Below are 56185 nucleotides of genomic sequence, written 5' to 3'. Positions count from 1 at the left end.
GCCTTCGAGGGCGGGTTGCCCTCGGCGCGCTATCTCGGCGTCATGGCCGAGGCCGCGGAGATCGCCGGCGCACCCGCGGAGTATGTGCAGGACCTCCGGTTGCGCGAGTCGCGCAATGTCGGACCCGGGCCGGGGCCCGCGGAATAGACCGAGTGTCCTAGCCGGCGGCGCTGGTCGCGTTCAGCACGATCCCGGCGAGCGCGCGCACACCGATCGCGAGGGCACGTTCGTCGAGATCGAAGTTGGGCGCGTGCAGATCGACCTGCGGTCCGAATCCGTCCCACACGCCGAGGCGGGCCATCGCTCCCGGGACGTGTTCGAGATACCAGGAGAAGTCCTCGCCGCCGGGTGACTGCGGGGTGTCCGCGATCGCCTTGGACCCGATCGCGGCGACGGACCGTTCGAACATCCCGACCGCGACCTCGTCGTTGACGACCGGCGGCACCCCGCGGAAGTACGAGAGGTCGTACCGGACGCCGAGCGGTGCCAGCAGCTCGCCGACGACGCTGCGGACCAGCGGCTCGAGCTGGGCCCAGGTGGCGTGATCGCCGGTGCGGACCGTGCCGCGCATGCGACCTTCCTGCGGGATGGCGTTGGCGGCGCTGCCGGCGTTCGCCGCGCCCCACACCATCACCGTGCCCGAACGCGGGTCGATCCGTCGCGACAGCACCCCGGGCAGGCCGGTGATCACCGTGCCCATCGCGTAGATGAGATCCCCGGTGAGGTGCGGCCGCGACGTGTGCCCGCCGGCCGAGTGCAGTTGCAGATCGATGTGGTCGGCCGCGGACGTCAACGGGCCGGACCGCAGGCCGACCGTGCCGACCGGCAGGCGAGGGTCGCAGTGCAAGGCGAAGATGCGGCCGAGACCGGTGGTGACGCCCGCCTCGATGGCGTCGAGGGCTCCGCCGGGCATGACCTCCTCGGCGGCCTGGAAGATCAGACGCACGCCGACCGGAAGTGGTTCGGCCGCGGCGAGGAGCTTCGCGACGCCGATCAGGATGGCCGTGTGCGCGTCGTGACCGCACGAGTGCGACGCGCCCTCCACCGCCGAGGTGAACGGCAGGCCGGTGTGTTCGGTCACCGGCAGGGCATCCATGTCCGCGCGCAGCGCGATGCGGGGCTCACCGGCAGGACCGAGGTCGCACACCACTCCGGTGCCCAGCGGCAGCCGGCGCGGGGTGAGTCCGGCGGCGGTGAGCTCGCTCATCACCAGCTCGGTGGTGCGGACCTCTTGCCGGGACAGTTCCGGATGCGCATGGATCTGCCGGCGCCACGCGATGAGATCGCCGCCGTGCTCGGCGAGCCAGGCGTCGATGGGATCGTCCGCCGCGGCGAAGTCCGCTCCCGCGGCCGACATCAGAAGACTCCGGGCGGGGTCTGACGTGCGAGGTCGTCGAGCAGGGGGCCACGGAGTCCGCGCTTGATCAGCGCCAGGTTGGGTCCGGCGGTCGCGGAGCGGGCGGCCGCGATCTCGGTGGCCCGCTTCACGAGGAGCTCGGCGTCCACGGCCTCGTCGACGATTCCCGCACGCACCGCGTCGTCGGCGCCGTACCGCCGGCTGGTGTACATCGCCTCGGTGGCGGTGCGATCGGTCAGTCGGGTGCGCAGCAACGTCGCCATCCCACGGGTGAACGGCATGGTGAGAGCGGCCTCGGGCAGCGACCAGAAACCGCGTTCGGTGCGCATCAGGACGTGGTCGGTACACAACGCGAGCATCGCTCCGGCGCCGAAGGCGTGTCCGTTGACGGCGCTGACCGTCGGAACGGGCAGGGTGAGCACCTTCGCGTACAGGGCGTGCACGCGGTCGAGGTAACCGGGCAGCTGGTCGGGAGCGGCGAAGATGTGGTCGGTGTCCAGGCCGTTGGAGAAGAACTTCCCGGTGGCGGTGATCACCAGCGGTCGTGGCGGGTCGGCGACCACCTGGTCCAGCAGTGCATCGACCTCGTCCAACCAGTGGGTCCGGAAGCGGTTCTCCGGATTGGACTCGCTGATCTCCTCACCGCGCGCTCCGAGATGGAGCTCGACGACCTCCCCGTCACCGTTCAGAAATGGCATGTCCCGACCTTATCGCTCCCGGTCTCGTCGCCACCGACCCGATCGGTCGGCGCGCTGCGACGCGCGGCCGTGTGGGCCTGGGAACGGTTTAGGGTTGGCGCATGGAGCCCACCGCCGACCCCGATGCCGCGGCCATCGTCGCCGCGGCCACGATCGCTGCCGAGACCGACGCCGCTACACACGATGTGGCCGTCATCCTCGGGTCGGGATGGTCACCCGCCGCCGACGCCTTCGGGCGGCCCATCCGCTCGTTGCCGATGGCGTCGATCCCGGGATTCGTCCCACCCAAGGCCGCCGGCCACGGCGGCGTGGTCCACTCCGTCCGGATCGGTGATCGACGAGTCCTGTTGATGCTGGGACGTATTCACGCCTACGAGGGCCACGACCTCGCTCGCGTGGTCCACCCGGTCCGCACCGCAGCCGCGGCCGGTGTCCACACCGTCGTGCTCACCAACGCGGCGGGCGGTCTGCGCGAGGACATGTCGGTCGGGCAACCCGTGCTCATCACGGATCATCTGAACCTCACGGCCCGCTCCCCGTTGGTCGGTGCCCAGTTCGTCGACCTTGTCGATGCCTATTCACCGCGGCTGCGACAGATCGCGCGCGGCATCGACCCGGGCCTCGCCGAGGGGGTCTACGCCGGGCTCCCCGGCCCGCACTACGAGACCCCCGCCGAGATCCGGATGCTGCGGACGATGGGTGCGGACCTGGTCGGGATGTCGACCGTGCACGAGACCATCGCGGCGCGCGCCGCCGGACTCAACGTGCTCGGCATATCCCTGGTTACCAACCTCGCGGCCGGCATGACCGGCGAACACCTGAGCCACGCAGAGGTCCTGGAGGTCGGCCGCGCGTCGGCAACCAGGATGGGCGAGTTGTTGGCCCGGATCATCGGCGAACTGTAGGACCGAACGGAACCGGCGGCCGGCCGAACCGAAGGAGCGAGATGACCTATCCACCGAGCGGTCCAGGCGGCCATCCCCAGGGTGGCTATCCGTCGGGCGGTTACCCGCAGGGCCCGGTGCCACCTGGCCCGCCGCGGTCCCCGTGGTCGTCGCCGGCGGTGCTGGTGGCGATCGGCGCGGGCGTGCTGCTGGTGGTGGTGGGCGTCCTCGCGGCGCTGCTCCTGATCCCCGCGGACGACGAGTCCGCGGACCGCGACAGCGCGGACGGCGGACAACCGTCGGCGTCGACCTTCACGAGTACCGTCACCCGCCCCGCGGAGACGACGACCCCCACCACCGCGACCACCACCACGACGACGCCGCCCCCGGTTCGGCCGACCCCCACCGTCGCCGGCGCGGACTGGCAGGGATTCACCAGCGGTCCCCGCTGCAACGCCGCCGACGACCCCGCCGTGGCCGTCGGACAGACCGCCCGGTCGCGCGTGGTGATCTGCCAGGTGGGCACCCAGACGGGCCGCTTGTACTACAAGGGCGCCGCACCCGAGGGCGGGATCGAACTCCAGTTCCCGACCCGCACCGGAGACACCTTCGAGGCGCGCAACGGCTCGGTGCGTTACCTCGTCTCGCCGACAAGTCTCACCATCGTCGACGGCGGCGCCGTGCTCACCGAGGAGCCGATGCTCGCGTACTGGTCGCTGCCCGGCTGAGACCCGCCGCACCTCCCTGACCGCGGTTCGGCTCAGCCCGGTCACCGAAATGCGAAGCGTGCGTGACGGGATGACCGTTGCGTCCGACGTCGCCGCCCGCCGCTCGGGCCGTCGCCAATTGGCTTGGAACACAGACGACGCCGATATCGAGATCACCCGGTGGAATGCGCTGACACAAAGCCGGACGCTCGCTCAGCGCTCAACAGTTCCCATCCACTGCGTCGAGACGGGCCGGTCTCGTACGGGGGGCGGTTGCCTCTGGGGTGACACTGTGGAGTTGTCAAAGGACGGATGCGGTCCCGGGTATGGCCCGGGTGCGGAAGGTGCTACGCGAAAGTGGTTGTCGGACGGCCGGTCAGGCGGCCTCGTCGAGGCGCATGGTGCGCCGGTTGTAGGCGGGTAGCGGTCGGCGTTGCGGGTCGATACTGGCGGGTGGGACGAGCCAGGGATGGCGGTCGAATCCCATCACGATGTCCCAGCCGTGGTGGTGGACCTGCGTATGGCAGCGCTGACACAGCAAACAGCCGTTGTCGAGGTCGGTGGGTCCACCGTCGGCCCACGACTTGATATGGTGAACCTGGGTATGTGACGGTGGTGCACCGCATTTGACGCAACACGCGTCGCGGACGATCACCGCCTTACGTAGGTGCGCCGGATACAACCGACGGGTGTGACCCATCTGCAGCGGTACGCCCTCACTGTCGAGGACGATCTCGGTCAGGGATCCGTCGCAGGAGACCTGTTTCGCGGTGGCATGGCTGACCGTCCCGGTCCACGGCAGCGTTGCGAGTTCTCCGGTGGCGGGGATGGTCAGCATCAGTTGCGTGCGTGGACTTCCGACGGTATCGATGGTCGCGCCGATCGCGGCTTGGTCGAGGATCAACTCGAAAGCGTCGGCGCGACGCTGCTCGGCGGTGCGACGATCCTCGGCGCCGTCGGGTTCGGGCCGTGGACAGGACCGTTCGTCGATCATCGCCAGGAACTTCTCGCCGACCAACTGGGTGAGGTCAGCGCGGACCTCGACGCGCCCGTCGTCGGTGGTGTGCACGTTGACCGCGTTCAGCGATGGGTCGTCGGTGGCCGGTACACCGGTGTCAGAGTCGTCGCAGAGTGTGTTGCTGATGGCTCGAGCGTGCTTGAGTACTTCAGTCGGTGTCGCGCCCGACAGCGCCTGGGCGACGAGCTCGCTCTCATACCGGGAGCGATCGTCGTCGGAAAGCGCCTCACCACATCGTTTCTCGATCTCGTTCATGCCGCGGACGATGGCATCGACGATCTCGCCGGACAGCCGCCCATCGGCGGCATGACGCGCCAAAGCGGGCAGGTTGGGCAGCGCGTCGACACTCCGCATGGTGCGGAGGGCGGAGGCCGGCGCATGTCCTGACTCGATCAGCAGCTTCTTGGTGGTGCTACCGGCTTTCTGCGCGACCCCGAGAGCATCGAGTTGCGCTGCGTTCGTGGCGATTTGATGATCGGCAAGGTTGCGGATCAGGCGCCACGTGTCGAGGGCGTCGAATGTCGCTCTGCCGGTTGGGTCGTTGGTGGGCAGGGTGGTTCCGATGAGTTGATCGAGGAGAGTGGCTAGCTCTGACATGACTCCAAGGTACAGGAACATGCGTTCGACCACGAAGAGTTTCCACAGGCCCAGAAATAGCGAAACTATCCACTGTGCAGCGTTTTTCGTCGACTGTGCGCTGATTCTCGTTGACTGGCGTAGATCGTTGACAGCGGTGAACTTCAGTCACACCCGTTTCAGATTTCATTCTGTAAGCGAATAATTCGTCACGATCCAGCGCTTCTATGTCGCCGCCCCGGCCCCCGCGATCGCTCACGACAAGTGGCGCTCCCAGGTCGGCGGACCCTGTCACTGATCGTCGTCGAGCCAGGCTCATGAGGCCCCTCGCTACTGCGACCGTGATCATTGCGTGGATGTCGATGACCATGGCTTGGCTGTGTTTGCAACGTGTGTGGCGTGAGACAGAGGAGGCGGGGTTCGGCGCAAACGCGCGGCCGCACCGGCGCGGCACTGGGCGCCCACCGAGATGCAGACACCCGGATGCCCCGCCGCGCCTGGGTGTCCGGCCACTGGCGAGTCGAGTTCAATGACCCGAATCGGTCAGCGGAATCGACGGCTGGATATGCGGTTTCAGCGATCCCCTGCGTTCAAGCCAACGGTCAGAAGCGGCGCGACGAGCTCGCTCGGGTGGTCCCGACCCTCACAAATACCTCGGACCGAACTGCCGGTCGCCCGCGTCACCGAGACCGGGCACGATGTAGTTGACCTCGTTGAGACCGTCGTCCACGGCAGCCACGACGAGCCGGCACGGGTGTCCCGAATTCTCCAGCGCCGCAACCCCTTCAGGTGCGGCGACGACACATACGGCGGTGATGTCGGTGGCGTTGCGGGCGACCAGCAACTCGATGGTGTGGAGCATGGAGCCGCCGGTGGCGAGCATGGGGTCGAGGACGAACACCGGCCGTCCCGACAGGTCCTCCGGCAGCGACTCCAGGTACGGCACGGGTTGTGCGGTCTCCTCGTCGCGGGCGAGGCCCACGAAACCGACATGCGCCTCGGGCACCATCGCGTGCGCCTGCTCGACCATGCCGAGTCCGGCCCGCAGGACCGGGACCAGGAGAGGCGGGGATGCCAGCCTCGATCCCGTGTGCGCGGTCATCGGCGTGTTGATCGCGACGTCGGCGCGCGGCGCACCGGCAAGCGCCTCGTAGATCAGCATCTGGGTGAGGTCAGACAGCGCAGCCCGGAATCCGGCGTTGTCGGTGGTCTCGTCGCGCATCGTGGTCAGACGCGCGGCTGCGAGGGGATGGTCGACGATCAGGGACTCCATGCCGACACCCTATTTCCTCCCCGGCGCTCGCGTGCCGCTTGGGCGAGCTCCACCACGCCGGTCTGGGTCGCCGCGAGAATTTGATGGAACCCAACGGGGCCGCGCCGCGTCGAAAACCCATGAGCCCGTCCTCCCCCCATCCCTATCCCGCACCCACCCGGCCAGGCCCGGACACAGGTGGCCGACTGTTCGCCGATTCGTCTGCGCTGCACGAGTTCTCCGGCGCACACCGCACGAACGCCCAGATGCTCGAGGGCGGGACCGGCAGCGACGACGCCGCCGTGGTCGAACTCGCCATCACCTTCGGTCTCATCGGCATCGAGTTCCTCACCGCCGTCGTCGAGTTCCTCGACCTGCACCGTCGCACCATCGAGGCCGCGACGGCGCGCGAGGAACGCGTCGGACTCACGACGAGCTCGGCCGCAACGTCGTACGCCGACTGCGACTGCGCCGCCGCCGACCGGATCGCGACGGCCGGTGAGCTGACGCTGTGATTCCCGTCGAACTCCTCATCGAGCCACTGCGGCAACTGATCGCCGCGCTGGGGACCGGGATCCTGGCACCGGGCAACCCCGCCGAGCAGGTCCGGACCGTAGCGGGCACCGTCGAGTCGGTGCGCCAGCGGTCGACGTCGGCCGCCGAGTCCGTCCTCACGCGGTGGGACGGAGCCGGGGCCGCCGGAGCCGCAGCCGCGACCGCGGCGAACCAGCGCCGACTCACCGAACTCACCGAATGCGCCGCCGAGTTCGGCCGGCTCGTCGAGAGCGCCGGCCGTACCGTCCACATGGCGTCGACCGCGCTGAACGGCCTCGTGGACTCCCTGGAACGGCATGTCCGTGGCCTCGCCGGCGGATTGGCCACTCCGGCAGTCCTTCTCGCGGTCCTGCCGATCGCCGTCGAGCATCTGAGCCGCGGCGTGGAGATCATCGGTCGTGCTCGCGCCGAGCTCGGCTCCGACACCGAGGCGATGGCCGCCCTGGCCCGCCGCACGGCGCCGGCCGAGATGGTCGGAGTCGCAGGCGGCGACGCCGCCAGACTGTCGCCCGTCCCCACGCCCGGCGGCGTCCCCATCACGCTGCCCGACGGCTCGGTCGCCCACGCTCCGAACGAACGCGCGGCGACCGCGGTGCGGGCCGCGCTGAGTCAACGCGGGGTGCCCTATGTCTGGGGCGGGACGACGCCCGACGGATTCGACTGCAGCGGCTTCACACAGTGGGCTTACCGGCAGGCCGGGCTCGAACTCCCCCGCCTCGCCCAGGAGCAGGACACCGCCGGGTATCAGGTGTCCCAGGCGCAGCTGCAGCCCGGAGACCTCGCGGTGTGGTCCGGCCACGTGGCGATGTACATCGGCAATGGTCAAATGATCGAAGCCGGTGACCCCGTGGGCGTCTCGCCGGTACGCACCTCGAACCTCGACCAGGCATTCGAAGGATTCTTCCGTCCACGATGAGAGCCGCGCCGATGGTCGCACCCGCGGGCGGGTCAGGAGTTCATCGAAAAGTCGTCGGCACACCACCGACCGTCTGTGGGGGCACTACTGGATCCGCCGCCGACAATCGCTAGGCTGTGTCCCCATGGCCGGAGACATCGTCCCGATTGAGCTCGGACTCACCGACGGAAACAGCTTCACCCTGTGGGCACCCCGCTGGCGTGAGGGCGACGATGAATGGGAGGCCTTCCTCGGACTGGACGAGGACCTGTACGTCCTGCCCTCTGTCGCCGAGCTCGCCGCGTTCATCCGCACCAACGAGGACAACGATCTCGTCGAGCACCCGGCGTGGTCGACCGTGGTCGGCCTGCAGGCCGATGAACTGGTCCCCGACGGGCGCCACAGCTACGACCTCGTCGGCGTACCCGAGCTCGCCGCGGAGGACCCCACCGCCGAGGTCATCGCCGAACTCGAAGACGCACTCGAGATCGTCCGCATCCTCGGTGAGGTCTGCGAATTGACACCGGTCACCAAGTTCTTCAACGGCAACCCGATCCTGGGCGCCGTCACCACCGGCACACGCAACTTCGACGGCCGCGAGGGCACCGACCTCTGGGTGCGCATCGGCCGGCTCATCGCCAAGCACTGGGATGACGTGCTCGATGCCATCGACGGTGTCATCAGCACACCGAAGGTGGACGCCAAGGCCGTCGAGACCGCCGAGGCCGAACTCGAGGCCGCCGCGTCCGCCGAGGACGAGGACGAGCCGACCGACGATGACATCGAGATCGTCGGTGCCCCCGACTCCGAGTCCTCGGACGCCGCCGACGACGATGACCTCGAAGAGGACACGGACGAGGAGGACGAGGACGACTACGACGACGACGATTTCTGGGCGTCGGTCGGCATCGACCCGATCAAGATCGTCACCAGCGCGAACGAGTACCTGACACTGCGGTGTTACCTCGGAGACGACCCGGTGTTCCTCGGCACCAAGGGCAAGATCTTCGTGTTCACCTCGGCGCGCTCGCTCTCGCGGTTCCTCGCCGACGACAACACGCACGACCTCGCCGACCTGTCCACGTTCGACGAGGTCCGCACCGAGGCGACCAACGGATCACTCGAGTTCGACGTCATCGACGACAACGTCTACGTCCTGCCGGGTCTCGCCGACGACATCGCCGACGGCCCCCGCCGAATGGATCGCGACCAGCTCGACCTCGCCGTCGAACTCTTCACCGACGCAGCCGACTACGCCGGTGACAACACGGTCTCCGAGGCCCTCGGCACCACCACTCCGCTGGGATGGTTCGTCGACTACACCGTCAACCCCGACCCCAAGCGCATGGCGCCCAGCGGTCCGTTCGACAACGAGGCCGAGGCGTGGCGCGCGCTCGAGCACGACTTCGAGGCCCGGCTCACCAAGAAGGGATGACGGGCGCAGTCCCCTCCTCCCGCCCGTAACCGGCCGCGACGGTGCTGCTCAGCCGAGCAGCACCGCGTAGCCGGGCTTGATCACGTCGTCGATGAACGCCAGCCGCTCGTCGAAGTGGATGAACGCCGACTTCATCGCGTTCACCGTGAACCGCTCGAAATCCGCCCAGCCATAGCCGAACCGATCGGCGAGCAGGCCGAATTCCTTGCTCATGGTGGTGTCGGACATCAATCGGTTGTCGGTGTTCACCGTCACCCGGAACCGTAGGCGCGCCAACACGTTGAACGGATGCTCGGCGAGTGAACCGACCGCCCCGGTCTGCACATTCGAACTCGGGCACAGCTCCAGCGGAATCCGCTTGTCCCGCACGATGTTCGCCACCTGACCCAGCCGCGCACCCGCGAACGAGTGCGCCGCGAGATCGACCCCCTCCGGGAGTTCGATGTCGTCGAAGACGCGGACGCCGTGACCCAGCCGGTCCGTCCCGCAGAAGCCGATGGCCTCGTGGATCGACGGCAGCCCGAATGCCTCGCCGGCGTGGATGGTGAAGGGCGCACAGTTGGCCCGCATGTATTCGAAGGCGTCGAGATGGCGGGTCGGCGGATGCCCCGCCTCGGCGCCGGCGATGTCGAAACCGACGACACCCCGGTCCCGGTAGCGGACCGCGAGTTCGGCGATCTCGCGTGACCGGGCGGCGTGGCGCATCGCGGTGACCAGGCACCGCACGGTGATCGTCCGGCCCCGCTCGGCCGCGACCGCCTCGCCCTCGGCGAAGCCCCGCAGCACCGCCTCGACGACCTCGTCGAGGGTCAGCCCACCTTCGAGATGCTGTTCGGGCGCATAACGCACCTCGGCGTACACGACCCCGTCGGCGGCGAGGTCCTCCACGCACTCGCGCGCGACGCGTTCCAACCCGCCGACGGTCTGCATCACCGCGACCGTATGCGAGAAGGTCTCGAGATAGCGCTCGAGCGAGCCGCTGTCGGCCGCACGTCGGAACCACTGCCCGAGCGTCTCGGCGTCATCGATCTGCCTGCCGTTCTCATCCGCCGGGAGGCCGTCGTATCCCACCTCGTGGGCCAACTCGAGGACCGTCGCGGGCCGGAGTCCGCCGTCGAGGTGGTCGTGGAGGAGCACCTTCGGGGCGAGGGAGATGTTCGCCGGGGTCAGCGTCGTCATGATGGAAACCTAACGCGGTCGATGATCAGTGGACGGGTGCGCGCGCCGCCCGCGTGTTCGGCGGAGTCGGGCCCCACGGTCGTCGCCCCGGCCAGGCAGGAGCGGGCGCCGGGGATCCGGTCCTCATCCTGCGTGTGCAGGGTGAACAACGGTTGACCGGCTCGGACACGATCACCGGGCTTCGCATGGATGGTCACTCCCGCCTCTGCCGCGACCGCCTCCCCCGGCTTCGATCGGCCGCCGCCGAGGCGCCACGCGGCGTCGCCGACCGCGCGCGCGTCCATCTCGGTGACGATGCCGTCGCCCGACGCGGTCACGGTGTCGTGGTGGCGCGCCGTCGGCAGGGGCGCATCGGGGTCGCCACCTTGCGCCGCGATCATCGCCCGCCACGTGTCCATCGCCCGGCCGTCGGCGAGATGGGTTGCGGGGTCGGCGTCGACGAGCCCAGCGGCGTCGAGCATCTCCCGGGCGAGGGCCAGGGTCAGTTCGACGACGTCGGCGGGTCCGCCGCCGGCGAGTACCTCCACCGACTCGGCCACCTCAACGGCGTTGCCGATCGCGAGTCCGAGCGGTGTGCCCATGTCGGTGATGACCGCACGGGTGTCGACACCGGCGTCGTGACCGAGTTCGACCATGGTCGACGCCAGTTCGCGCGCGTCGTCCTCGTCGGGCAGGAAGGCACCCGACCCGGTCTTGACGTCGAGGACCAGCGCACCGGTGCCCTCGGCGATCTTCTTGCTCATGATCGACGACGCCAGCAGCGGAATGGACTCGACCGTGCCCGTGACATCGCGCAGGGCGTAGAGCTTGCGATCGGCGGGTGCCAGGTCGGCGCCTGCGGCACAGATGACCGCGCCGACCCGCTCGAGCTGGTCGAGCATGTCAGACGTGCTCACCTCGGCCCGCCACCCCGGGATGGACTCCAGCTTGTCGAGCGTCCCACCGGTGTGACCGAGCCCCCGACCGGACAGCTGCGGCACCGCGACACCGAACGACGCGACGAGCGGCGTGAGCGGGAGGGTGATCTTGTCCCCGACGCCGCCGGTGGAGTGTTTGTCCACGGTGGCCAGCGGCCGCCCGTCCCGCTGCAGACCGGACAGGTCCATCCGGCGCCCGCTGTCGATCATCGCGTGCGTCCAGGACGCGATCTCACGGCGATTCATCCCGCGCAGATATATGGCCATCAGCAATGCCGACATCTGTTCCGCCGCCACCTCGCCGCGGGTGTAGCCGTCGACCATCCACGCGATCTGTGCGTCGGCGAGTTCGTGTCCGCCCCGCTTGGTGGCGATCACCGACACCGCGTGGATGATCTCCCGGGCGTCGACCGTCATGAACGGACCGCCTCGAGATCGTCGGGTCCGAAGGCATCGGGAAGCAGCTCGGCGAGCATCCGGGGACCACCGGGGTGGTCGACGAGGAGCTCGCGCCCGCCGTGTTCGAGCAGGACCTGTCGGCACCGTCCGCACGGCATCAGAACCGCCCCGCGGGCGTCGCAGACGCTGACCGCCCGCAGCGCTCCGCCTCCGTCGTTCACCAGGGCCGCGACCAGTGCGACCTCGGCGCAGATACCCAGGCCATATGAGACATTTTCCACATTGCAACCGGCGACGACACCGCCCTCGGCTGTGATCCCGGCGGCGCCCACCGGGTACCGGGAGTAGGGTGCGTAAGCACGACCGATCATCGATCTGGCCTTGTCCCGCAACACATCCCAATCGATTTCTGTAACCACGTGGATCTCCTGTCGCCCGGCGTCATCGGCCGTTCATCCGGATTTCATCACCGCAAAGCTTGGGTAAGGCAAACCTAAGTCGTAATGTCTTGTCGCCCAGATCGGTTCGGGCAATTTACCACCGGAATGTGCATGGGTTTAGAGTCTCTTCGTATGGGTCCATGGTCGAGTCGGAGCATGCCGATTCGACGCGTCCATCGACGATGTTGGAGGCCACTTTCCCGATGAGCACCTCGACCGAAGTCGCACCCGACCCGGTGCGCAGACGATCTCTTTATCGCGGCGATCCCGGCATGTGGTCGTGGGTCCTGCACCGCATCACCGGCGTCACGATCTTCTTCTTCCTCTTCGTACACGTGCTCGACACCGCGGTCATCCGAGTCGACCCCAATCAGTACGACGAGATCATCGAGACCTACAAGACGCCGATCATCGGTCTCATGGAGATTGCCCTGGTCGCGTGCGTCCTGTTCCACGCCTTCAACGGTGTGCGCCTGATCCTCGTGGACTTCTGGTCCAAGGGACCCAAGTACCAGCGACAGATGCTGTGGGTGGCCATGACCCTGTTCGTCATCGTCTTCGGTGCCGGCACGGTCCGCCTGCTGCAGATCATGTTCAGCCACCTGTAGGAGACACCAGAGATGACCACCTCGGAAGCCACCGGTGTCGCCAAGACCCTCGGTACTCAGCACGACCGTCCCGCGAGCCTGGACAACCCGCGCTCGCCCCGCAAGCCCAAGGGCGGCAACTTCGAGAAGAACGCATGGCTGTTCATGCGGTTCTCCGGGCTGCTGCTCGTCGTCCTGACGATCGGCCACATGTTCATCATGCTGGCCTGGGACGGCGGCGTGCACCGCATCGACTCCTCGTTCGTCGCCGCGCGGTGGAGCTCACCCTTCTGGCAGATCTGGGACCTCACCATGCTGTGGCTGGCCCAACTGCACGGCGGCAACGGTGTGCGCACCGTCATCGCCGACTACTCCCGCAAGGACTCGACCCGTTTCTGGCTGAACGTGCTGCTCGCCGTGTCGATGATCCTCGTCCTCACGATGGGCACCTACGCCCTCCTGACCTTCGACGTCAACAGCGTCGGCTAAAGGAGACCCACAACATGCAGGAACATCGCTACGACGTCGTCATCGTGGGCGCCGGCGGCGCAGGCATGCGCGCGGCGATCGAAGCCGCCCCTCGGGCCCGCACCGCGGTGCTGACCAAGCTGTACCCGACCCGCAGCCACACCGGCGCGGCCCAGGGCGGCATGTGTGCGGCACTCGCCAACGTCGAGGAAGACAACTGGGAGTGGCACACCTTCGACACCGTCAAGGGTGGTGACTACCTCGCCGATCAGGATGCCGTCGAGATCATGGCCAAGGAGGCCATCGACGCGGTGCTCGATCTCGAGAAGATGGGCCTGCCCTTCAACCGGACACCCGAGGGCAAGATCGATCAGCGACGCTTCGGCGGCCACACCCGCGATCACGGCAAGTCCCCGGTCCGGCGGGCCTGCTACGCCGCCGACCGCACCGGCCACATGATCCTGCAGACGCTCTACCAGAACTGCGTCAAGCACGACGTCGAGTTCTTCAACGAGTTCTACGCCCTCGACATCTGCCTCACGGAGAACGAGAAGGGCGAGCAGGTCGCGACCGGTGTCGTCGCCTACGAGCTCGCGACCGGCGAGATCCACGTCTTCCACGCCAAGTCGATCGTGTTCGCCACCGGCGGCTCGGGCCGTATGTACAAGACGACCTCGAACGCGCACACGCTGACCGGCGACGGCATGGGCATCATCTTCCGCAAGGGCCTGCCCCTCGAGGACATGGAGTTCCACCAGTTCCATCCGACGGGTCTCGCGGGGCTCGGCATCCTCATCTCGGAGGCGGTCCGCGGTGAGGGCGGCATCCTGCGCAACGCCGACGGCGAGCGTTTCATGGAGCGCTACGCCCCCACCATCAAGGACCTCGCGCCGCGCGACATCGTGGCCCGGTCGATGGTGCTCGAGGTGCTCGAAGGTCGCGGTGCCGGCCCGAACAAGGACTACGTCTACATCGACGTGACCCACCTCGGCGAGGACGTCCTCAACGAGAAGCTCCCCGACATCACCGAGTTCGCCCGTACCTACCTCGGCGTCGACCCGGTCACCGAGTACGTGCCGGTGTTCCCCACCTGTCACTACGTCATGGGCGGCATCCCGACCAACATCAACGGTCAGGTGCTGCGCAACAACGACGAGGTCGTCCACGGCCTGTACGCCGCCGGCGAGTGTGCGTGCGTGTCGGTCCACGGAGCCAACCGGCTGGGCACCAACTCGCTGCTCGACATCAACGTCTTCGGACGACGCGCGGGAATCGCGGCCGCGGACTACGCGAACTCGGCCGAGTTCGCCGAGCTCCCCGAGACGCCCACCGAGATGGTCGACTCGTGGCTCGAGCTGCTGCTCAGCGACCACGGACACGAGCGCGTCGCCGACATCCGTACCGAGCTGCAGGCCTCGATGGACGCGAACGCCTCGGTGTTCCGCACCGAGGAGACCCTCAAGCAGGCCCTGACCGACATCCACCGGTTCAAGGAGCGCTACGCCCACATCCGAGTCCATGACAAGGGCAAGCGCTTCAACAGCGATCTCCTCGAGGCCATCGAACTCGGCTTCCTGCTGGAGATGGCGGAGGTGACGGTGGCCGGAGCCCTGAACCGCAAGGAGTCGCGCGGCGGTCACGCACGCGAGGACTACCCGGATCGTGACGACGTCAACTACAAGCGGCACACCATGGCCTACAAAAAGGGCACGGACCTCCTTTCAGACATCGAGTTGGAGTACAAGCCGGTCGTGGAAACCCGCTACGAGCCGATGGAGCGTAAGTACTGATGACATCTGTTCTGGACAAGCCCGCACCGTCTTCCGACGATCCGCCGTTGCCTCCGGTGCCCGACGAGGCCACCATGGTGACGCTCAAGATCTTCCGCTTCAACCCGGAGAATCCCGACGCCCAGGGCTTCGAGAGCTTCCGCGTCCCGGCGCTGCCGACCGACCGCCTGCTCAACCTGCTCCTGTACGTGAAGGGCTACCTGGACGGGACGCTCACGTTCCGTCGTAGTTGCGCCCACGGCGTGTGCGGGTCGGACGCGATGCGGATCAACGGCGTCAACCGTCTCGCCTGCAAGCTGCTGATGAAGGACATGCTCCCGAAGGACAAGTCCAAGGAGATCACGATCACCATCGAGCCGATCCGCGGCCTGCCGGTGGAGAAGGATCTCGTGGTCGACATGGAACCGTTCTTCGACGCGTTCCGCGCGATCAAGCCGTTCCTGATCACCTCGGGCAACGAGCCGACCCGCGAACGCATCCAGAGCCAGGCCGACCGCGCCCGGTTCGACGACACCACCAAGTGCATCCTGTGCGCCTGCTGTACGACGAGCTGCCCGGTCTTCTGGACCGAGGGTTCGTACTTCGGTCCCGCCGCGATCGTCAACGCGCACCGGTTCATCTTCGACAGCCGCGACGAGGGGGCCGTCGAGCGACTCGACATCCTCAACGACGTCGACGGTGTGTGGCGTTGCCGCACCACGTTCAACTGCACCGACGCGTGCCCGCGTGGCATTCAGGTCACCCAGGCGATCTCGGAGGTCAAGCGCGCACTCATGTTCTCGCGCTAGCCGATTCGAACTTTCTCTGCAGCCCGGCAACGGCCCGCACCCTCAGGGGTGCGGGCCGTCGTCGTCGGTGCCGGGGTCCCGACGGAAGATGCCGGCGACGATCGATTCCGCGCTCCGCGCCTCCTCGTCGGGTTCGGCGGGCCAGAGCAGCAGGGCGAGAACGGAACGGATGAGGAACCGTGCATCCGCGGGATCATCGGGGTCGACGCCGACCAGATCGGCGGCCACCGCGTGCACCGCGGGGGACGACAGGACGGTTGGCGTCGCGCCGATGAGGTTGTCGGGCCGGAGGAACTGCCGGATGACCCGGTCGCCGCGTAGTGCGCGCAGGGTCTCGATGATCGCCGTCTGGGCGCGATCGGGCCCGGTGAGATCCGCGACGGTCGCACGGATGGCGGCGAGCACCGGTGCCGACGTGGTGGCCAGCACGGACTCGATCAGCGCGGACCGACCGCCGGCATGGCGGTAGATCGTCGCCCTCGAACAGTGCGCCCGACGACCGAGCTCGTCGAGGTCGAACCCGTCGAGGCCACGGCGTGCGATGAGGGCCGCCGCGTGCGCGATCAGACGCTCGCGTGCAGCATCGTGCCGGTCTCCGTCGACCAGCCAGTCCCGGGCCATCGCTCCCCCGTTCTCATGGTGAGACGAACCATCCTGTCGATGAAGGACGTTCCAGCTGTTCACGAGGCTAGCCTGAGACACCGGATGGTGCTGTGACTTCTCACCGATCTCGACTTCGGGGATATGCGTGCGTCGACGGCCCGGGGTCGCCCACGCTGGACTCCATGGACACCACCGCCGATCCCACGACCTTCTACTCGCGTCTGCACACCGGTTCGCCCGTGCAGCGAATCGGGGATTCATCGTTCTTCGCCGTCGGCTCCTGGGACCTGATCGCCGACGCGGTCCGACGCCCGGAGGACTTCTCGTCGAACCTGACCGCCACGATGGTGTGGCACGGCGACGGCACGGTCTCGGAGTTCCCGGTCGCCGGCCTGGGCGACGCTATGCACGTCCTCGCCACCGCCGACGGGGCCAGGCACCGCGATCATCGGAAGCTCGCCATGCGGTCGGTGTCTCCGGCACGTACCCGCGAGCTCGAACCGACCATTCGTCGATACATCACGGAGGCATGGGCCGACGATCTCCGTGGTGGCCGGATCGATTGGGTGAGCGCTGTCGCGCAACGGATTCCGATGGAGGTCGCCACGGCGGTGATCGGATTGCCGGTCGCCGACCGTGCCACGCTGACCCGGTGGGCGATCGCGACGAACGTCCTGATCGACGGCGTCATCACGCCGGACCAGCTGACGACGGCAACCGCGGCAGTCGGTGAGCTGACGGCTTATCTGTCGGCGGCGATGAGCAACGCAGACAATGACACCGGCGCCGGGAGCGAAGCGAGCGGGCCGACCGCGCTGGTCGAGGTGGCACGCCGCGTCGCCGAGGGCGGTCTCGATCACGAGACCGCGGTGATGATCCTGTTCCAACTGGTCGCCGCCGGGGCCGAGTCGACCACGAGCCTGCTCAACAGTGCCGTCTGGCTGTTGGACCGCCATCCCGACGTCGTCGAACGGTTACGCAGCGACCCCGGGCTCATCCCGGCGTTCGTGGAGGAGGCCCTTCGGCTCGAGACCCCGTTTCGTGGGCATTTCCGGCACGTGGTCGCCGACACGACGCTGGGCGACACCGCCTTGCCGGCGGGGTCACATGTGTTCCTGATGTGGGGTGCCGCCAATCGGGACCCCGGGCATTTCGACGATCCCGGCGCGATCGATCTCGATCCGGCGGCGCGGCGGTCGCACCTGGCGTTCGGCAAGGGCCTGCACCTGTGTGTCGGGGCGACATTGGCACGCTTGCAGGCGCGCCTCGCGGTCGAGCATCTGCTGCGCTCCACGACCGCTTTCCGGGTCGATCTGACGCAGACGGCGTGGGAGCCCGGGGTTCTCGTCCGTCGTTTCACCACGCTGCCGCTGACGATCACCCGCTGACAGCAGAATCCCGACTTCCGCTCGCTCAGCAGCGCGATGGAACCGATATGCCGTCCGATGCGTCGAAGGAAGACCGAGGAACCCGGCCCGTCGCCGGACCGGTGATCGCCCATCGAACGGAGTACTTCATGGCCCGCGCCCTTCTGTTCCGGCTGCTGCTGACACTCGCGGTGAGTGCGCTCGCGTGCCTCCTGGTGTTCGCACCGGCCGCGGCAGCACCCACCACCGACACGCAACGCATCACGATCACGCTGATCTCCGACCACGAGCACAACGGCGCCGCAGCGTGGACGGACGCAGACGGAAGACTCCGCACACAGTCCGAAGTGCCGCTGTCGCAACGAGATCCAGACGGCAAGTTCAAGGCGTCGTTGGTGTACACGCGGGCCGCGGCCGAGGCACCGGTCGACGCGCTGTTCCAGTCCGGCGGGCGGTTCGCCCGGTGCGAGATCACCGTCGACGGTGAACGGGTCGCCGACCACACCGCGCACGGGTCCCGTCCGACGAGTTCATGTCATTCCGGTTGACGCAGCCCGGCGTGGGTTCCGACCCCGCGTCGGCGAGAGGAATCGCCACCGAGACCGTACTCTTGCACTCGTCATGAGCACCAGAACACAGCCGGTCGAGCGCCCGCGGGAGCGGTTGCGGGTCTTGGAGATCCGGCACGCGGAGTCCGAACCACCCGGCGCCTACGGACCCGCCCTGCACGCGATCACCGAGACGGCCACCCTGCGGATCTGGCGCGAACCCGCGACCGTCGATCCAGCGGATTTCGACGCCATCCTCGTTCTCGGCGGAGCGATGGGAGTCGGTGACGCGGACCGCATCCCGTGGATCGCCGACGAGATCGACCTGCTCCGCCGTGCCCGTGAACGCGGTGTGCCCATCTGGGGTGTCTGTCTGGGCGCGCAGATGCTGGCAGCGGCTCTCGGTGGCGAGGTGCACACGAGCGACATACCGGAACTCGGTGTACGCCGGGTGCGTCTCAACGACGCAGGGATGGCCGACCCGGTGTGGGGCGGGGCGGTCATCGCACCCGCACCACGCGACATCGACACAGTCCAGTGGCATTTCGACACGTTCACCCTGCCACCCGGGGCCACCCTGCTCGCGTCCTCCGACGCCTGCGTCAATCAGTTGTTCCGCGTGGACAACTGCTACGGAGTGCAGTTCCACCTCGAAGCCGGCGGCGATCTCGTCAGGGGGTGGCTGTCACACCAGGAATCACGGTCCGCGGTGGCCGAGGTCCTGGGTGAGTCGGCCACCGACCGCTTCCCGATCGACGCCGCGGCCGCCGAGAAAGTGACCGTGCCGACGGCGGAGGCAGTGATGCGGCGCTGGTTGCACGATGTCGTCGGCAGCGCACGGCCCCGCTGGTAACGTGCGGCCGATGACCCCGACGTGGACTCGTCGTACCGCGTGCGCGCTCGTCGCCGTGCTGACCGTCGGAGTGCTCGGCCTCGTCCTTCGCGTCGGCCCGGCCGTGGCCGTCCCGCTGCCGACCGTACCGCCTCCGGCGATCACCACGCCGGTCACCGATCACTGCCCGCACAAAGTCGCCACGCCTCCGGCCGTCGACGAATCCGAGGTCGTCGCACCGGGTTCGACGACCCCCACTCCCCTTCCTGTTCCCGCACCGGCCGTCGGCGGTGACCAACTCGCCGGTTGCGGGGTCATCGCCGATCCGTCGGCCGGTCCCGTTCCGCCGCGACTGACCTCCGCGGGTTGGTTGATCGCCGATCTCGAGTCCGGGCAGGTCATCGCAGCCAAGGATCCCCACGGCCGGTACCGGCCGGCGTCGACGATCAAGGTGCTGCTCGCACTGGTCGTCCTCGACGAACTCGACCTCGGCGCGCCGGTCGTGCCCACCGTCGAGGACTCGAGCACCGAGGGTGATTCCTGTGGCATGGGGCCCGGTGGTGTCTACACCGTTCGCGACGTGCTCACCGGACTCTTGCTCGTGTCCGGCAACGACTGCGCGAATGCGCTCGCGCGTCAGCTCGGCGGCGTCGACGCGACGCTCGAGAAGATGAATGACCGGGCCGCGCAGCTGGGCGCGACGGACACGCGTGCTGCCAGCCCGTCCGGACTGGACGCCGCCGGGATGTCCTCCTCGCCCTACGATCTGGCGCTGCTGTTCCGGGCCGCGATGACCGAGCCGACCTTTCGCGAGATCATCGCGATGCCCACGATCCGCTTCCCGGGTTACCCGCGGCGTCCAGATGTGCCGGGCGACAAGGATCATCCGCCCTACGACATGTACAGCACCAACCGCCTCCTCCTCGATGGGTATCCGGGAATGCTCGGCGGCAAGACCGGTTACACCGACGACGCACGGAAGACGTTCGTGGGTGCCGCCGAACGCGACGGCCAGACGGTGATCATCGTGCAGATGTTCGGCCTGTCCGTCGACGGGGATCCGTACTGGGACCAGGCGAAGGCGATGTTCGACTACGGATTCCGAACCGACCCCGCCATCTCGGTGGGCCGCCTCGTCGAGCCGTCGGCCGCGTCCGGACCGACCTCGACACCAGCGCCGACGCAGACCGAGAACCGCGCCGTCGCAACAGGTTCCGACCAGGCGTCGTCGACCTCCGTCCAGATCCTCATCGGGCTCGTGGCCGCACTCGCGGCGGTCATCCTCCTGCTCATCGGGTTGAAGCTCGCCGGACGCCGCTGATCAGACGACCAGCGCCGGAGGTCAACGCCGCCGAAGGGCTCCGATCAGCGCGGCCGCGACTGCGCCCAGTCCGACGGCGGCCGCGAGGGCGCCGGGCCGGGGCGCCGGGCTCACCTCGACCGTCGGCGAAATCTGGACCGGCCGGTGCAGTTCCGCGTCCGGCTCTTCCACCACCTGGTACTTGCTGTTGATGGGGTCGGTCGCGCACCACGCGGTGGCATACAACACGATCCGCGACGCAAGGTACGCGAAGACGAACACACCGAAGATCGGACCGAACGCCACCCCGGCCGGCGAGCCCAGGACCGACTGGAGATACAGCCCGCCAAGGGATTTCATCAGCTCGAACGCGATCGCGATGACCAGTCCGGCCTTCATGGCGTGCGTCATCGGCAGCGGCACCAGCGGTAGCCGCGCCAGCACGAAGGTGAAGAGCAGCCAGCTGGCGAACACCGACACGACGATGGCGACGGCCCGCACCACGACCGGGGCCCATGACGCGTCGTCGAGGCCCACCCAGGAGAGCATCGTGGTGGTGAGCCCGCTGTTGCCCAGCGTCGTCAGCGCCATCGTCACGGCGAAGGCCATGCCCAGCAATGCGAACGTGAGGAGATCCCACACCTTCGACAGCACGGGGTTGCGGTCGACGCGACCCCCGTACATCTCGGTGAAGGCCACCCGGACGCCGGAGATCCACCCGATCCCGGTGAAGGCGGCACCGATCAGACCGACGATCCCTACCGCGGCGCGGGAGGAGATCGCCGAATCGATGACCTCACTGAGCTGCTCGCCCATCTTGCCGGGCGCGGCGTCGACAACCGCCTGTTGCAGGTCTTCGAGCAGCTGTGGCTGATTCGCCAACACGAACGCGGCGACCGAGAACACCACCATGATGATCGGGACGAGCGCGAGGATGCCGTTGAAGCTGATGGCCGCCGCATACACGTTTCCGCGCCGGTCGTTGTAGCGTTCGACGGTCTGCACCAGGTGCTCGACGGCGGGCCACTTCTCCCGCGCCGCGGCGAAGGCCGACTTGCCCTTGTCGACGGTCGTCATCCCTTTGTCCACCGCCGATTTCGCCGTGTCCACCGGTGATCTCGCCGAGTCGCGCGCGGAGGTCATGGATCGCCTTCCTGGTCGGATCGCGGGACGGCGTCCGGCGGATGCGGTCTCACCGGCCAGGCGCCAGGAACCCCACCTTGTCATAGACCGACGCCAGCGTCTCGGAGGCGATGGCACGCGCGCGGGCCGCGCCCCGAGCCAGGATGGCGTCGAGTTCGGCCGGATCGGACAGGTACTCCTCGACCCGCCCGCGCAGCGGGGTGACGAACTCGGTCAGCACCTCCGCGGTGTCGACCTTCAGGTCGCCGTATCCCTTGCCCTCGTATTTGGCGACCAGATCGTCGACGCCGACACCGGACAGGGCCGACTGGATGGTCAGCAGGTTGGAGACACCAGGCTTATCGACGACATCGAACCGGATCTCCGAACCGGTATCGGTGACAGCCGACCGGATCTTCTTCGCCGAACGTTTCGGATCGTCGAGCAGATTGATCAGACCCTTGTCGGTCTCGGCGGATTTGCTCATCTTGGCCGTCGGGTTCTGCAGGTCGTAGATCTTGGCGAACTCGGCGACGATGTGCGCCTGGGGCACCTTCAGCACCTTGCCGAACCGGGAGTTGAATCGCTGGGCGAGGTCGCGGGTGAGTTCGAGATGCTGCCGCTGGTCCTCCCCGACCGGAACCCGATCGACCTGAAAGGCGAGGATGTCCGCGGCCATCAGGATGGGGTAGGTGAACAGGCCGACGCCCGCCGCGTCGACGCCCTGCTTGGCCGACTTGTCCTTGAACTGGGTCATCCGGCTGGCCTCGCCGAAACCGGTGATGCACGACAGGACCCACGTCAGCTGGGCGATCTCGGGGATGTGGGACTGCACATAGATCGTCGACCGCTCGGGGTCCACACCGACGGCGAGCAATTGCGCGACGCTCAGGCGGGTGCGTTCGGCGAGGACCTTGGGGTCGAACGGCACCGTGAGTGCGTGCATGTCCGGGATGAAGTAGAACGCCTCGAAGTCGTCCTGCAAGGCCACCCACTGCCGGACCGCACCGAGATAGTTCCCGAGGTGGAAGGAGTCACTCGTCGGCTGGATACCGGACAGCACACGCGGACGGGTCGGCATTGACTCGGCCGCGGGCTCTCCGTTGCGCTCTACGTCGCTGGTCATGACGCCCAGTTTGTCAGACCCGGTCACTCGTACCGCACGGTGACCGGAGCGTGGTCGGACCAGCGGAGGTCGTAGGCCGCCGCACGTTCCACCTCGGCCTTGGTCGCCCGGCCGGCCAGCATCTTGTTGGTGAGCTGATAGTCGATCCGCCATCCGGAATCGTTGTCGAAGGCCTTACCGCGCCACGACCACCACGAGTAGGGCCCGGCGTCGTCGGGAAAGAGTTCGCGCATGACGTCGCGCCACCCGGCGGCGAGCAGGTCGGCCACCCAGGCCCGTTCGTGCGGTAGGAAGCCGGGGCTCTTGAGATTGCCCTTCCAGTTCTTGATGTCGGCTTCGGCGGGCGCGATGTTCCAGTCGCCACCCACGACGACGTGGCGGCGTCGACGGACCAACCGATCCAGGTACGCGCCGAACTCGCGCATGAAACGGACCTTCTCGTCGTGCTTGGCGATGTCCTTTTCGGCGTCGGAGAGCGCGGCACCCTTGGGCAGGTACAGGCTTCCCGCGGTCAGCGGTCCCAGGTCGGTGTCGACGTCGACTTCGAGATAGCGGCCGAGGTCGTCGAACTCCGCGCTCCCGAATCCGACGCGCACCGCCGACGGCGCGCTACGTGTCAGCACACCGACGCCCGCGTGGCCCTTCACCGAGGACTCGCTCATCGTCAGATGCCATCCGGTGTCGAGCACCGGCGCCAGCGCGTCGCGGGCGAGTTCCTCGCTCGCGCGGACCTCCTGCAGCAGGACCACATCCGGTCCAGATGTGTCGAGCCAGGGCAGCAGGCCGCGGTTGGCCTCCGACCGATGTTTGACCGCTGCGCGGATTCCGTTGACGTTCACCGTGGAGATCGTGAGTGGCACGGGGCCACATGCTACGGCGGCTGTCCGACAGCCCATTGGCCGTGATCGCGCCACTCGAACGACGTCAAAAAAAGGTAAGGCAACCCTTGTGCGGACACCCTAAGATATGTAAGCATTGCCTAATCCAGGCACGAAGGTGAGTTTCCGAGATGTTCGTTTGCATATGCCGCGCCGTCACCGTGGACGAGGTCCATGCGCACTGCGATGCGGGCGCGTACACGGTCGACGCGATCAGCGACCGCTGCGGCGCGGGCGAAGGCTGCGGGACCTGCCTGGACGAACTGCACACCATCCTGAGCGAAAGGGCGTCAACCGCGACGACCGCTGCATGACCTGACCTCCGAGCCGACGAACCTCGCGCGAGACGACGCGCGGGGGGTTTTGTCGTGTTACGGTTCGACCGGACACACACGGGAAATGGGAGGCAGACAGATGCGTGGCGACCCCGAGGTCATCGACCTGCTCAACGAACAGCTCACGAGTGAGCTGACCGCGATCAACCAGTACTTCCTGCACGCGAAGATGCAGCAGAGCTGGGGTCTCACCGAGATCGCCGCGAAGACACGGGCCGAGTCGATCGAGGAGATGACTCACGCCGAGGTCCTGACCGATCGCATCCTGTTCCTCGACGCCCTGCCCAACTATCAGCGCCTGCTGCCGCTGCGCATCGGGCAGTCGATCCGGGAGCAGTTCGAGTCGGACATGTCGATCGAGGTCGAGGTGGTGGAACGACTCCGCCCCGGAATCGCGATGTGCCGGTCCAAGGGCGACATCACCAGCGCCAACCTCTTGGAGCAGATCCTCGCCGACGAAGAGGAACACATCGACTATCTCGAGACGCAACTCGAGCTGATCAACAAGCTCGGCGAGCAGCTCTACCTGTCGAAGACCATCGCCACACCGCCCACGAACGGCTGATTGCACCGACTCGACGACACGAGGGCCGACCGGACTCATCCGGTCGGCCCTCGTCGTAGGTAGGACGGCCGCGCTCGTTCAGGACCCGACGGGCTGGTGCCGCGCCTGGCGCCGCGCGGTCGCGAGGGCCACGACGGTGACCGCGATACCCGCCACCGCGAGCATCACCCCGACCACCGACGGCGCCAGATATCCGTAGCCGGCACTGACCACCACGCCACCGAGCAGCGCTCCGGCCGCGTTGGCGATGTTGAGCGCGGAATGGTTCAGGGCCGCGGCCAGAGTCTGTGCATCGGCCGCCACATCCATCAGCCTGGTCTGCAGCGCGGGTAGCATCATCGATCCCGTGAGCGCCACGAGGTAGGTGAGGATCAACGCTGCCCAAGCATTCTCGGCCAGCACCGCAAAAGCGCCGAGGGAGAGTGCGGTGGCGGTGAGTCCGCCGAGGATCGCCACCGCCACGCTGCGGTCGGCGACATAACCGCCGACGAAGTTGCCGGTCACCATTCCCAGTCCGTACAACATCAGGGCGAACGGCACGACCGACACCGACAGCCCGGTGTCGGTGGTCAGCGCGGAGTTGAGATACGTGTAGAACGCGAACATCCCACCGAACCCGACGGTTCCGATGACCAGTGTGAACCAGACCTGGGACCGCTTGAGTGCACCGAGCTCGGTGAGCGGGTCGGTGGTCTTCATCCCGGTGAGCGTGGGAAGCACCCGGATCAGCGCGACGACGGTGGCGATTCCGATCACGACCACGATCGCGAACGCGGACCGCCAGCCGAACGTCTCGCCGAGCCAGGCGGCCGCCGGTACGCCGAGGACGTTCGCGACGGACAGACCGAGCATCACCTATCCCACGGCCTTGCCACGGTTGCGCGGGCCGGCCAGATGAGCGGCGACCAGAGCCGCGACCCCGAAGTAGGCGCCATGCGGGAGGCCGGCGACGAACCTCGCCACCAGCAGCAGACCGTAATCCGGCGCGAGGACGGTCGCGAGGTTGCCGACCGTGAACGCCACCATCAAGCCGATCAGAAGCGTCCGACGGGACATCCGCGCGGTGAGCGCCGCGATCAGCGGCGCACCCACCACCACACCCATCGCGTAGGCCGAGATGACATGTCCGGCAGTCGGCTCCGAGACACCGAGCGATCCGGCGATGTTGGGCAGGAGGCCCATGGCGACGAACTCGGTCGTCCCGATCCCGAATCCACCCAGCGCAAGGGCGAGGATCGTCCACCGACGCACCCGGCGGGACACCTCGGCCGATTCGGCCCGCGCGGGGCTGCGGACTTCCCCGGCGGTGGACGGACCCGTCAGTGAAGGGTCGGCCGGGGCTTCGGTCGTCGAGAGAGCATCAGGCACGGTTGATGCCAACCCGCGCCCGTCAGCGCTGATTCCTCAGCCGGTGGTGAGTTCATTCACAAGCGCAGTGTCCTGAGCATCGCGCGGGGTGTCAGTCGCCGGCTTCGGAGCCCCCATCGCTGTCGGGCTCGGACGGGTCTGGGGAGGGCCCGTCCGGATCCGAAGCCGTGTCGGACGAGCCGGCCCTCTCGCCGTCCTCTCCCCCGTGACCGTCGGTTCCAGACGTCTCGACATCGCTTCCCGAGGGATCGGTGACGGCCGGCGAGTCGTCGTCTCGAGGCGGGGCAGGCGCGGGGTCCGCGTCGGGCGTATCGGTCTCGGCATCGTCGCCCGTGTCGGCCCCCGACGACGTGTCGGTCGTGTCGCCCACCGGGGGCTGCCCGGCCGGTGACGGGTCGGTGGCATCCGGTTCGGCAGCCCGGGCCGCCGACGGCTCGGACGAGGGGCCGGACCCGCCCACTTCTTCAGCGCGGACCGGCCCCACGGACTCGTCGGGTACGGCCGCCAGTCGCGCGAACGTGGACGATCGCAGGTGCGACGTGTCCGCCGCGAGAATCGAGACGGCGCCGCCCTCCGACGCCACCGGCCCGATGATCGCGCCCGCCCAGTACCGGACGAAATTGACCGGCAGCAGGACGATGCTGCGCACGCTGGCAGCCAGGGCGCTGACACCGCGCACGAACCGAGCCGGTGTCGCGGTGACGATGCCCTGCAGGATGTCCTCGAAGACGAAGATGTCGGGTAGGTATGCGCCGTACCCGAGACGTGGGAGTGGCGGCAGCAAGCCCTGCACCAGCCGGACCACCGGCTGCAGATTCGCCAGTTCGATGCCGAACGGAAGCCCGATGGTCGGGCGATCCGACAGGAAATCGCCGATGGTGCCCCGGTAGCCGAGGTCACGAGCCCAGCCCTGGACGAGCTCGGCGAACGCCGAGCTCGCGCCGACCATGCAGACGCCGTCCGCACAATCAACCGGGCGATTCGTCCACGTGTATCCCGACACCAGAGGGTTACCCGACATCTGCTCGGGATACAGGAAATGTTTGACCTGGTAGCCGAGGATGCCGTCGATGGCGCCGATCGGGTCGTAGACGGGATCGGGCAGATCGCAGATCGGGTCGCCCTCGATGCACACCGACACGACCCGGTCATTGACCGTCCCGAAGCCGGCGTCCGTACTGTCGGCACCACGCGACCCCGACATGGTCAGACCCGGGATGATCCCGATCAGCGACAACTCGATACCTCGCCCGGTCTTGTCACCGGCCTGCCGCGGATCCGAATACAGCTCGCCCGACACCCCGACGTCGGAGATCACGACGTCGTCGCTGGGATCGTCGGGCGTGTTCGCGACATCGAACTTCCGGCCGTTGCCGATACCGGCGAGCACGTCTCCAGCGATGCGCGCCCCTTGCGAATAGCCCGTCACCACCACCGGCGCCTCGGACCCGCACGCTTCTCGATACGACGAGATCGCCGACGCCGTCGATGCGATTCCCTGTTCGGTGCTGCGGTCGTACCCCGTCGCTCCGAGCGGCCATATGGTTGCCGGGTAGGGAGCGTTGATCACCTCATAGTCCTGCTTGCGGTACCGCTCCTTGACGCCCTCGAGCAATAGCGACTCAGCGTCGACGGTCCCCCCGACCACCACGACGGCACCGCTGCACGAGGGGCCGCCGGCTGTCGCCGCCGCCACCCCCGTGAAGCCGAATGCGGCGAGGGTCGACATCGTCGACATCCAGGCGACCAACAGAGCGACCCGTCGGGTCCGGAGATGAGCCATCACGGCCATGAGCGCTCCTGTGCGAACCCGGACCACCTGAGCGGAGCATTCCGGTGCAGCCGGGGCTGGTCGAACAGTAGATCCGCGATTGCGGAATCGACAGCACGCTGAGCGTCGCTAACTACCTTGACCAGCTGTTTTGTATCTGAACACACCCGATTTCACTCGGTCGGAGGACAGCCACCGGCACCCTTCCGGTGCACTTCTCAAGGGTTGGGCGCGGCCTGACCGGGACGGTTCTCGGGCCCTCACATCCGTGTTATATCCTTGTCGCCAGGTCATGAGTATCAGCGCGAAGCCCCGGCTGGCTGATCGGCAACCCTCCTTCCGCGGTGGGGTGCTCCGGGTGATGACCGGGTTGCGGGATCGCAGTGGCGATCCCCGGCAAGCGCGGGTCCGAAGGTCGGACCCCAACAGGGTCGAGTTGCCCTGCCGACCGTAGAAAGTGATGAATCGCCATGTCTGATGTCCCTGACGGCACCCTCGACAGCAACGATCCCAGCGAGAACTGGAGCTTCGAGACGAAGCAGATCCACGTCGGGCAGTCCGCGGACGCGGTGACCAATGCCCGTGCGCTGCCGATCTACCAGACGACGTCGTATGTCTTCAACGACACCCAGCACGCAGCCAATCTCTTCGGTCTCGCCGAACCGGGCAACATCTACACGCGCATCATGAATCCCACGCAGGATGCCGTCGAGCAGCGGATCGCCGCGCTCGAGGGCGGCGTCGCCGCGCTGCTCGTCGCATCGGGACAGGCCGCCGAGACCTACGCGATCCTCAACGCCGTCGAGACCGGCAGGCACGTGGTGTCCAGCCCCCGCCTCTACGGCGGCACGTACAACCTCTTCCACTACACACTGCCCAAGCTCGGGGTCGAGGTGAGCTTCGTCGAGGACCCCGAGGACCCGGCGTCGTGGCAGGCCGCCGTCAAGGACAACACCCGCGCGTTCTTCGGTGAGTCGATCTCCAACCCCAACAACGAGATCCTCGACATCTCGGGGATCGCGGAGGTCGCGCACCGCAACGGCGTACCCCTCATCATCGACAACACCGTCGCCACCCCCTACCTGATCAGCCCGCTGGCCCACGGCGCCGACATCGTCGTGCACTCGGCGACGAAGTACATCGGCGGTCACGGCACCGCGATCGGCGGCGTCATCGTCGACGGCGGCACCTTCGACTGGCGGGTCCAGCGCGACGGGAAGGACCTGTTCCCCGGTTTCACCACGCCGGACCCGAGCTACCACGGTGCCGTCTTCGCCGACCTGGGCGCGCCCGCCTTCGCACTCAAGGCACGCGTGCAGTGGTTGCGCGACACCGGCGCGGCGATCTCCCCGTTCAACGCGTTCCTTCTGGCACAGGGCCTGGAGACGCTGAGTCTGCGCATCGAGCGCCACGTCGCCAACGCGCAGAAGGTCGCCGCCTTCCTCGAGGCACACCCGCAGGTCGAGTCCGTGGCGTACGCGGGCCTGGAGTCCTCGCCCTGGTACAAGCGCGGTCAGGAACTGGCCCCGAAGGGTCAGGGTGCGATCATCGCCTTCGAGATCCAGGGCGGAGTGGACGCCGGCAAGAAGTTCGTGGACGCGCTCAGCCTGCACAGCCACGTCGCCAACATCGGCGATGTGCGGTCGCTGGTCATCCACCCCGCCTCGACCACCCACAGCCAGCTCACCCCCGAGGAGCAGCTCGCCGCGGGCGTGGCCCCGGGACTGGTCCGGCTCGCCGTGGGCATCGAGGGAATCGACGACATCTTGGCCGATCTCGAACAGGGATTCGCGGCGGCCAAGTGAAACAGGTGAGGCAGCTTTGTCGGTGAGTATCGACCTGAATGCGACAGCATCTGATCAGCCCGACTGGGAGACCCTCCCGGACGGGGAACTCGTCGGCATCCCCATCGGCTCGTTGCCTCTCGACAGCGGAGCACGGATCGACGACGTCACCCTGGCGTTCCAGCGCTGGGGGACGTTGTCGCCGTCCCGCGACAACGTCATCCTCACGCTCCACGCACTGACCGGCGACTCGCACGTCACCGGACCCGCCGACGCCGACCACGACTCGGCCGGATGGTGGGACGGGCTGATCGGCCCGGGACAGGCCATCGACACCGACGAATGGTGCGTCATCTCCGCCAACGTCCTGGGCGGATGCAAGGGCTCTACGGGTCCGGGCTCCATCGCCCCCGACGGTCGGCCCTGGGGCTCACGCTTCCCGCAGATCACCGTGCTCGACCAGGTCCGCGCCGAGGTGGCACTGCTGGACCGCCTCGGAATCCGCAGCGTCGGTGCGGTTCTCGGCGGTTCGATGGGCGGCGCCCGCGCGCTCGAGTGGGCCATCGAGTACCCCGACCGCGTCCGCAGCGCCCTCGTGCTCGCCGTCGGCGCCCGCGCGACCGCGGATCAGATCGGTATCCAGTCCGCACAGATCGCCGCGATCAAGGCCGACCCGGACTGGTGCGGCGGCGACTACCACGGCACCGGCCGGATTCCGTTGCAGGGCATGGGGATCGCGCGTCGGATCGCCCATCTCATGTACCGCAGCGAGCCGGAGCTCGACTCCCGCTTCGGCAACGACGCCCAGGGCGACGAGAATCCCCTGACCGGCGGGCGCTACGCGGTGCAGAGCTATCTCGACCACCAGGCGTCGAAGCTGATGTCCCGCTTCGACCCGGCCAGCTACGTCGTCCTCACCGAGGTCCTCAACCACCACGACGTCGGCCGTGGTCGCGGCGGAGTCGCCAAGGCGCTCAACAATTGCCGCGTTCCGGTGATCGTCGGGGGGATCGACTCCGATCGTCTCTACCCGATCCGGCTACAGGTCGAACTCGCCGACGAACTGGGCAACTGCGTCGGCGGACTCCAGGTCGTCAACTCCGAGACCGGCCACGACGGATTCCTGACCGAATTCGATGCCATCAGCGATCTACTCAAGCGCACGGTCGAACTCGCGCGTCGCGACGCCTGACGGACCTGTCGGCGGCGTCCCGTCAGCGCGGCGCCGGCACCGACGGGACCGGGCTGCCGGACCGAGGTACCGGGGTCACCGGTGAGCCCGACTCCCCGTCAACGGATTTCCCCGGTTCGGGTACACCCGGAATCTCAGTCGACCCGGTGGCGCGGGTGCTGCTCGGCCGCGGCGGGCCGCTGGGCGCGGAGCGCAACGTCGACGTCGAGTACGTGGGCGGCGGCGGAGTGGGCGCCACACTCGGCGGACGCATACCCGGGGGCAGCAGGTCCGGCGGGATCGTCGGTGTCGAACCGGGCGGGAAGGTCAGGTCCGGCCACGGGAACGGCGAGAGAGTGCGGGTGCTGGTACTCGTGGACGGCCGCGTCGGCGGCAACTCCGTCGTCGCCCATGCCGGCGGGTCGTTCCAGCCGGTCTCGGGCGCGGGCCGTTGCGTCGGAACGGGAGTGACGACGGTGGGCTCGACGGGTTCGGCCGGGATTCGGGTGATCGGCTGAGAGGTGGACCGCGGGGTGGACGGCGGCTCCTCCTCGCTGGTCGCCGCCGCGGGGGGCACACTGCTCACCGACGGCTGCGGCTCGACGGCCGGACGGTCGGCGAACGACGAGCTCACCGCGTAGATCGTCATCAACGTGGCCGCGATGACCGCCCCGGCAACCGCAATCGGGGTCGCGGAAAGCCACTCGCGCTGCGGCTTGCCACCGATGAACGCCAGACGCGCTGCGCCCGAATAACTCTGGAGGGCCAGCAAGGCTGCGCCGGTGGCCACGACCAGCTCCGGCGCCGTCGGGTTCACGACCTCGAGCTCATGCTCTGCCGCGATCGCGCGCACCGCGGGGAGGTTGGCGAGTCCGCCGATGAACACCACCGCGTCCGGTCGGACGCCGCGTGACCTGACGGCCGCGACATAGCGGGCGAACACCTCTTTCGCATCACCGATCATCGGCGCGATCGCCTGCTCGACCTGGGTCGCGGACAGCGCCACACGACCGGTGTTCGCCGAGACCGCGACGACCGACTCGGCGGCCGCGACGCCGCCGTAGGCGATCTCCTCTTTCGCGGTCCGGCACGCGCTGCGCAACTCGCTGCGCTCCGCCCGCGTCCGAGTGGCGTCGCCCAGGACGGGATTGTCGGCGGTCAGCTGGTCGACGATGGACCGGTCGAGACGACGACCGCTCAACACGGTCGAGTGCTCGGCGTCGCCGATGCGACCCTCGCGGGGATCGACGGTGTAGAGCGACATGCCGGTGTCGCCGCAGTCGACGACAACGGCCGCGGAGAAACGGTCGATCTCCCCGGTGTCGGTCAGGTAGGCCAGCACGGCCTCGTCTTCGCCGGCGAGACGGACCTGACGCCGGGGTCCGCTGCCCCGTGAACGCAACTGCCGACGCTGGCTCCCCGTGCGTGCGGCGACCCCGATCGGGCCCACTCGCGTCCCGGTCTCGCGGGCGGCGCTGAGCATCACGTCGATCCCGGCGTTGACCCGGCCGGCAGAGTCGAGGCCGTCGGTGGGATCCACGTCGATCACGCGGGAATCGACCACACTGCGACCGAGATCGTCACGCGTCAAGAGGACGTAGTGGATCATGCCAGCCCCTGCTGACACGCCCATGGACGTCACTTCATTCACGGTGCCGTCGGTTGGTGATGCGGTGATACAAACTCCAGCGGTCGGTGTGTCTGCGCAGAGCAGCGGAAAATTGCCTGGTTGAGCGCATGACTGGTTCGCCAGGTCACGCTCAGGTCTCTATTGTAATCAATCCGTGCCCAAAGAGTCGATCGACGCCGCCAGCCACAGCATCACGCCGCCGACCGTGGCCATCGCCGTCACGTCGAACGATTTGCCCCTGACCTGCAACAGACCTGCCTGCGACGACGGGATGAAGGCACGGAGTACGGCTCCGACGAGCAGAGCCGCCCCGAAGACGAAGGACCCACGCCGCCAGCGATCGAACATCACGAGCAGCGCAGCGGCCAACACACCCAGCATCACCAGCAGGTACGGGAGCTGGACGAGCACCGCCCGCAACCGGGAGGAGTCGGCGGCACGACGCCCCCGGTGTCCGGGACGGGCGTCCGCGGTGCCGGGCGACTCGGAGTGAGCGGACTCACTCTGGTGCTCCTCTCGGGTCACGCGTCGCTGCCACTCCCCGAGGCGAGCATCTGCTCAGCGCGTTCGACCACATTGACCAGCAGGAACGCCCGCGTCAGCGGACCCACACCACCGGGGTTCGGCGAGACGTGGCCCGCGACCTCCCAGACATCGGGATGAACGTCGCCGGCGAGACGACCCTCGTCAGTACGGCTGACGCCCACGTCGACCACCGCGGCGCCGGGCTTCACCATGTCCGCGGTGATGAGGTGCGGCACGCCTGCGGCGGCGATCACGATGTCGGCGCGCTCGATCTCCGACGCCAGGTCGGTGGTACCGGTATGGCACAGGGTGACCGTCGCGTTCTCGCTCCGGCGGGTCAGGAGCAGCCCGATGGGCCGGCCGATGGTGACCCCGCGCCCGACCACCGTGACCCGGGCGCCGGCCAGCGGGACGTCGTAGCGTCGCAGGAGGTGGATGACCCCGCGCGGGGTGCAGGGCAGCGTCGACTCCTTGCCCAGCACCAACCGCCCGAGGTTGATCGGGTGGAGTCCGTCGGCGTCTTTCAGCGGGTCGATCCGCTCGAGGGCGGCGTTCTCGTCGAGATGCTTGGGCAGCGGCAACTGCACGATGTAGCCCGTGCAGGCCGGATCGGCGTTGAGCTCGTCGATCGCCGCGTTGAGCTGCTCGGTGGTGGCATCGGCCGGCAGGTCCTTGCGGATGGAGGCAACGCCGATGCGGGCGCAATCGGCGTGCTTTCCCTTGACATAGGAGTGCGAACCCGGATCGTCGCCGACCAGAACGGTACCCAGACCAGGCGTGATACCCGCCAGCCTGAGCTTCTCCACCCGCTCGGCCAGATCAGCGAAGATCTCGTCGCGTGTGGTCTTGCCATCGAGTCGTATCGCGGTCACGCCGACATTCTTCCACGGCGCTACTGTCGGAACGGTGACCGTGGTCCGCAGCGACGTCGACCTCGCCCGCGCGGCGATCGCACCCCACCTCCGTCGAACGCCGACGCTGCGCACGACCATCGACACCGTCGACGGGCCGGTCGAGGTGGTTCTCAAACTCGAGTACACCCAGCTCGGCGGGTGCTTCAAACCGCGCGGCAGCCTCTGGGCAACGCTGCACGCCCAAGACCAGGGGTTGCTGACCGACGCCGGTGTGCTCGTCGCCTCCGGCGGCAACGCCGCGATCGGCGCGACAATCGCGGCGCGGATCGTCGGCGTGCCGGTCACCGTGGTGATCCCCGAGACCGCGCCGCCGGTCAAGATCGACGCGCTGCGCGCCGCGGGAGCGCGCGTCCATCTCATCGGACGGCGTTATTCCGAGGCCGCCGACGCCGCCGTCGCGCTGGCGGAGCAGACCGGCGCGCTCGCGCTGCACGCCTACGATCTGCCCGATGTCGTCGCGGGCGCCGGCACGATCGGCCTCGAGATCATCGACGACGTGCCCGGACCGCTCACCACGGTTGTCTGTGTGGGCGGGGGCGGGCTACTGGCGGGCCTCACCGCCACACTGCGCCCGGGCGACCGCATCGTCGGCGTCGAACCACTCGGTGCGTCGTGTCTGCATCAAGCCCTCGCCGCGAGAGCTCCCGTACCCGTCGAACTCGAGAGCATCGCCGCGGACTCGCTCGGCGCCACCAGCGTCGGCGAGCTCTGTTGGAAGGCCGTCGCCGGGAACCCGGCGGTCGGCAGCGTCCTGGTGACCGACGAGCAGATCATCGCGGCGCGACGGATGCTCTGGGACACCCACCGCATCCTCGTCGAACACGGCACCGCCACCGCGGTCGCCGGTGTGGTCTCGGGAGCTGTTCGGCCGCAACCCGATTCGACGCTGTGCATCGTGCTCTGCGGGGCCAACACCGCGCTCGCCGTGTGACCGGCGCGATCGCGCGCATCTGCGACGGTCGTCACCGACTACGCTGGCACCATCATGTTCCGAATCATGTTCTACCAGCCGTGCATCCCGCCGAACACCGGCAACGCGATCCGGCTGGCCGCCAACACAGGGTGCGAACTGCACCTCATCGAACCGCTGGGGTTCTCGATGTCCGACGCACAGGTGAAGCGCGCGGGACTCGACTACCACGAGATGGCCAATGTCACCGTGCATCCGAACCTGGTGACCGCCTGGACGACGCTGAAGCCGGAACGGGTCTTCGCGTTCACCGCCCATGCCGAGCGCTACCACACCGACGTCGACTACCAGCCGGGCGACGTGTTGCTGTTCGGCCCCGAGCCGACCGGGCTACCGGCGGAGGTCCTCGACGAACCCGAGGTGACCGACCGCGTCCGCATCCCGATGCTCGCCGGACGTCGTTCCCACAACCTCGCCAACGCCGCGAGCATCGTCGTCTACGAGGCGTGGCGGCAGCACGGTTTCGCCGGCGCGGTCTGATCAGCCGACGCGGTAGCGCTTGGTGCGTGCCGTGGCACCGCCGATGAGCGCGATCTTGCTCTTCGGGACCCGGCATCGCTCTTCCTGTTTCTTCGTGAACACCGATCCGTCTCGGACCTCCCGGCGCGTCCGCCGGAGGACTACTGCCAATCCCGGGATCTGCTCCCCACCCGAAGATCCATGCGCTGCAGTCGATCTGCCACGACGGTCACAGCACCTTCGGCGTTCTGCACCCGGCCGCGGATCAGCAGAGCGGGTGCCGTCTGAGCGAGTACACGGTACCGCGCCCACAACCCGACCGAACACACCACGTTGACCATCCCGGTCTCGTCTTCGAGGTTGATGAAGGTCACCCCGGACGCGGTGGCGGGACGCTGCCGATGGGTCACCGCGCCACCGACCAACACGCGCGAACCGTCGGGCACCGACAGCAGGCGATCGGCGGCCAGCACACCCATCGCGTCGAGCCGGGGACGCAGGAACTGCGTCGGATACGACGTGGGGGTGATCCCGGTGGCCCAGGCGTCGGTGGCCGCCAGCTCGACGTCGGAGAGACCCGGAAGCGTGGGGGTCGCCTGCGCCGATTCCAGGGCCAGCTGGTCGTCGCGCACCGTCGCGGCGGCCCCGGCCTCCCACAGGGCCTGACGCCGGCTGAGGCCGAACCCGTCGAAGGCGCCGGCACCGGCGAGCCCCTCGAGTTCCTTGGTCGTCAACCGGGCGCGCCTGGAGAGATCGATGATGTCGAGGTAGGGGCCATCGGACCGACGGTCGACGATGCGCTGCGCCGCCTCCTCTCCGACGCCGCGCACCCCGTCGAGACCCAACCGGACATCGAGACCCTCGTTCTCCAGGGTGGCGTGCGCGAGTGAGGCATTGATGTCGGGGCGATGGACCGCGACATCGTGCCGTCGGGCGTCGGCCACCAGGGTCTGCGGTGAGTAGAAACCCATCGGTTGTGCCCGTAACAGCGCGGCGCAGAACGCCGCCGGGTGATGCAGCTTGAACCACGACGAGTAGAACACCAGCGACGCGAAGCTCTGCGAATGACTCTCCGGGAAGCCGAAATTGGCGAATGCGGCCATCTTCTCGAAGATGCGGTCGGCGATGTCCCCGGTGATGCCGTGCAGGTTCTCCATCCCCTCGTAGAAGCGTTGCCGCAGACGCTCCATCTTCTCCGGCGACCGTTTGGATCCCATCGCCCGGCGCAGCTGATCTGCCTCGGAGGCGTCGAAGCCGGCCACGTCGACGGCCAGCTGCATCAGCTGTTCCTGGAACAGCGGCACTCCCAGGGTGCGTTCGAGCGCCTTGCTCATCGACGGATGCTCGACCGTCACCGGCTCTTCCCCGTTGCGCCGCTTGATGAACGGATGCACCGAGCCGCCCTGGATGGGGCCGGGACGGATCAGTGCCACCTCGACGACGAGGTCGTAGAAGCAGCGCGGCTTCAACCGCGGGAGCGTGGCCATCTGCGCACGTGACTCCACCTGGAACACGCCGACCGAGTCTGCGCGACAGAGCATCTCGTACACTGCCGGTTCACCGAGGTCGAGGGTGGCCAGGTCGACGTCGATCCCCTTGTGTTCGGCGACCAGATCGATCGCGTAGTGCAGCGCGGAGAGCATGCCGAGGCCCAGCATGTCGAACTTGACCAGCCCGATGGCGGCGCAGTCGTCCTTGTCCCACTGCAGCACGCTGCGGTTCTCCATCCGCGCCCACTCCGTGGGGCAGACATCGGCGATCGGCCGGTCGCAGATCACCATGCCGCCGGAGTGGATACCCAGATGCCGTGGCATCCCGAGGATCTCGCCGGCGAGTTCGGCGACGTCGGCGGGAGCGGTGTCGGGCATCTTGGCCCAGGCGTCCTGCTGGCCGGGCGCGTACCCGAGCGCCCGGGCCATGTCCCGGATCGCCGACTTCCCTCGGTAGGTGATGACGTTGGCGACCTGCGCGCTGCGCTCCCGGGTGTAGCGGCGGTAGACGTACTGGATGGCCTCCTCGCGTCGGTCGGATTCGATGTCGATGTCGATGTCGGGCGGCCCGTCACGCTCGGGGGCCAGGAACCGTTCGAAGAGCAGCGTGTTGGCGACCGGGTCGACGTTGGTGATGCCGAGGGCATAGCAGACGGCCGAGTTGGCCGCGCTCCCCCGACCCTGGCACAGGATGTCGTTGTCCTTGCAGTAGTCGACGATGTCGGCGACGACGAGGAAGTAGCCGGGGAACGTGAGCGTCTCGATGATGGCGAGTTCGTGCTCGATCTGCCGATAGGCCTGCGGATGTTCGGCCGGGGTGCCGTACCGGCGGCGTGCCCGGGTCATGGTGAGCTCGCGCAGCCAGCTCGCCTCGGTGTAACCGTCGGGGACGTCGAACGGCGGCAACTGCGGCGCGATGAGGCCCAGCTGGAATGCGCAGTCCGCGGCGATGCCCACCGCGTTGTCGATGGCGTCGGGATGCGCGGGCAGCAGGCGGGCCATCTCGTCACCGCTGCGCAGGTGCGCTCCGGCGACCCCGGGCATCCACCCCGAGATGGTGTCGATGTCGGTGCGGGCCCGAACGGCGGCCATCGCCATCGCCAGCCGCCGGCGTCGCGGCGCGGCGAAATGGGCGCCGGTGGTGGCGACGGTCGGCACGCCCGCACCGGCGGCGAGGCCGGCGAGCACCGCATTGCGTTCGTCGTCGTCGGCCATGCCCTGCGCGGTCAGCTCGACGACGACGTTGCCGTGGCCGTAGGTCTCGATCAGTTCCCGCAGCGCCTGCTCGGCGGCCGGGATGCCGCCGCGATCGAGGGCGCGGCGCAGAGCACCCTTCCGGCACCCGGTGAGGATGAGCCAGTGCCCGCCACCGGCGCCGGCCAGGGCGTCGCGGTCGTAGCGGAGCAGTCCCTTCTCCCCGGCGACCATGTGCGCGGCGGCGATGGTCCGGGACAGGCGCCGATAGCCCTCACCGTCCCGGGCGAGGACCAGCAGATGCTCTCCCGGCGGATCGTTCTGACCCGTCCGAGCGACGTCGGGCTCCAGCGACAACTCGGCGCCGAAGACGGTCGGCATCTCGAACTCGCGGGCCGCCTCGGCGAAGCGCACGATGCCGTAGAACCCGTCGTGATCGGTGACGGCCAGGGCGCGGAGACCGAGTCGTTGCGCCTCCTCGACCAGCTCTTCCGGCATCGACGCACCGTCGAGGAAGCTGTACGAACTGTGCGCGTGGAGTTCGGCGTAGGACACCGCCGAGGAACCACGGGAGATGTCCTCGGCCTGATAGGCGCCGCGCTTGCGCGACCACGCCGGACTGTCACCCCCGTCGCCGGGAAACGGTGCCCATTCGCTGAGATCGGGGCCGAATTCGGTGCCTGGCCGGTCGGCGTTCCCGGGCGCTCGGCCCGCGAGCACCCGCTCCATCTCCGACCATGTCGGAGGCCCTTGATCCCAGCCCACTCACAGAGTTTATCGAACATGAGTTCGATACGACAGCGGGAGTGCTGCCCCCGTCGATCAGCTGTTGTTGACCCGGCCACGCTCGACGATGCCGGACCGACGGTCGGCCACCCGAGCGGGATCGAAGCCCGCCATCCATTCCACCGAGGTGGAGTGCTCCGCATCGAGCGCCGGACCGACGAGATGATCCTCGGCACGCCGATACGAGTCGAGCATCGTACGTACCGCGAGCTGATCACTTCCGGCGATGGACACCGCGAGGTCCATCGCCGAGGCCATCAGCTGATCATGGGCCACCACCTCGGTCACCAAACCGACCCGCAGCGCCGTCTGGGCATCGACGAACTCCCCGGACAAGCTCATGCGGCGCGCGAAACCCCGGCCGACCGCCTCCGGCAATCGGGACGTCAGACCCCAGCCCGGCAACACTCCGACCCGCGAATGGGTGTCGACGAAGCGAGCCCGTTCGGACGCGATCAGGACATCGCACGCGAGGGCGAACTCCAGACCACCGGTGGCCGCAACGCCGTTGACGGCGCCGATGATCGGCTTCGAGATGGGGCGCCACGGATGCCCGACGGGCACGTCCGCATGATCGAGCAGTCGAGCACTCTCGGTCGACGAGCCCAACTCGGTCAGATCCAGGCCGGCGCAGAATGCCGAGCCGGCGCCGGTGAGGATGACGACGTCGACGTCGTCGGCATGATCCGCGTTCGCCAACTCGGTTCGGAGAGCGTCGATCAGGCCGGAACTGAGCGCATTCCGGACCTCCGGACGGTTGAGGACGAGCGTACGCACTCTTCCGGATTGCTCGATCAACAGAGGCGGTTCGACCGGCGTGGACGTCTGATCACTGCTCATGCGCTGCCTTTCGGTTCGTCACCTGCGCGTGGCGCCGGGGTCAACCCGCCGACGGCGGACGCTCGGCGAGCCCGAGCCGCAGGTGTTCACTGTGGTAGACGGCCTCGTCGAGCAGTTGGGCCACATGACTGTCGTACAGGCTGTAACTGATCGACCGGCCCGATCGCGTGCCGGTGACCAGTCCGAGATTCCGGAGCAACCGGAGCTGATGGGAGACCGCGGACTGCTCCATGCCCACGGCGTCGGCGAGATCGGTGACCGAACGCGGACCGGAGCGCAACGCGGTGAGGATCAGCAATCGGCTCGGAGTCGCGAGCGCCTGCAGCGTGGTGGCGACATGCACAGCCGACTCCGGGTCGAGCCGCGCAGCCGGCCGCATCCCCTCGTCGATGCCGTGTCCCATGCAGCGAGATGCTACCGGTTGCTCTTCACATGAATATATCTTCATATGAACTGTTACTGTCAGGATCTGGTCGGCGGCAGACGGGAGACACGATGGGCGCGACGAGAGCGACCGACACGACGGAACGCGCGGCACCTGACGATGCACCGGGACAGCGAGCCGAACGCGGGAGCGTCGTCCCGCCGTCGTTGGTCCGGACCGGGCTCCGCCTGCCCGAGGTGCGCCGAGCGGGCATCGCGCTGGCTCTGTTCCTCGCGGGGTGGTTGCTCCAACTCGGCAACGCGCCCGAATGGTCGTGGTGGACCGCGTTTCTCGCGTGCTACCTGAGCGGCGGGTGGGAACCGACCCGGTCCGGCCTGCAGGAACTCCGGCAGCGACGACTCGACGTCGATCTGCTGATGATCGTCGCCGCCATCGCGGCCGCGTCGATCGGACAGGTCGTCGACGGCGCGCTGCTGATCGTGATCTTCGCGACCTCGGGCGCACTGGAGGTCGTCGTCACCCAGCGCACCGCCGACTCGGTGACCGCGCTGCTCGGGCTGGCCCCCGAGCGGGCCACCCGCCACGCAGCCGACGGCACGACACACGAGGTCGACTGTCGCGACCTCGACGTGGGACAACAGATCCTCGTCCGACCCGGTGAACGGATCGGCGCCGACGGAGTGGTCGTCCGCGGCCGGAGCGAGGTCGACCAGCAGGCGGTGACCGGCGAATCGGTACCCATCGTGCGCGAGGCCGGTGACGAGGTGCTCTCCGGCACCGTCAACGGCACCGGCGCCTTGATCGTCGAAGTATCACGTCCGGCGTCGGAGTCGGTGATCGCGCGCATCGCGACACTCGTCGCCGAGGCCTCCGAGACGAAGGCGCCGACCCAGCTCTTCATCGAGAAGGTCGAGCAGGCATACTCCGTGATCGTCGTGGTCGCCACACTTCTGGTGCTGGGTATCCCGATGCTGTTGTCCGACAGCGCCTTCGATGAGTCCCTGCGCCGAGCCATCGTGTTCATGATCGTGGCCTCACCCTGCGCTGTCGTCCTGTCGACGATGCCGCCGCTGCTGGCGTCGATCGCCAACGCCGGCCGTCACGGCGTCCTGGTCAAGTCCGCCGCGGTGATGGAGTCGGTCGGACGGACCTCCGTCGTCGCCTTCGACAAGACCGGCACCCTGACGGAGGGACGGCCCCAGGTCGTCGATGTGACGGCGCTCGATGGTCGCGAGCCGTCGGACGTACTGGCACTCGCCGCAGCGGTCGAGCACCCCAGCGAACACCCGCTGGGTCGCGCGGTCGCGACGGCCGCGGCCGACCGCGGGCTGGATGTTCAACCGGTCGACGACTTCCGGGCACTTCCCGGGCGCGGCGTCACCGGCACGGTCGGTGGACGCCGGATCACCGTCGAGCGCACCCTCGCCGCCTCGACCGGCACCGTGGTCGGTGTGCTCGTCGACGACGTGGAGATCGGTCGGGTCGAGCTCGTCGACCGTCTCCGGGACGATGCGGCCGACGCGGTACGTCTGATCGGCGACGTCACGTCGGGTCCCGTTCTGCTGCTGACCGGCGACCGCCCGTCGGTTGCGGCCGACGTCGCCGCCCGGACCGGCATCGACGAGGTGTACGCCGACCTCCTGCCGGAAGACAAGGTCCGGGTCGTCGGCGAGGCGGGCGGGCACGTGCTGGTGGTCGGCGACGGGATCAACGACGCACCGGCGCTCATCGCAGCCGGGACCGGCGTCGCGATGGGGCGCCGTGGTGCTGATCTCGCAGTTCAGACGGCCGACGCGATCATCGTGCGCGACGATCTCACCGCGGTCGCCGCACTGATCCGGTTGTCACGCCTCGCCCGTCGCTACGTGATCGCCAACCTCTGCATCGCGGCGACCGTGATCGTCGCCCTCGTGACCTGGGACCTGATCGGAACCCTGCCCCTCCCCCTGGCCGTGGCCGGGCACGAGGGTTCCACCGTGCTGGTCGCCCTCAACGGCGCACGTCTGCTCCGGAGTTCTGCGTGGTCGGGGTCTCGGGGTGCACAGTCGGCGTAATCGGACGCACAGTCGACGGTTTCGGGCGCACAGTCGAGTTCGCGGTGCTGACGCCGTCGTCGCGCCAGGCTTCGGTGATCGCCCAGATCGCGAGACCGAGACCCAGGATGATCCCGTGCGCGATGCGCACCGGCCCCGGCGCGAAGAACTGCGGGAGGAAGAGCAGGAGCCCGATCGCGGTCAACCGGACACCCCACCGTTGCGGCGACGCAGCCCGGCCGTCGTCCCGCACGAGCCGAACCGCCACCCACCCCAGCAGCACCCATCCGGCGACAAAGGTCACGAGCGGGACCGGCGACATCCGGAAATCGTCGGGAACCGCCATCGCGGCCGGATCACCACCCGAGGTGACCCACTGACCGACGGCGTTGAGCGCGAACGTCTCCGCGCCGTAGTACGGGAGGAGCAGACAGGTCGCGAGCCAGGCGAGCAGCTCGGTCGACCGTCGTCGCGGATCGTCGGCTCCCCGGCGCAGAGCGATGGCCAGGGCGACGAATCCGATCATCGCCGCCACATGTGCGGCGACCCAGCTCGGGGAGCCGAGATGCCGGGCGCCGGCGACTCCGACCTCCGGGCCGAAACCGCGCAGCAGCGGATACAGCAGGAAGGAGAGCGCCGCGAGACCGAGTAGTGCGGACCGAGGGGGCAGTGCGAGGCGAGAAGCGGGGTCCATGAGCCAGTCCGTTTCAATTCGTGAGCAGTGCTCTCACTATTAGAGAGCACTGCTCACGAATGGTCAACACCGGCGACTCGCGACGGGACGAACCGTTGCCATCGCCGCAAGTTGGTGTCACTCTGAGTACCAGACACATCCGCGGCCCGCGGGGCGCGGACAGCCAGCGGGCCGTCGGCCCGCCCATCTGATGGGATCTCTCACATGACGAGCTACTTCATCACCGGGGGCAGCGGATTCATCGGACGTCGCGTTCTCGATCGCCTCCTGACAGCCTCTCCTGACGACACGATCCACGCCCTGGTTCGCGAGTCGTCACGCGCGGCCTTCGTCGCGATGCTCGACGACCTCGGCGCCGGCGACCGCGTCACACCCGTGGTCGGCGACCTGACCGCGCCCGGGCTCGGCATCGCGCCCGACGCGGTGCCCGCGATCGACCATGTCATCCACCTCGCCGCGATCTACGACATGGCCGCCGATGCCGAGTCCCAGCGCGCCGCCAACGTCGTCGGGACCTCGCGCGCCGCCGACTTCGCGATCGCACACGATGCGCTGTTCCACCATGTCTCCTCGATCGCCGTGGCCGGTGACCACCGTGGGCGCTTCACCGAGATGGATTTCGAAGTCGGACAGGGATTTCCGACTCCGTACCACCGCACCAAATTCGAGGCCGAGCGCGTGGTCCGCGATCGTGAGGGACTCCGCTGGCGCGTCTACCGGCCGTCGATCGTGGTCGGCGACTCGCGCACCGGCGAGATGGACAAGATCGACGGTCCCTACTACTTCTTCGGCCACCTCGCGACGCTCGGCCGACTGCCCTCGATGCTGCGACTGCCGATGCCCGATCTCGGGACGCTCAACATCGTGCCGGTCGATTACGTCGCCGCCGCGATGGTCGCCCTCCTCGGCGTGAACCCCACGCGCAGCGGTTTGGTGTTCCATCTCAGCGACCCGAAGTCGCTCACCACCACCGAGATGTACAACGCGCTGGCACCGGCGTTCAAGGCGCCGAAGGGGTTCGACGCCATCCCACGGGCTGCGGTGGAACCCGTGATGACGTTGTCCGGCATGGGGATCGCGCGCGTCGGACGCAACCTCGTAGCCGCCCAGCAGGGGATCCCCGGGGCAGTACTCGACGCGGTGACGCTGCCGGTCGACTTCCGCGCCGACACCACCGTGGCGGTCCTGGGTGACCTCGGCATCACCGTGCCCGACTTCGCCGACTACGCCCCGCGCCTGTGGACCTACTGGTCACGACACCTCGACCGGTCACGCAACCGGCGCACCGATCCGCGCGGGCCGCTCGTCGGCAAGAACGTTCTCATCACCGGCGGGTCGAGCGGGATCGGCAAGGCCACCGCACGGATGTGCGTCGCACGCGGGGCCAACGTCCTCATCGTCGCCCGCAACGCCGACGAACTGGAATCGGCGACCGAGGAATTGAACTCGACGACGAGCAAGAAGGGCATCCCGCCCGGTCAGGTGACCGCATACCAGTGCGACATCACCGACGAGGAATCGGTCAATGCGCTCGTCAAGACCGTGCTCGCCGCGCACGGTCACGTGGACGTCCTGGTCAACAATGCCGGCCGGTCGATCCGTCGTGCCACGATCAACTCGGTGGATCGGTCTCACGACTACCACCGGGTGATGGCGGTCAACTACTTCGGCGCGGTGAACCTCGTCCTCGGACTGCTGCCGCACATGATCGCCCGGCAGGCGGGTCATGTGGTAAACGTGACCTCGATCGCGGTGCAGTCGCGTGGCCCGCGGTTCGGTGCCTACGCGGCGTCAAAAGCCGCTCTGGAGGCCTTCAGCGACGTCACCGGCACCGAAACGGTGTCCGACCACGTGACCTTCTCCAATGTCCGTCTCCCCCTCGTGAAGACGCGGATGATCGCGCCCACCGAGGCCTACGACAACCAGCCCGGGACCTGGAACGTCGACCGGGCCGCGGCGCGCGTGCTGCACGCGATCATCGATCGACCCAAGCGCGTCGACTCGCTGGTCGGGCTCGTCGCCGAGATCGGGCACCGCGTCACCCCCGGACTGACCACCCGCATCCTGCACCAGGAGTACCTGGTCTTCGGCGAATCGGCGGCGGCGCTGGGCCGTTCGGATCGTGACGCCGGCGGGCGGGACGCGTGATCGACACCCCGTATCTCGAGGTCGACGTCGACCGCATGACGCGCAACCTCGCGGTGCTCGCCGACCGCGCGCGATCGGCGGGCGTCGACTTCCGGCCGCATGCGAAGACCCACAAATGCGCCGAGATCGCGCGGATGCAGATCGATTCCGGTGCCACGGGGCTGGCGGTGGCCACCATCGGCGAGGCCGAGGCCTTCGCCGACGCCGCCGACATCACCTCGTGCACCGACATCTTCATCGCCTATCCCATCTGGCCGACCCCGGCGAAAGCCGCCCGGTTACGCGCCCTCGCAGACCGGGTGTCGCTACGGGTGGGTGTCGACTCGGCGGAGGGCGCACGGCATCTCGGGGCGCTGCTCGGCGGGCAGCGGGTCGAGGCACTCGTCGAGGTCGACTCCGGGCAACACCGCACCGGGACCGCACCCGGGGACGCCGGAGGCGTCGCGGCGGCGGGCGTGTCAGCGGGGCTCGACGTCGTCGGCGTCTTCACCTTCCCCGGCCACGGCTACGGCGTCGGCGACACCCGCCGGCGGGCCGCGGAACAGGAGGTGGCGGCACTGCGTACGGCGGCGGAGAGTCTCCGAGCGCAGGGCATCGATCCGCGGGTGCGCAGCGGCGGATCCACACCCACCGTCGAATTCGTCGGCGACCCCACGTATGCGGGCGTGCTCACCGAGATCCGTCCGGGCGTGTATCCCCTCAACGACGCCCAGCAGGTCGAGATCGGCACCTGCGGATTCGACGACGTCGCTCTGACCGCGGTGGCAACCGTGGTGCGGAGCGAACCCGGACGGATCGTCCTCGACGCCGGCAGCAAGATCCTCGGCGCCGACCGAGCCGCCTGGGCGACCGGCCACGGACGCCTCCTCGATCACCCCGACGCCCGCGTCGTGCAGTTGTCCGAACATCACGCGGTGGTGGAGTTCCCGGCGGAATCGACGTCAGCCCCCCGGTTGGGCGACGTGATCCGGGTGGTGCCGAACCACGTCTGCACTGCGGTCAATCTCGTCGACGAACTGGTGGCGATCGACGGCTCGGACAGCCGGTGGCCGGTCATCGCGCGGGGGCACAACAGTTGAGTCAGATCGGTCGGATGCCTTCACGGACCAGGAATTTGCGTGCCCGTCCGAACTTGCGGTCGGTGGAGAACGCATACCACTGCTGACTCACACCCGCTTCGTGGACGACGTCCCGGAACCTGCGGAACGCACCTCGTCCCTCGATCGCGCGCTCCAGACGGTTTCGCAGGTCGGGATCGGTGGTGCGCGTGGCGAAATCGGCCATGTCCCGCCAGCTGTCGCGCGAACCGATGCAGTCGAAGCGCAGCCAGCGGTCCGGGTCCTCCTCGACGTCGATCTCCTCATCGAGCACGCCCGGGTCGAGCATCTCGTCGTTGTACACGAAGCCGGTGCTCAGGTCGATGAGTCCGCCGGTGGACCGGTTCGGATCACCCTCCATCTCGTCGCTGAGCATCTCGAGATCCACCGCGATCGGCCGTCCCGGCGCGGGTTCCCCGCGCAGGCTCGCGAGCAGTTCCTCGGCGAGTTCGGCGTCGCCGGCCTCTCCCCGTCGTTTGAGTTGTTCGACGATCGACACAGCCACCGGTTCGGCTCGCTCGCGGCGCTTCTGCAGTGCCATCGGTACCCCGGGGCCGACCTGCTGGAGTGCGTCGTGCAGATCGCATCCGATGACGGCATCCAGGAAACGATCGGCATCCGACGACGCGATCGACCCGCGTACCTCGCCCAGATCGAGTTCACGTATCTCCTTCTGCGCGGGCCACTGGCCGACGAGCATCGGATGAGGAACGGTGGGGCGTGGTGGCGTCTCGTCGTCCCCATCGGCCGTCCGTCGACCGTACTGATCCGGGATGTCGCCCCAACCGAAGTACGCCAGCGGCGCTGTCGGCTTGATGCCCAACACGTCCACCGGGTCGACCTTCAGATCTCCCACGACGCACCGATGGGTCCACTCGTCGCCTAGATCGAAGGTGTACTGGAACTCGGAACCGGTCGCTGCGAACGCGGCGACCTTGGCCGTGGCGATGTCCACGGGCTCGGAGATCGGGCCGCCGATACCACCGGCCAGGTCGGCACCGAGCGCGGCGTCGGCGACCACCCTGCCGTCGTCCAGGGTGAAAAGTGACAGATGGGAACGATCCCATCGAGCGAACGCGTCATCGATGGCGGTCGCCAGATCCTTGAACGTGTGCGCCGGTCCGACCGCGAAAACCCTTCCGGGCCAGGGCCACAACTCAACGCCGCGACCACCGAGCAGTTCCACTGTCACCGACAACCAGGTACGTGCCATGCGTCGAGAGTGGCATCTCAGAGGCGAACGCGCACGCTTTCGGTCGCGGCGTTTCTTCTCGAAGCCACTCCGCGGGACGCAGTCACTCGTAGACACCTTCGACGATCCACTCCCCGGCGCGGTAACACAGCAGCAGGGCGCGCGAATCGTCGAGCAGCACCTGCGCCCGCGCGGTCAGTCCGGTCTCGGCGGCTCCGGTCGGCACCGAGGCCCCGGCGGGCAGGTCGGCGCCTCCGACCGGCCAGGGCCCGGCCCACCAGCACAGGCCCCAACTCGACCGGCGCGCCCGGGACGAGGCCAGCGCGACGGTCACCGGTTCGGCGGTGAAGGCCCCGCGATCGGTCACCTTCACCGGTTGCCCCACGGCGTCGAGCACGTGGATCGCGGTCTCCACCAGCACCGTCGGGCTGGGTTGTGGCAGGCGTCCGGGCCATGGCGCCGACGGATCCCGGCGCGGAGCCGGCTCGTCGCCCAGTGAGACCATGGTGATCCGTTCGGCGGGTCCACGACCACCGCTCAGCACGGGAATACGGACCGCATCCCCGCCCAGCAGCCCCTGTATCCGCACCAGCGAACGCCGGGCGCGCTCCTCCACATCCGGTTCACCGGCCAGCCCGCCACGGGAGAGATCGTCGGTGAGCTGATAGTGCAGGGCCCCGGCCTCGACGACCTCGACCGGTTCGAGCCGCAGCCGGACGATCGGCGAGTCGGGTCGGGCACTGCTCCTCGCTGCGCGCGGCTCGACCCGCGGGGAGGTGGGCCGCGCCGCGCCGGTCAGCCACCCCTCGAGTTGCCATCGGACACGATCCGCGGTCGTCTCCGGCGTCAGCGGTTGGGCACATCGCCAGGTTCGCGAATGCTGTTGTCCGCGTTCGGTGGTCGCGATGATGGTGAGTCGCGTGCAGGCCACCGCGGCATCACGCAGGCGTCGGTGCAGCACGTCGGCGAGGGTGCGACCGATGAACGCCGCGACGTCGATGCGGTCGACCGGCGGGTCGCAGGTGTGGTCGACGTCGAGTTCGGCCGGCACACCACGTGACGACGGGACACGCCCCGGCAGCGCATTGGCCAGCCGGTGCGCGACGACCGCATCCCGGGCGAACCGGGTGGCGACGTCGGTGACGGACATGTCGGCGAAGGCGCCGATCGTGCCGATCCCCAACCGGCGCAGCAACTCCACGAGATCGGCACGGGACGGATCGCTCATGCTGGGTTCGACGGCGAGGTCGGCGACGGGGCGGCCGGCGAGGTACTCCCGGTCACCCCCGGGCTCCACCTGATGCCCGTTCCGGGCGGCGAGGACGGCGGTGAAGATCTCGTCGGCGATGCCGACCTGCGACTCGATGCCGCACGCCGACACCACGTCGACGAGCTCCTCCGCGAGGGCCTCCATCCCGCCGAAGTAGCGGGCGGCACGGTCGCCGGCGATCACCAGGAGACCCGGCCGGAGCACTTCGAGGGCGGGGATCACCTCGGCGACCGCGGCGACCACCGGTTCGAACAGCCGTCCGTCCCGGTTCTCGTCGGCGGCGACCACGGTCATCTCCGTGCACGCCGCCTGCGCCTGTCGCTTCCGCATTCCCCGCCGCACACCGGCGGCCCGTGCCGAGGCCGAACAGGCCACCACCCGATTCGCCGACAGCACCGCGACCGGATGCAGCGGGGGCAGATCCGCCTCGGCCGCCGCGGCCATCGCCGGCCAGTCCGGGCACCAGAGCGCGAGGATACGCCGGGACCCCTGCTCTCCGGAGGGCATCAGTTCGCCACCGCGAGCACCGGGGAGACGGTCGCCGCCGCGACCATCTCGACCGTGCGATCGGCACCGTGGCCCGTCGCCCGGAGTTCGACCTCGGTGCTCTCGGATCGCCGGCCGCGGCCCGACACCGTGACCTCCAGCCGCATCCCGCCGATGCGGCCGTAGCCGCTGCGTGCGGAGTCGAGACCGGCCGCGCGGGAGGCGGGAGCAGACCGGCCGGGCAGGCCCGGACTGTGCCGGTAGGTGAGGACACGGGCCTCGAGGGCCAGTTGCGCACCCGGCCATGCACCACCGGTCACCAGCAGCACCGACGACTGTTTGCGCACGCGGCCCATGACCACCCGGGCACGCGAGGGGGCCACCATCTCGTTCCGCGGGCGAGCACCCTCGCCACCGCTCCCCAGGTCCAGGATCACCAGGTCCATACCGTCGAGCAGCACCGCTGCCACCTCGACCGGGTCGGGACCGGGATCGGGGATGGTGGCGATGCGGGACAGGTCGGCGCCCATCTCCGCCGCGGGCAGCAGACTCAACCGGGGCAACCCGACGATCCCCACCTGTCCACCCGCACGGGTCACCGAAGCGATCATCGCGATCAGCACCGAACGGGCGCCGTCGAGCCGGGCCACCGACCCTCGCGGAATACCGTTGTGCGGCAAGATGTCCGACAACGATTCCGGCACGGGAAGGACACCCACCGACCGGTCTCGGACCTCGACCACCCGCTGGTCGGGCCGACCGGACATGGCCGCCATCCGCCGGCGCAAACCCGCCAGCTCGTCGGCCCGGCCACCGGCCGCCGTATCGGTCACGGCATCGGTCACGGCCACACCAGCAGAGACATCCATCCGGCACCCTCCAGTCGACATGAGTAGTTCTCGAGCGAGCCGGGAAGGTGCGCGCCATCAGGGTTCTCGACACAGTTCCCGAACGATCCCGAGGAGGCCCCTCGTCCGCCGATCATTCGAACACTGTTTCGATTGTTCGAGAGTAGAACCAACCACCGACAAGCGTCAACCGAAGCCGAAAGCCGTTGCGCAGCACAGGATGTTTGCATCCACGCCGAAAACAGCCCAGCTCAGGGGCGCGGTCAGGACGGCACGGGTCAGAACAGGGTGAGGGCGTGCTGCAGCTCGGGCGCGGCCACCGTCGCCGGCGAGTCGGGACCCGATTGCCGGAGACCGCCGGAACCGGCCAGGCCATGCCGGTGCACGAGCGGCTTCATCCGGTCACGCAGCCACGAGGAGTACTCCGGGGTGACATAGGCGCCACGCCCGTAGAGCCCCCGGTACCGGCGGATGAGCGCCGGATGCTCCTCCGCCAGCCACTCGAGGAACCACGGCTTGGTCGAGGATCGCAGATGCATCGGGAACGCGGTCACACCAGACGCGCCCGCCTCGGCGAGTGCCTCGAGCAACGAGTCGAGATGCGCGGTCGAATCCGTGAGGTACGGGATGACGGGGGCCACCATCACATGCGGCGCGATGCCGGCATCGGCGAGATCGCGGATCACCGACAGCCGCGCCTGGGGCGACGGCGTCCCCGGTTCGATCTTCTTCTGCAGGTCCTGATCGAGGATCGCCAGCGAGATCCCGACGCTGACCGAGACCTCCCCCGCAGCCTGACGCAACAGCGGAAGATCCCGACGGATCAAGGTGCCCTTGGTCAGGATGGAGAACGGCGTCCGGGACTCGGCGAGCGCGGAGATCACGCCCGGCATGAGTCGGTACCGCCCCTCGGCACGCTGATACGGGTCCGTGTTGGTGCCCAGCGCCACCGTCTCCCGGGTCCACGACCGGCGTTTGAGTTCCTTGCGCAACACCGCCGCGACGTTGAGCTTCACCACGACCTGGGTGTCGAAATCGGTGCCCGCGTCGAGGTCGAGGTACTCGTGCGTCGGACGGGCGAAACAGTAGCGGCAGGCATGCGTGCACCCGCGAAAGGTGTTGACCGTGAACTGAAACGGGAGCTGCGAGGCCTCCGGCACGCGGTTGAGCGCACTCTTGGCCAGCACCTCGTGGAATGTGACACCCTCGAAATCGGGCGTACGCACCGACCGCACCAGACCCGAGCGGCTCAGCCCCGGGAGCGACCCGTCGTCGACCTCGACCGCCTGATCCGACCATCGCATGATGGGAGTCGAACATACGTACGAGATGGCTGTCAAGTGCGGTGCCCGCGGCGTCGACCTCGCCGCTATCATCTCCGTATGTCGACGACCGCCGGAACCCACCATGCGCCGGGTCCCCAGTACCTGGTGGCCGGCCGGTACCGTCTGAAGTCGCGCATCGGCGGCGGCGGCATGGGAACCGTGTGGCTCGCCCGCGACCAGCTCCTCGACCGTGACGTCGCCGTCAAGCAGGTCGTCTCCACCGAGGGCCTCACCGAGGACTCCGCCGACAACGTGCGCAAGCGGGCCATGCGGGAGGGGCGGATCGCCGCGAAGCTCTCCCACCGCAATGCGATCGCCATGCACGACGTCGCCCTCGACCGGGGTGAGCCCTGGCTGGTCATGGAATACCTACCCTCCCGCAGTGTGGCCCAGATCTTGCACACCACAAAGACTCTCGCGCCCGCCGAGGCTGCCCAGATCGGCGCCCAGGTGGCCGATGCGATGGTCGAGGCCCACGCCGCGGGGATCGTGCACCGCGACATCAAGCCCGGCAACATCCTCATCGCCGAGGGCGGACGGCAGACCGGCCTGGTCAAGATCACCGACTTCGGGATCTCGCGGGCGAAGGACGATGTCACTCTCACCCAGACCGGCGTGATCACCGGAACGCCTGCGTATTTCGCTCCCGAGGTCGCGCGCGGCGCCGATCCGCAGGAGGCCTCGGACGTCTACTCGCTGGGCGCGACCGTCTACACGATGGTGGAGGGTCAGCCGCCCTTCGGTGTCGACGACAACTCGATCGCGCTGCTACACAAGGTCGCACGCGCACGCATCAATCCCATGCAGAATGCCGCCGAGCTCGAGCCGATCCTGCTGCGCCTCCTGGAACCGAGCCCGACCAAACGCCCGACGATGAGTCAGGCACGAGACATGCTCACCTCGTTCGCGGCCGGTTCCCGAGGCACCCGCGACCAGGTCCTGACCGGCCTCATCACCCGGCCCGGAGCGGGCACGCCGACCTGGTCACAGCGCGGCGGCCGGTCGTCGACGACCGGTTCGCATCGTCCGGCCGGTGCCACCCTGCCCCCCTACGCCCCGACGATGTCCGCCGATCGCGGCTCCCGCGACCTTCCGGACACACGTCGCGGCATGTCCCCGACCCTGATGTCGACGCCGCAACCACATTCGTCGACGCCGAGACCGCCTGCCTCCCAGCAGTACTCGTCCGAATCCCGGCAACCGAACCCCGGTCCGCCGGCGCCGGGCACGTCGAGCACGGCACTGGCGGTGTCGATCTTCGTGTTCTTCGCCGTGCTCGCGGTCGTCGTCGTACTCGCGATCGCGCTGTTGCGCTGAGCCGGCGCCGCTGCGGTCAGCCGATGTGACGGGTGGCCGCCCATCGGGTGAGGGCATTGCGGTTGGACTGCTGGGTCTTCCGCAAAACGTTCGACGCATGTGTCTCGACCGTCTTGATCGAGATGAACAGCTCCTCGGCGATCTCCCGATAGGTGTACCCGCGCGCCAGCAGGCGCAACACCTCCAGTTCGCGCCTGGTCAGCGAGTCGAGTTCGGGGTCGAGCGGCGGTTCGGGTGCCGAGGATTTTCCGGTGAACGAGTCGAGGACGAAACCCGCGAGACGTGGGCTGAACACCGCGTCGCCGTCGGCGACCCGGCGGACCGCGTCGGCGAGTTCCGGGCCCGCGATCGTCTTGGTCACGTAACCGCGGGCACCGGCCCGGATGGTCGCGATGACATCCTCGGCCGCGTCCGACACACTCAGGGCCAGGAAGACCGGCGGTGTCGAACCCGTTGCATTCGAACCCGTTCCGTTCGATCCGAGTCGATCGAGCACCCCGCGCAGGACCGCCACCCCGCCGCCGGCCGGCATGTGCACGTCGAGCAGGACCACATCGGGAGCCGCCGCCACGATCCCGTCGATTGCCTCGGGTACGGTGCCCGCCTCGCCGACGACGCGCAGGCCCGGCTCGTCGGCCAGTTCGGCACGGACCCCGGAGCGGAAGACCGCATGGTCGTCGACGAGATAGAAGGTCACCGGACCGGGGCCGGTCGGGTCGGAACTCGGGGAACTCGGCGTCATCGTGCCTTCCTGTTGTCGGTCGGGGCGACCGCGTCGACGGTCACCTCGGCAGAGCGTCGGGTGTCGTCCGCTCTCTCGTCGATCGATCCCGATCCCCCGTCACCACGCGGCATCATCAGACCCACGTTCGTCCCGCGCCCGGGGGTCGACGTGATCCGCACGCGGCCGCCCATCCTCTCCACACGTGCGCGGATCGACCGGGAGATGCCCTGGCGGTCGTCGTCGACGGCGTCGGGGTCGAAACCGATTCCCCGGTCACGGACATACACCTCGACCTCGTCGTCGGTGATCTCGCCGTACACGTCCACGGTGCGTTCACCGGAGTGCTTGGCGGCGTTGACCAGCGCCTCGCGGGTGGCCCCCACGAGAGCCGACCAGCGTTTGGCGTCCCGGGTGTTGTCCGGACGCAGATCGCCGACGGTGATGATCTCCACCTCGATACCGTAGGCGTCCTCGACCTCGGCGCCGACACTCCGGAGTGCGGCCGCGAGCGAGCCGCGTTCGGTGGCCGGGTCGCCGAACAGCCAGGCCCGCAGCTCGCGTTCCTGACTCCGGGCCAGGCGTGCCACCTCCTCGGGGCGGCCCGCCTTCTTCTGGATCAGGGCCAGGGTCTGCAGGACCGAGTCGTGCAGATGCGAGGCGATCTCCTCGCGCTCGGCGTTGCGAATGCGGGCCGAGCGCTCCTCGTTGATGGTGCGCAGCATCCGCATCCACAGGGGCACGGTCAACAGGACGACGCCGATCAGGGTCGCCCCGACCGCGAGGATCGTGGAATTGAGACCGCCGAAGCTGCGATCCCCGGCCACCACCACGACCACGAGGCCGCCGACAACGAGCGCGACGCCGCCGATCAACCGCGTCCAAGTGCGCAGTGGGGTGCGGGGTGCGCGCGGGGATGTATCGAATTCGCGCCACACGAGGGCGGCGCCCAACGCGATGAAGACGAACGGGATGAGGTACTCCGCCGGGGTCCCCGACGCCGCGAATCCGACCACGCCCATGGCCACCAGCCCGACCATCGCCAGACCGAGGGATTGACGACGCTCTCCCGGTGCCGGTGACGCGGTGTCGTCGCCCTGCGGGCAGAAGAACCACAGCAGCCCGTAGGCGGCGACCCCGGCGCCGGCCAGCGCGGCCAGGACCACGAAGACGATCCGCACGCGGAAGACCTCGACCCCGAGATGATCGGCCAATCCGCCGGCGACACCGGCGACGACGCGGCCGCCGTCGCGGCGCACCAGTTTCGGGACCGGCTCGACCTCCATTCGACTCACTCCTCGATCGTCCCATGCGATCGGCTTCGCGACATCGGGGTCAACCCCGGTTCATGCGCCGCGATCTCAGGGTGTGTCCGCTCCGCCGCCCCCGGGCCTCGGGATTCTCCGGGGGACAATTCAGGGGATCACCCGATGTGTCCGGGGCCGGACGGGCGGCACGATGATCGTCATGGACACCAAGGAGTTCCAGCAGCAGATCCAGGGCCTGTGGGCGACCCGTCCGTATCGGCCCGACGATCGGACGATTGCCGGCGTGTGCACCGGCATCGCCGCCCGGTATCGCGTCGACCCGACTCTGGTGAAGGTCGCGTTCGTGGTGGCCGCCTTCTTCGGCGGCAGCGGACTCATCCTCTACCTCGCGGCCTGGGTCGCGTTCCCGGGCGCCGGACGCGCCCGCGCCGATGCGCTCCGTGTCGATTCCCCCCGGGCCGGTCACACCGCGTCGCACAACTCGATGCACGGCCTGGGGAATCCGCAGGTGATCCTGCTGGTCGTGCTCGCGATCGTCATCGTCACCTCATTCGGCCCCAATCGCACCTGGGGCTCGGGCGGGCTCGTCGGCGCGATCCTGATGCTCGGCGGCTGGTACCTGCTGTACCTGCGGACCCCGACTCCACCGGCCGGTACCAGCATCGACACCGCGGCGGTCACCGACATCGTCGTCCCGCCACCGGCGGCCGGGCAGTTCGAACGGTGGGTGCCGCGCGCGATGAGCCACCCGGCCCCCGGCGCGGTCACCCCCACGGACGGCCCCCAGACCCCAGGAGTATCCATGACCAAAGCACCGGGCCCGTCCGCGATCGGCGGGAATCCGGCCACCGAACACCCGGCCACCCCGGTGCCGGAAGTCGAACTGTCGAAGAACGAACCACTCGAGGCGAGTCCACCCGCGTGGGATCCGTTGGGAGCGGCGCGGTTCGCCTGGGATCTGCCCGAACCGACCCGCCCGGCCGAACCGGCCGTCCGTCGGCACCGTCGCTCACCGCTGACCCTGATCGTGGTCGGTCTGGCGACCATCGTGGGTGCGATCGGTGCGGGCCTGCACCAGATGGGTGTCGAGTGGTTCACCGTCCCCCACATCCTGTCGCTCTCCCTCGCCGTGATCGGAGCCGGACTCCTCGTCGCGGCCGTCGTCAAGCGTCGCACCGGCGAGCACAGCACGGGCCTGGCGCCCATCGCGGTCTCTCTCGGTGCCGCGGTCATCGTCACCACCGTGATCTCCGGGGTCAACGGCCTGTCCGGCCCGCTGCCGCCCGGCGGGGTCGGTGACCGCGAGTGGAAGCCGTTGACCGAGAACGACATCCAGGCCGAGTACTCACTCGGCATCGGCGAGATGGCCCTGGACCTGCGCGCGGTCGAACTCACCGCCGACCGGACCGTACGACTCGAGAGCGGGGTCGGCAAGATCACGGTCCACGTGCCGGAGACGATGAACGTGCGTGCCGACTGCCAGACCGGTGTCGGCGACTACAACTGCCCCACCGGGCTCGACGGCGGACGTGACGGCACCGATGGCCCGGTCCTGCAGATCGAGGCCCGCACCGGATTGGGAGAGGTAGAGGTCCTGCGATGAGCACTGAGATGAACGCTTCCGGCACCGATGACGACCGAGGTTGTGGCGCCACCCATCGCGCTCCCGGTCTGGGGCTGCTCGGACTCGCCGCCCTTGCCGTGGCCGGGTGGGGGCTCGCCGACGGGCCGGCGCTTCCCGACGCCGCCGACCTCGGATGGGTCGTCGTCGGGATCGGGCTGCTGGTCGGACTCGTGCTGATCGTGTCCGGCACGCGTTCCCGGCGCTGAGACCCGGCACGCGCAGACGAGAGCGGCCGGTGGCAGACGCCACCGGCC

General features: G+C 68.5%; 51 protein-coding genes, 2 pseudogenes and 1 riboswitch (1 of these 54 cut by a window edge). Of the genes and pseudogenes, 26 read left to right on the top strand and 27 right to left on the bottom strand.

Features of this window, described 5'->3' with window-relative positions; genetic code table 11:
* On the top strand, positions 1-147 hold the 3' portion of the coding sequence (locus ACFUEJ_RS11760) for a gamma-glutamylcyclotransferase (RefSeq protein ID WP_004021668.1). 333 nt of this gene lie to the left of the window's left edge; 147 of the gene's 480 nt are visible here — the last part of the coding sequence; the start codon falls outside the window, past its left edge; it ends in the stop codon at positions 145-147.
* A 10-nt stretch (positions 148-157) separates the two neighbouring features.
* Here ACFUEJ_RS11760 and ACFUEJ_RS11755 read toward each other — a convergent pair whose 3' ends face one another.
* Positions 158-1357 carry an amidohydrolase gene (locus ACFUEJ_RS11755; protein ID WP_068971766.1) on the bottom strand — a complete coding sequence of 400 codons (1200 nt, stop codon included), beginning with the start codon at positions 1355-1357 and terminating at the stop codon, positions 158-160.
* Positions 1357-2055, bottom strand: coding sequence for an enoyl-CoA hydratase/isomerase family protein (locus tag ACFUEJ_RS11750; RefSeq protein ID WP_068971765.1), 699 nt, complete (start codon positions 2053-2055; stop codon positions 1357-1359). Before ACFUEJ_RS11750 ends, ACFUEJ_RS11755 begins: the two co-directional genes overlap by 1 nt.
* Positions 2056-2156: 101 nt before the next feature.
* On the opposite strand from ACFUEJ_RS11750, the gene ACFUEJ_RS11745 reads away from it, so the two are divergent.
* Together ACFUEJ_RS11745 and ACFUEJ_RS11740 are read left to right on the top strand one after the other, a co-directional pair.
* Entirely contained in the window at positions 2157-2960 is an 804-nt protein-coding gene (locus ACFUEJ_RS11745; protein ID WP_068971764.1) for a purine-nucleoside phosphorylase, read from the top strand.
* A gap of 41 nt (positions 2961-3001) precedes the next feature.
* Positions 3002-3667, top strand: a complete 666-nt coding sequence (locus ACFUEJ_RS11740; protein ID WP_068971763.1) for a hypothetical protein — start codon at positions 3002-3004, stop codon at positions 3665-3667.
* A 355-nt stretch (positions 3668-4022) separates the two neighbouring features.
* On the opposite strand, the gene ACFUEJ_RS11735 is transcribed toward ACFUEJ_RS11740, so the two are convergent.
* Together ACFUEJ_RS11735 and upp are read right to left on the bottom strand one after the other, a co-directional pair.
* Complete coding sequence (locus ACFUEJ_RS11735) at positions 4023-5282, bottom strand: DUF222 domain-containing protein (protein WP_388029549.1); 1260 nt, start codon at positions 5280-5282, stop codon at positions 4023-4025.
* 601 nt (positions 5283-5883) lie between these two features.
* Positions 5884-6513, bottom strand: coding sequence for a uracil phosphoribosyltransferase (upp, locus tag ACFUEJ_RS11730; RefSeq protein ID WP_068971761.1), 630 nt, complete (start codon positions 6511-6513; stop codon positions 5884-5886).
* 119 nt (positions 6514-6632) lie between these two features.
* On the opposite strand from upp, the gene ACFUEJ_RS11725 reads away from it, so the two are divergent.
* The 3 genes from ACFUEJ_RS11725 (at position 6633) to ACFUEJ_RS11715 (ending at position 9377) form a co-directional block, all read left to right on the top strand.
* Positions 6633-7007, top strand: a complete 375-nt coding sequence (locus tag ACFUEJ_RS11725; protein ID WP_068971760.1) for a type VII secretion target — start codon at positions 6633-6635, stop codon at positions 7005-7007.
* Positions 7004-7963, top strand: a complete 960-nt coding sequence (locus ACFUEJ_RS11720; RefSeq protein ID WP_068971759.1) for a C40 family peptidase — start codon at positions 7004-7006, stop codon at positions 7961-7963. The genes ACFUEJ_RS11725 and ACFUEJ_RS11720 overlap by 4 nt, the downstream gene beginning before the upstream one ends.
* A 124-nt stretch (positions 7964-8087) precedes the next feature.
* A complete protein-coding gene (locus ACFUEJ_RS11715) occupies positions 8088-9377 on the top strand; it encodes a primosomal protein (protein WP_065630717.1) in 1290 nt (429 codons plus the stop codon).
* A gap of 48 nt (positions 9378-9425) precedes the next feature.
* On the opposite strand, the gene ACFUEJ_RS11710 is transcribed toward ACFUEJ_RS11715, so the two are convergent.
* Genes ACFUEJ_RS11710 through ACFUEJ_RS11700 form a run of 3 tightly spaced genes read right to left on the bottom strand, consistent with a single transcriptional unit; the run spans position 9426 to position 12291 of the window.
* Entirely contained in the window at positions 9426-10556 is a 1131-nt protein-coding gene (locus tag ACFUEJ_RS11710; RefSeq protein ID WP_068971758.1) for an adenosine deaminase, read from the bottom strand.
* Positions 10553-11890: a thymidine phosphorylase gene (locus ACFUEJ_RS11705; RefSeq protein WP_068971757.1), complete on the bottom strand. Its 1338-nt coding sequence runs from the start codon at positions 11888-11890 to the stop codon at positions 10553-10555. The genes ACFUEJ_RS11710 and ACFUEJ_RS11705 overlap by 4 nt, the downstream gene beginning before the upstream one ends.
* On the bottom strand, positions 11887-12291 hold the full coding sequence (locus ACFUEJ_RS11700; protein ID WP_058250658.1) for a cytidine deaminase: 405 nt from the start codon (positions 12289-12291) through the stop codon (positions 11887-11889). The genes ACFUEJ_RS11705 and ACFUEJ_RS11700 overlap by 4 nt, the downstream gene beginning before the upstream one ends.
* Positions 12292-12515: 224 nt before the next feature.
* Between ACFUEJ_RS11700 and sdhC the strand changes: the two genes are divergently transcribed.
* The 4 genes from sdhC to ACFUEJ_RS11680 are packed head-to-tail and all read left to right on the top strand — an operon-like array spanning position 12516 to position 15945.
* The gene (gene sdhC / locus ACFUEJ_RS11695) at positions 12516-12920 is read left to right on the top strand and encodes a succinate dehydrogenase, cytochrome b556 subunit (RefSeq protein ID WP_058250873.1); all 405 of its coding nucleotides are present in this window, start codon (positions 12516-12518) and stop codon (positions 12918-12920) included.
* Positions 12921-12932: 12 nt separating this feature from the next.
* On the top strand, positions 12933-13388 hold the full coding sequence (locus ACFUEJ_RS11690; RefSeq protein WP_058250659.1) for a succinate dehydrogenase hydrophobic membrane anchor subunit: 456 nt from the start codon (positions 12933-12935) through the stop codon (positions 13386-13388).
* 14 nt (positions 13389-13402) lie between these two features.
* Positions 13403-15157 carry a succinate dehydrogenase flavoprotein subunit gene (sdhA, locus tag ACFUEJ_RS11685; protein ID WP_058250660.1) on the top strand — a complete coding sequence of 585 codons (1755 nt, stop codon included), beginning with the start codon at positions 13403-13405 and terminating at the stop codon, positions 15155-15157.
* Positions 15157-15945: a succinate dehydrogenase iron-sulfur subunit gene (locus ACFUEJ_RS11680; protein WP_058250661.1), complete on the top strand. Its 789-nt coding sequence runs from the start codon at positions 15157-15159 to the stop codon at positions 15943-15945. The genes sdhA and ACFUEJ_RS11680 overlap by 1 nt, the downstream gene beginning before the upstream one ends.
* A 42-nt stretch (positions 15946-15987) precedes the next feature.
* Here ACFUEJ_RS11680 and ACFUEJ_RS11675 read toward each other — a convergent pair whose 3' ends face one another.
* A complete protein-coding gene (locus ACFUEJ_RS11675; protein ID WP_058250662.1) occupies positions 15988-16566 on the bottom strand; it encodes a TetR/AcrR family transcriptional regulator in 579 nt (192 codons plus the stop codon).
* A 164-nt stretch (positions 16567-16730) separates the two neighbouring features.
* On the opposite strand from ACFUEJ_RS11675, the gene ACFUEJ_RS11670 reads away from it, so the two are divergent.
* The 4 genes from ACFUEJ_RS11670 to ACFUEJ_RS11655 all read left to right on the top strand — a co-directional run bounded on the left by ACFUEJ_RS11670 (position 16731) and on the right by ACFUEJ_RS11655 (position 20616).
* The gene (locus ACFUEJ_RS11670; protein ID WP_388029540.1) at positions 16731-17936 is read left to right on the top strand and encodes a cytochrome P450; all 1206 of its coding nucleotides are present in this window, start codon (positions 16731-16733) and stop codon (positions 17934-17936) included.
* A gap of 47 nt (positions 17937-17983) precedes the next feature.
* Positions 17984-18463 (top strand): hypothetical protein, encoded by a 480-nt coding sequence (locus tag ACFUEJ_RS11665; RefSeq protein ID WP_223258988.1) that lies wholly within the window; start codon positions 17984-17986, stop codon positions 18461-18463.
* 73 nt (positions 18464-18536) lie between these two features.
* Entirely contained in the window at positions 18537-19316 is a 780-nt protein-coding gene (locus ACFUEJ_RS11660; RefSeq protein ID WP_058250664.1) for a type 1 glutamine amidotransferase, read from the top strand.
* A gap of 10 nt (positions 19317-19326) precedes the next feature.
* Positions 19327-20616: a D-alanyl-D-alanine carboxypeptidase family protein gene (locus ACFUEJ_RS11655; protein WP_078112204.1), complete on the top strand. Its 1290-nt coding sequence runs from the start codon at positions 19327-19329 to the stop codon at positions 20614-20616.
* Between the two features lie 21 nt (positions 20617-20637).
* Here the strand turns inward: ACFUEJ_RS11655 and ACFUEJ_RS11650 are convergent, their stop codons facing one another.
* Genes ACFUEJ_RS11650 through ACFUEJ_RS11640 form a run of 3 tightly spaced genes read right to left on the bottom strand, consistent with a single transcriptional unit; the run spans position 20638 to position 23703 of the window.
* Positions 20638-21738: a YhjD/YihY/BrkB family envelope integrity protein gene (locus ACFUEJ_RS11650; RefSeq protein ID WP_078112072.1), complete on the bottom strand. Its 1101-nt coding sequence runs from the start codon at positions 21736-21738 to the stop codon at positions 20638-20640.
* A gap of 49 nt (positions 21739-21787) precedes the next feature.
* Positions 21788-22843, bottom strand: coding sequence for a tryptophan--tRNA ligase (trpS, locus tag ACFUEJ_RS11645; protein ID WP_058250876.1), 1056 nt, complete (start codon positions 22841-22843; stop codon positions 21788-21790).
* Positions 22844-22866: 23 nt separating this feature from the next.
* Positions 22867-23703 (bottom strand): exodeoxyribonuclease III, encoded by an 837-nt coding sequence (locus tag ACFUEJ_RS11640; RefSeq protein WP_058250666.1) that lies wholly within the window; start codon positions 23701-23703, stop codon positions 22867-22869.
* A gap of 149 nt (positions 23704-23852) precedes the next feature.
* On the opposite strand from ACFUEJ_RS11640, the gene ACFUEJ_RS11635 reads away from it, so the two are divergent.
* On the top strand, positions 23853-24035 hold the full coding sequence (locus ACFUEJ_RS11635) for a bacterioferritin-associated ferredoxin (protein WP_058250667.1): 183 nt from the start codon (positions 23853-23855) through the stop codon (positions 24033-24035).
* A gap of 100 nt (positions 24036-24135) precedes the next feature.
* Positions 24136-24621, top strand: coding sequence for a bacterioferritin (gene bfr, locus ACFUEJ_RS11630; protein ID WP_058250877.1), 486 nt, complete (start codon positions 24136-24138; stop codon positions 24619-24621).
* A gap of 78 nt (positions 24622-24699) precedes the next feature.
* On the opposite strand, the pseudogene ACFUEJ_RS11625 reads toward bfr, so the two are convergent.
* Positions 24700-25989 (bottom strand): annotated as a pseudogene (locus ACFUEJ_RS11625) (MFS transporter).
* Between the two features lie 91 nt (positions 25990-26080).
* Complete coding sequence (locus tag ACFUEJ_RS11620; RefSeq protein ID WP_388029534.1) at positions 26081-27781, bottom strand: cutinase family protein; 1701 nt, start codon at positions 27779-27781, stop codon at positions 26081-26083.
* Between the two features lie 267 nt (positions 27782-28048).
* Positions 28049-28169, top strand: a riboswitch (SAM riboswitch).
* Between the two features lie 61 nt (positions 28170-28230).
* On the opposite strand from ACFUEJ_RS11620, the gene ACFUEJ_RS11615 reads away from it, so the two are divergent.
* Both ACFUEJ_RS11615 and ACFUEJ_RS11610 read left to right on the top strand, forming a co-directional pair.
* The gene (locus ACFUEJ_RS11615; protein ID WP_388029532.1) at positions 28231-29565 is read left to right on the top strand and encodes a bifunctional o-acetylhomoserine/o-acetylserine sulfhydrylase; all 1335 of its coding nucleotides are present in this window, start codon (positions 28231-28233) and stop codon (positions 29563-29565) included.
* 16 nt (positions 29566-29581) lie between these two features.
* Positions 29582-30736 (top strand): homoserine O-acetyltransferase, encoded by a 1155-nt coding sequence (locus ACFUEJ_RS11610; protein ID WP_058250670.1) that lies wholly within the window; start codon positions 29582-29584, stop codon positions 30734-30736.
* Between the two features lie 22 nt (positions 30737-30758).
* Here the strand turns inward: ACFUEJ_RS11610 and ACFUEJ_RS11605 are convergent, their stop codons facing one another.
* The 3 genes from ACFUEJ_RS11605 to ACFUEJ_RS11595 all read right to left on the bottom strand — a co-directional run bounded on the left by ACFUEJ_RS11605 (position 30759) and on the right by ACFUEJ_RS11595 (position 33742).
* Positions 30759-32324 carry an Hsp70 family protein gene (locus ACFUEJ_RS11605; RefSeq protein ID WP_137809214.1) on the bottom strand — a complete coding sequence of 522 codons (1566 nt, stop codon included), beginning with the start codon at positions 32322-32324 and terminating at the stop codon, positions 30759-30761.
* Between the two features lie 168 nt (positions 32325-32492).
* Positions 32493-32765: a DUF3017 domain-containing protein gene (locus tag ACFUEJ_RS11600; RefSeq protein ID WP_068971771.1), complete on the bottom strand. Its 273-nt coding sequence runs from the start codon at positions 32763-32765 to the stop codon at positions 32493-32495.
* A 101-nt stretch (positions 32766-32866) separates the two neighbouring features.
* Positions 32867-33742, bottom strand: a complete 876-nt coding sequence (locus ACFUEJ_RS11595; RefSeq protein ID WP_388029527.1) for a bifunctional methylenetetrahydrofolate dehydrogenase/methenyltetrahydrofolate cyclohydrolase — start codon at positions 33740-33742, stop codon at positions 32867-32869.
* Positions 33743-33782: 40 nt separating this feature from the next.
* Here ACFUEJ_RS11595 and ACFUEJ_RS11590 point away from each other — a divergent pair, with 40 nt between their 5' ends.
* Positions 33783-34715 carry a serine/threonine dehydratase gene (locus ACFUEJ_RS11590; protein ID WP_388029595.1) on the top strand — a complete coding sequence of 311 codons (933 nt, stop codon included), beginning with the start codon at positions 33783-33785 and terminating at the stop codon, positions 34713-34715.
* A 54-nt stretch (positions 34716-34769) separates the two neighbouring features.
* Positions 34770-35234, top strand: a complete 465-nt coding sequence (locus ACFUEJ_RS11585) for a tRNA (cytidine(34)-2'-O)-methyltransferase (RefSeq protein ID WP_058250672.1) — start codon at positions 34770-34772, stop codon at positions 35232-35234.
* On the opposite strand, the pseudogene ACFUEJ_RS11580 reads toward ACFUEJ_RS11585, so the two are convergent.
* The 4 genes and pseudogenes from ACFUEJ_RS11580 to ACFUEJ_RS11565 form a co-directional block, all read right to left on the bottom strand.
* A pseudogene (locus ACFUEJ_RS11580) lies at positions 35235-35306 on the bottom strand (DUF167 domain-containing protein); the annotation flags it as partial. It lies immediately after the preceding gene.
* A 68-nt stretch (positions 35307-35374) separates the two neighbouring features.
* Positions 35375-38662, bottom strand: a complete 3288-nt coding sequence (locus ACFUEJ_RS11575) for an error-prone DNA polymerase (protein ID WP_388029524.1) — start codon at positions 38660-38662, stop codon at positions 35375-35377.
* A gap of 57 nt (positions 38663-38719) precedes the next feature.
* A complete protein-coding gene (locus ACFUEJ_RS11570; RefSeq protein ID WP_239400487.1) occupies positions 38720-39523 on the bottom strand; it encodes an enoyl-CoA hydratase in 804 nt (267 codons plus the stop codon).
* 40 nt (positions 39524-39563) lie between these two features.
* Positions 39564-39926: a metalloregulator ArsR/SmtB family transcription factor gene (locus ACFUEJ_RS11565; RefSeq protein WP_004021707.1), complete on the bottom strand. Its 363-nt coding sequence runs from the start codon at positions 39924-39926 to the stop codon at positions 39564-39566.
* Positions 39927-40018: 92 nt separating this feature from the next.
* On the opposite strand from ACFUEJ_RS11565, the gene ACFUEJ_RS11560 reads away from it, so the two are divergent.
* Positions 40019-41962 (top strand): heavy metal translocating P-type ATPase, encoded by a 1944-nt coding sequence (locus ACFUEJ_RS11560; protein WP_388029520.1) that lies wholly within the window; start codon positions 40019-40021, stop codon positions 41960-41962.
* On the opposite strand, the gene ACFUEJ_RS11555 is transcribed toward ACFUEJ_RS11560, so the two are convergent.
* Complete coding sequence (locus tag ACFUEJ_RS11555) at positions 41898-42635, bottom strand: hypothetical protein (protein WP_388029517.1); 738 nt, start codon at positions 42633-42635, stop codon at positions 41898-41900. The two genes, ACFUEJ_RS11560 and ACFUEJ_RS11555, sit on opposite strands and share 65 nt — an antisense overlap.
* 204 nt (positions 42636-42839) lie before the next feature.
* Between ACFUEJ_RS11555 and ACFUEJ_RS11550 the strand changes: the two genes are divergently transcribed.
* A complete protein-coding gene (locus ACFUEJ_RS11550; protein ID WP_388029514.1) occupies positions 42840-44783 on the top strand; it encodes an SDR family oxidoreductase in 1944 nt (647 codons plus the stop codon).
* Positions 44780-45862, top strand: a complete 1083-nt coding sequence (locus ACFUEJ_RS11545; RefSeq protein WP_165630260.1) for an alanine racemase — start codon at positions 44780-44782, stop codon at positions 45860-45862. The genes ACFUEJ_RS11550 and ACFUEJ_RS11545 overlap by 4 nt, the downstream gene beginning before the upstream one ends.
* A 1-nt stretch (position 45863) precedes the next feature.
* Here the strand turns inward: ACFUEJ_RS11545 and ACFUEJ_RS11540 are convergent, their stop codons facing one another.
* From ACFUEJ_RS11540 to ACFUEJ_RS11525, 4 genes are all read right to left on the bottom strand, one after another.
* Positions 45864-47093, bottom strand: a complete 1230-nt coding sequence (locus ACFUEJ_RS11540) for a UPF0158 family protein (protein WP_058250679.1) — start codon at positions 47091-47093, stop codon at positions 45864-45866.
* 82 nt (positions 47094-47175) lie between these two features.
* Complete coding sequence (locus ACFUEJ_RS11535) at positions 47176-48849, bottom strand: DNA polymerase Y family protein (protein ID WP_058250680.1); 1674 nt, start codon at positions 48847-48849, stop codon at positions 47176-47178.
* The gene (locus ACFUEJ_RS11530) at positions 48849-49697 is read right to left on the bottom strand and encodes a hypothetical protein (RefSeq protein ID WP_175404281.1); all 849 of its coding nucleotides are present in this window, start codon (positions 49695-49697) and stop codon (positions 48849-48851) included. Before ACFUEJ_RS11530 ends, ACFUEJ_RS11535 begins: the two co-directional genes overlap by 1 nt.
* 257 nt (positions 49698-49954) lie before the next feature.
* Positions 49955-50980, bottom strand: a complete 1026-nt coding sequence (locus ACFUEJ_RS11525) for an Rv2578c family radical SAM protein (RefSeq protein WP_058250682.1) — start codon at positions 50978-50980, stop codon at positions 49955-49957.
* A 78-nt stretch (positions 50981-51058) separates the two neighbouring features.
* Here ACFUEJ_RS11525 and ACFUEJ_RS11520 point away from each other — a divergent pair, with 78 nt between their 5' ends.
* A complete protein-coding gene (locus ACFUEJ_RS11520) occupies positions 51059-52318 on the top strand; it encodes a serine/threonine-protein kinase (RefSeq protein WP_058250683.1) in 1260 nt (419 codons plus the stop codon).
* Positions 52319-52334: 16 nt separating this feature from the next.
* Here the strand turns inward: ACFUEJ_RS11520 and ACFUEJ_RS11515 are convergent, their stop codons facing one another.
* On the bottom strand, positions 52335-53060 hold the full coding sequence (locus ACFUEJ_RS11515) for a response regulator transcription factor (RefSeq protein WP_058250684.1): 726 nt from the start codon (positions 53058-53060) through the stop codon (positions 52335-52337).
* Positions 53057-54325 carry an ATP-binding protein gene (locus tag ACFUEJ_RS11510; protein ID WP_058250685.1) on the bottom strand — a complete coding sequence of 423 codons (1269 nt, stop codon included), beginning with the start codon at positions 54323-54325 and terminating at the stop codon, positions 53057-53059. Before ACFUEJ_RS11510 ends, ACFUEJ_RS11515 begins: the two co-directional genes overlap by 4 nt.
* A gap of 172 nt (positions 54326-54497) precedes the next feature.
* Between ACFUEJ_RS11510 and ACFUEJ_RS11505 the strand changes: the two genes are divergently transcribed.
* Together ACFUEJ_RS11505 and ACFUEJ_RS11500 are read left to right on the top strand one after the other, a co-directional pair.
* Positions 54498-55910 carry a PspC domain-containing protein gene (locus ACFUEJ_RS11505; protein WP_078112081.1) on the top strand — a complete coding sequence of 471 codons (1413 nt, stop codon included), beginning with the start codon at positions 54498-54500 and terminating at the stop codon, positions 55908-55910.
* Positions 55907-56137, top strand: a complete 231-nt coding sequence (locus tag ACFUEJ_RS11500) for a hypothetical protein (protein WP_058250687.1) — start codon at positions 55907-55909, stop codon at positions 56135-56137. The genes ACFUEJ_RS11505 and ACFUEJ_RS11500 overlap by 4 nt, the downstream gene beginning before the upstream one ends.
* Positions 56138-56185: the final 48 nt, after the last annotated feature.

This window comes from Gordonia sp. NPDC057258 (assembly GCF_042668985.1).
Lineage (GTDB): Bacteria > Actinomycetota > Actinomycetes > Mycobacteriales > Mycobacteriaceae > Gordonia > Gordonia hongkongensis.
The sequence above is the reverse complement of the archived record's forward strand: the minus strand, read 5'-3'. Positions and strand labels throughout refer to the sequence as shown.

Excerpts from the sequence above, each read along its gene's own strand:
- upp (WP_068971761.1), bottom strand. The coding sequence starts at position 6,513 with ATGGAGTCCCTGATCGTCGACCATCCCCTCGCAGCCGCGCGTCTGACC.
- bfr (WP_058250877.1), top strand. The coding sequence starts at position 24,136 with ATGCGTGGCGACCCCGAGGTCATCGACCTGCTCAACGAACAGCTCACG.
- ACFUEJ_RS11555 (WP_388029517.1), bottom strand. The coding sequence starts at position 42,635 with ATGGACCCCGCTTCTCGCCTCGCACTGCCCCCTCGGTCCGCACTACTC.
- ACFUEJ_RS11520 (WP_058250683.1), top strand. The coding sequence starts at position 51,059 with ATGTCGACGACCGCCGGAACCCACCATGCGCCGGGTCCCCAGTACCTG.
- trpS (WP_058250876.1), bottom strand. The coding sequence starts at position 22,843 with ATGACCAGCGACGTAGAGCGCAACGGAGAGCCCGCGGCCGAGTCAATG.
- ACFUEJ_RS11710 (WP_068971758.1), bottom strand. The coding sequence starts at position 10,556 with ATGACGACGCTGACCCCGGCGAACATCTCCCTCGCCCCGAAGGTGCTC.
- ACFUEJ_RS11655 (WP_078112204.1), top strand. The coding sequence starts at position 19,327 with ATGACCCCGACGTGGACTCGTCGTACCGCGTGCGCGCTCGTCGCCGTG.
- sdhC (WP_058250873.1), top strand. The coding sequence starts at position 12,516 with ATGAGCACCTCGACCGAAGTCGCACCCGACCCGGTGCGCAGACGATCT.
- ACFUEJ_RS11715 (WP_065630717.1), top strand. The coding sequence starts at position 8,088 with ATGGCCGGAGACATCGTCCCGATTGAGCTCGGACTCACCGACGGAAAC.
- ACFUEJ_RS11690 (WP_058250659.1), top strand. The coding sequence starts at position 12,933 with ATGACCACCTCGGAAGCCACCGGTGTCGCCAAGACCCTCGGTACTCAG.
- sdhA (WP_058250660.1), top strand. The coding sequence starts at position 13,403 with ATGCAGGAACATCGCTACGACGTCGTCATCGTGGGCGCCGGCGGCGCA.
- ACFUEJ_RS11585 (WP_058250672.1), top strand. The coding sequence starts at position 34,770 with ATGTTCCGAATCATGTTCTACCAGCCGTGCATCCCGCCGAACACCGGC.
- ACFUEJ_RS11505 (WP_078112081.1), top strand. The coding sequence starts at position 54,498 with ATGATCGTCATGGACACCAAGGAGTTCCAGCAGCAGATCCAGGGCCTG.
- ACFUEJ_RS11660 (WP_058250664.1), top strand. The coding sequence starts at position 18,537 with ATGAGCACCAGAACACAGCCGGTCGAGCGCCCGCGGGAGCGGTTGCGG.
- ACFUEJ_RS11705 (WP_068971757.1), bottom strand. The coding sequence starts at position 11,890 with ATGACGGTCGACGCCCGGGAGATCATCCACGCGGTGTCGGTGATCGCC.
- ACFUEJ_RS11550 (WP_388029514.1), top strand. The coding sequence starts at position 42,840 with ATGACGAGCTACTTCATCACCGGGGGCAGCGGATTCATCGGACGTCGC.
- ACFUEJ_RS11510 (WP_058250685.1), bottom strand. The coding sequence starts at position 54,325 with ATGGAGGTCGAGCCGGTCCCGAAACTGGTGCGCCGCGACGGCGGCCGC.
- ACFUEJ_RS11725 (WP_068971760.1), top strand. The coding sequence starts at position 6,633 with ATGAGCCCGTCCTCCCCCCATCCCTATCCCGCACCCACCCGGCCAGGC.
- ACFUEJ_RS11755 (WP_068971766.1), bottom strand. The coding sequence starts at position 1,357 with ATGTCGGCCGCGGGAGCGGACTTCGCCGCGGCGGACGATCCCATCGAC.
- ACFUEJ_RS11745 (WP_068971764.1), top strand. The coding sequence starts at position 2,157 with ATGGAGCCCACCGCCGACCCCGATGCCGCGGCCATCGTCGCCGCGGCC.
- ACFUEJ_RS11740 (WP_068971763.1), top strand. The coding sequence starts at position 3,002 with ATGACCTATCCACCGAGCGGTCCAGGCGGCCATCCCCAGGGTGGCTAT.
- ACFUEJ_RS11750 (WP_068971765.1), bottom strand. The coding sequence starts at position 2,055 with ATGCCATTTCTGAACGGTGACGGGGAGGTCGTCGAGCTCCATCTCGGA.
- ACFUEJ_RS11530 (WP_175404281.1), bottom strand. The coding sequence starts at position 49,697 with ATGGATGTCTCTGCTGGTGTGGCCGTGACCGATGCCGTGACCGATACG.
- ACFUEJ_RS11680 (WP_058250661.1), top strand. The coding sequence starts at position 15,157 with ATGACATCTGTTCTGGACAAGCCCGCACCGTCTTCCGACGATCCGCCG.
- ACFUEJ_RS11650 (WP_078112072.1), bottom strand. The coding sequence starts at position 21,738 with ATGACCTCCGCGCGCGACTCGGCGAGATCACCGGTGGACACGGCGAAA.
- ACFUEJ_RS11565 (WP_004021707.1), bottom strand. The coding sequence starts at position 39,926 with ATGGGACACGGCATCGACGAGGGGATGCGGCCGGCTGCGCGGCTCGAC.
- ACFUEJ_RS11670 (WP_388029540.1), top strand. The coding sequence starts at position 16,731 with ATGGACACCACCGCCGATCCCACGACCTTCTACTCGCGTCTGCACACC.
- ACFUEJ_RS11515 (WP_058250684.1), bottom strand. The coding sequence starts at position 53,060 with ATGACGCCGAGTTCCCCGAGTTCCGACCCGACCGGCCCCGGTCCGGTG.
- ACFUEJ_RS11535 (WP_058250680.1), bottom strand. The coding sequence starts at position 48,849 with ATGCCCTCCGGAGAGCAGGGGTCCCGGCGTATCCTCGCGCTCTGGTGC.
- ACFUEJ_RS11525 (WP_058250682.1), bottom strand. The coding sequence starts at position 50,980 with ATGCGATGGTCGGATCAGGCGGTCGAGGTCGACGACGGGTCGCTCCCG.
- ACFUEJ_RS11675 (WP_058250662.1), bottom strand. The coding sequence starts at position 16,566 with ATGGCCCGGGACTGGCTGGTCGACGGAGACCGGCACGATGCTGCACGC.
- ACFUEJ_RS11735 (WP_388029549.1), bottom strand. The coding sequence starts at position 5,282 with ATGTTCCTGTACCTTGGAGTCATGTCAGAGCTAGCCACTCTCCTCGAT.
- ACFUEJ_RS11620 (WP_388029534.1), bottom strand. The coding sequence starts at position 27,781 with ATGGCCGTGATGGCTCATCTCCGGACCCGACGGGTCGCTCTGTTGGTC.
- ACFUEJ_RS11540 (WP_058250679.1), bottom strand. The coding sequence starts at position 47,093 with ATGGCACGTACCTGGTTGTCGGTGACAGTGGAACTGCTCGGTGGTCGC.
- ACFUEJ_RS11560 (WP_388029520.1), top strand. The coding sequence starts at position 40,019 with ATGGGCGCGACGAGAGCGACCGACACGACGGAACGCGCGGCACCTGAC.
- ACFUEJ_RS11665 (WP_223258988.1), top strand. The coding sequence starts at position 17,984 with ATGCCGTCCGATGCGTCGAAGGAAGACCGAGGAACCCGGCCCGTCGCC.
- ACFUEJ_RS11615 (WP_388029532.1), top strand. The coding sequence starts at position 28,231 with ATGTCTGATGTCCCTGACGGCACCCTCGACAGCAACGATCCCAGCGAG.
- ACFUEJ_RS11635 (WP_058250667.1), top strand. The coding sequence starts at position 23,853 with ATGTTCGTTTGCATATGCCGCGCCGTCACCGTGGACGAGGTCCATGCG.
- ACFUEJ_RS11605 (WP_137809214.1), bottom strand. The coding sequence starts at position 32,324 with ATGATCCACTACGTCCTCTTGACGCGTGACGATCTCGGTCGCAGTGTG.
- ACFUEJ_RS11570 (WP_239400487.1), bottom strand. The coding sequence starts at position 39,523 with ATGAGCAGTGATCAGACGTCCACGCCGGTCGAACCGCCTCTGTTGATC.
- ACFUEJ_RS11500 (WP_058250687.1), top strand. The coding sequence starts at position 55,907 with ATGAGCACTGAGATGAACGCTTCCGGCACCGATGACGACCGAGGTTGT.